Origin of the sequence: Trabulsiella odontotermitis (genome assembly GCF_001188485.1) — a bacterium.
GTDB lineage: Bacteria > Pseudomonadota > Gammaproteobacteria > Enterobacterales > Enterobacteriaceae > Trabulsiella > Trabulsiella odontotermitis_A.
The window spans coordinates 1-57,370 of record NZ_JNGH01000116.1 but is presented as its reverse complement, the minus strand read 5'-3'; the positions used below and the strand labels follow the sequence as shown (position 1 = coordinate 57,370).

Here is a 57,370-nt window from a genome sequence, read left to right as displayed (position 1 = left end):
AGAAACGTCATTACCGCCTTCCAGTTTAATGGTGCGGATTTCCGGACCTTTGGTGTCCAGCAGAATCGCCGCTTTTTTACCGGTTTTGCTCATCACGTTGCGCAGGTTCTGGATGCGCTGACCGTGTTCAGCATAGTCACCGTGAGAGAAGTTCAGACGCATAACGTTCATGCCTGCGTCCAGCATTTTGGTCAACATCTCTTCGGATTCGGTTTTCGGACCGATGGTGCAAACAATTTTGGTCTTTTTCATGACAGTCTTAGTCTTTAAGTTGAGAAGAATGGGGAAATCTCGCTCTCCGGGCGTGTTGCCAGGGAGACAAACCTGTATTACGAAAGTTGTAATGCCACGCAGTAAGGATAGGTGACATCAAAAAAGCGTGCTGAGGAAAGTGTGCTTGTGTTTCAGCCCAATGCTGGAGGTGTTTTTGTAGTTGTTGAAATAGGCAGTCCAAGTTGCTGAAACCTTTCAATCAAGAAACGGCGGGCATTATACGATGTTACGAAGCAAAAGAAAAATGAAAACGCCGTTTCAAAACCTTTTCCTGCCTCATAACAAATAAAAAACGTTTCGTTTGTGCAACTGCAACAGAATAGCGGCAGATCGTGCTGTAAGCGGAGATTAAGGCTCTGGCTACCCCACGAAGAAATGAATAAGGCTATTTCTGCCACCGTTATGCAACAAAATCCGACGCGAAACGGCGTGGAAAGCCGCGGGCAGCGCGCGTTTTACAGCAATATTTATTGCATGAATGCGCGGATATATGTATTTTTATGCAAACAACATGCATAAAAAGGAGTGGGGTATGATAAGTAAGTGGATGAAAGCGTGCTGCCTGATGATCACTCTCGCCGGGAGTGCTTATGCCGCACAGGAAACCTATGTCGTCGGGGCGGGTGGCACCTATCGTCCTTTCGAGTTTGAAAATAACCAGAAACAGCTGGAAGGCTTTGATATCGATATCATTAAAGCCATCGCCAAAGCTGAAAATTTTAACGTTAAACTGATTAACACACCGTGGGAAGGCATTTTCGCAACGTTAGGATCTGGCGATCGTGACATCATCATTTCGGGTATCACCATTACTGACAAACGCAAGCAGATGGTGGATTTCTCCGCGCCGTATTTCCCGGCTGAACAGTCCATCGTGGTACCGGCAGATTCTAAAGTCACCTCCCTGGATTCACTGAAAACCGAAAAAGTCGGCGTGGTGAACTCCAGCACTGGCGACATCGTGGTCTCCGACGTGCTGGGTAAAAACAGCACCGCAATCAAGCGTTTCGACAACACCCCGTTAATGCTGCAGGAACTGTTTGAAGATGGCGTCAGCGCGGCAGTGGGCGACGTGGGCGTGGTCAAGTACTACATCAAACAGCATCCGGAAAAACAGTTCAAACTGGTACCGGACGCCAAATTTGAGCGTCAGTATTTTGGTATCGCGGTAGCGAAAGGGAACACCGCGCTGCAGGCGAAAATCAACGACGGTCTGAAGAAGATTGTCGCTGATGGCACCTACGCGAAAATCTATAAAACCTGGTTTGACGATANCCAGCCGCTTTTTACAGGGAAATTTTATGACGGGATTCCGTTGGGAAATCATCCAGGAATATGCACCGCTGTTTATGGAAGGCGCCTGGATGACCATCAAATGTACCATCATCTGCGTGATCCTCGGGACGCTGTGGGGGCTGACCCTCGGTCTCGGGCGAATGGCGAAAGCCGAGCACGGTCCGTGGAAGTATGTGCTGCGCTATCTGGTGCAGTTCCCGGTGCGCTTTTATGTCAGCGCCTTTCGCGGCACGCCGCTGTTCGTGCAGATCATGGTGGTTCACTTTGCGCTGGTGCCACTGTTTATCAACCCGCGTGATGGTCTGCTGGTCACCAGCGGCATCATGAGCGCCGATCTGGCGCGCGAGCTGCGTTCCAGCTATGGCGCCTTCCTGTCATGTATTGTGGCGATCACCCTTAACGCCGGCGCGTATGTTTCTGAAATTTTCCGCGCAGGTATCCAGTCGATCGACAAAGGGCAGATGGAAGCATCGCGGGCACTGGGCATGCCGTGGTGGAAAACCATGCGCAAAGTGATCCTGCCGCAGGCGTTTCGCCGCATTCTGCCGCCACTCGGCAACAACGCGATTGCTATCGTGAAAGATTCATCGCTCGCGTCGGCGATTGGCCTTGCCGATCTGGCCTACGCGGCGCGTACCGTTTCTGGCGCGTACGCCACCTACTGGGAACCCTACCTGACCATTTCGCTGGTTTACTGGGTGATTACGTTCCTGCTGGCGCAGCTGGTTAACCGTCTGGAAGTGAGGTTTGGCAAAAGTGATTAATATAAAGAATCTGCATAAACACTTTGGCGACGCCCACGTTCTGCGCGGGATCGACTGCGACATCAAACCGCAGGAAGTGGTCTGCATTATCGGTCCGTCGGGCTCCGGCAAAAGTACTTTCCTGCGCTGCATGAATGCGCTGGAATCGGTCACTGAAGGCGAAGTGATAGTGAACGGTTTTGCCGTGCACGACCGTAAAACCGATCTCAACAAAATGCGTGAAAGTGTCGGCATGGTTTTTCAGCGTTTCAACCTGTTCCCGCACATGACGGTACTGGAAAACCTGACTATGGCGCCGATGATGCTGCAGGGCATGACGCGCGAGGCGGCCATACAGCGCGCCGAAGCGCTGCTGCAGAAAGTCGGGCTGAGTGATAAACGCGACGCCTGGCCGTCCAGCCTCTCCGGCGGGCAGCAGCAGCGGGTGGCGATTGCCCGCGCGCTGGCGATGGAGCCGTCCATTATGCTGTTTGATGAACCGACCTCGGCGCTGGATCCTGAACTGGTTGGCGACGTGCTGGAAGTGATGAAAAACCTCGCCAACGACGGCATGACGATGGTGATTGTGACTCACGAAATGGGATTTGCCCGTGAAGTGGCCGACCGGGTGATTTTCATCGATAACGGCGTGATTCAGGAGCAGGGCACGCCTGAGCACATCTTTACGTCGCCGTCGAATCCGCGTACCGCCAGCTTCCTCAGTAAAGTGCTTTAACCGCATGGCCTCAACGGGTGGTGAAAATAGCATCCGTTGGGGCGCAAAAGCTGAGCAACCCCGTTGCCACCGCACAAAAACGGCGGTTGATCCTTCCTGTCTTCCCTCTTTTTGCGTAAAGTTTTAGTGCGTCGTAAGCATTGTCTTACATGGAAAGGCGCGACAGGGGCGGATTTCCCTGACACAGACAAGGGCTGTCACCGTGGTGAACGGGAGCCGCAGACGTTTCTCACAGGATGTGGGGTCACAGGATGAAAAAAGCACATTGGTTTGCTGCGGCGCTGGCCGCAATCTCTCTCTCTTCTGCCGTTTATGCGGCTGGCAACGGCCAGTCCGGCGTTATACATTTCCGTGGAAAAATCGTTGAAGGGGCATGCAGCGTGGCGCGCGACGGGGCCGTGCAGGCGACGTTTTCCTGTCTGCGTTCCGGCGTAAAACATGTCCGGGCCGTGGCGCTCAGTCAGGGGGATGTGACGCAATTACCGGAGGATATCGCCACGGTGCAGACGCTGCCGGTGAATCAACACCCGGAATTACAGCTGCTGGTGGTCTCCTATCGCTGAACGTTCCGCGCTTTGCTTGACGTCCGCAATCATGGGGAAGATCCCAAAATTTCATAAAGGGGCTGATATTGCGGATGATTACTGTAAGGTGTGAAACACATACAGGGAGGCGATGAATCAGGTGAAGCGCAATTAACCATCTTATCAATAACAGACCGCTTATCTGGCGGTGCGCAGTCGTCTGGCTGGTNNGGCGGCTCGACAGGGATTTCAGCACGCTGTTTTCCAGCATTAGCGCAGCACTGACGCAAAACGAGTCGGTGATCCCGCTGCTGAATGGCGGCGAATCCCTTAGCGAATTACAGAAGAAATTTCCGCAGATCCGCGCCCTGGAAACGACGCAGCAGCGCCCGTTAGACGCCGATCGTGTCGAGCCGGAGAGCCCGTTTCGCTACTGGCTGTACAACCCGTACCGGCAGATCCGGGTGATGATCGATCTTGAGCCGTATTTTCGCCCTGTACCACGCTTTACCCNTCCCGCAGCACTTTCAGCCGTTTACGCTTGAGGCCGATGCGCACCCGGCGTGGCTGCAGGTGCCTGTGCTGCCCTTTGTCGCGCTGTCGGTTTGCTGGGCGTTACTGGTGGCGGCTGGCGGGGCATTTGTGTGGCAGCGGCGGCAACAGCGCTATGCGGTACAGCGCGCCGACTATTATCAACATGCCCGGCTGAACACCCTCGGCGAGATCACCGCCGGGATTGTCCATGAGACAATGAGACCACCCAGCCGCTGACCGCCGTGCAGACGTGGATCCAGGGGGCGGAGCGGCAGCTAAAAAACCACAACGCCGATGCGGCACTGCAGGCGCTCAGTTCGGCGCGGGTGCAGACGCAACGCATTGGCGATTTGCTGACCCGTTTTCGCGCCCACGTGGTGCAGGAGCCGGTGGCGCTGAAAGCCACCGACCTGGCGCAAAGCTGGCAGCAGGTCGGGAACCTGCTTGAACATGAGCGCGCGGCAGAGCATNGCCCGCACGGTGCTGGCTGACAAACTGTGGCTGGAGCAGGTGTTGCATAATTTGCTCAGCAACGCCATTCAGGCGCAGCAGGAACGACAGAACGGCTGGGTGCATATTCACAGCCACGCCGTCGGAGAGACGGTGGAGGTGGTGATCACCGACGGTGGGCCAGGTTTCACACCGGATGCGCTACAGCACGCCCTGATGCCGTTCTACAGCGGCCGCGACGGGGGCATTGGCCTCGGCATGACGCTGATTGAATCACTGATACTGCGCATGAATGGCAGTATCACTTTACATAACGCTCCTGCAGGTGGGGCGGAGATCTGTCTGACCTTTGTAAACGGGAGAACGGCACGCCATGGCTAACCGCATTTACCTGATCGATGACGATGAATCCATTCGCGAGTCGTTAACCTTTCTCTTTTCAACCCTCAACTGGCCGGTGACGTCATTTCCTGGTATTGANCTCACCGGCTGTCTGTTGCTCGACATGCGAATGCCGGGGAAAGGGGGCTTACGCTGGCTTGAGGAGGGCGCCTGGCCGTGGCCGCTACTGCCGGTGGTGATGATGACCGGGCATGGCACCATTGACGCCTGTCGGCGCGCGTTTCATCACGGCGTGTTTGAGTTTTTCACCAAGCCGCTGGATGCCGATCGGTTGATTGAAACCGTGCAGATTGCCTTTGCAGAAAGCGAAAAACGGGCGGCGGTCTGGCAGGAATTTATCCGCGTCAAAACGCTGTTCAGCACCCTGTCGGCGCGGGAAACCGAGGTCCTGAACGAGCTAATGGCCGGACTCAGCAACAAAGAGGTGGCGCAGCGGCTGAACCTGTCGCCGCGCACAGTGGAAGCGCACCGGGCGGCGATTTTCAGCAAGCTCGGCGTGACCAGCCTGGTTCAGGCCATTCGCGAGCACGACAAACTGCAGTACGTATAACTACCAGGGTGGCTGCGTAATGCACCGAATAACGTTTTGTTACGCCTCCGGTTAGCATCTGGAGGTCAACAACGAAACGAGGACGTGCGATGAAAAAGTTACTGGTGTTAACGGCGCTGCTGGCCGCAACGGGTATGGCGCAGGCGGCCACACTGACGCAGAAAAACCTCTCTTTGGCGCAGGCGAATCAGCTCGCCAGCGCGGCGGTTCAGGCCTGCGTGGCGAAAAACTACCAGGTCAGCGTGACCGTGGTCGATCGTGGCGGGGTGATAAAAGCGGTGCAGCGCACCGATAACGCCGGTCCGCATACGGTTAAAGCCAGCGAAATGAAAGCGTTCACCGCGCTCAGCACTAAAAATGCTTCCGGAAAAGTGATGGAAGCGGCACAAAATAACGCGGGTGCGCAGAACATGCGTGACGTCCCGGGCTTCCTGTTGCTGGCGGGCGGTCTGCCGCTAAAATCGGGCGATGAGGTGATTGGCGCCATTGGTATCGGCGGCGCACCGGGTGGCAATCTGGACGAAGCCTGCGCACAGCAAGCGATCGACAACGTCAAACTGTAATTTCGTGCACAGGCGCCCCAGCCCGGGCTCCTGTGCTATATAATATATCCTTTAGTAAAATTGGCGGGATATTCATTCGGAATCAATACTTGGATAGCGCAATAATGCTAACCCGATGAGGTAAGAATGAAATTAAATAACATCGTCAGCGCTTTTCTGTTCGCTGGGTTATTCACCAGTATTTCCTTTCCTTTACTCGCGCAAACGGAACCGAAAGACGCGACCTCTGCAACCAAAACGGCAAATGATGCGTTACTCAATCAGTTGCCTTTCAGCGATAACACCGATTTCACTAACGCCCACAAAGGCTTTATCGCCGCATTGCCGCCAGACGTGATTAACGATGCGCAGGGCAAACTGGTGTGGGACCCGCAAAAATACGCCTTCATTAAAGAGGGCGACAAAGCGCCGGACTCGGTTAACCCCAGCCTGTGGCGTCAGGCGCAGTTGATCAACATCAGCGGATTATTTGAAATTACTGACGGCGTTTACCAGATCCGCAATCTCGATCTTTCCAATATGACCATTATTGAGGGAAGCTCGGGCGTGACGGTGGTTGATCCGCTGGTCTCAGCGGAGACCGCGAAAGTTGGTATGGATCTCTATTTCAAACATCGCGGTAAAAAACCAGTGGTCGCGGTGATCTACACCCACAGCCATGTGGACCACTACGGCGGCGTGCGCGGCGTGGTGGATGAAGCGGATGTGAAAGCCGGGAAGGTGAAAATCTACGCCCCCGCCGGGTTTATGGAAGAGGCGGTGTCCGAGAACATTATGGCGGGCAACGTGATGAGCCGTCGCGCCAGCTATATGTACGGCAACCTGCTGAAACCGGACGTTAAAGGGCAGGTGGGCGCCGGGCTGGGCACGACAACCTCCGCAGGCACCGTGACCCTGATTGCACCGACCAACTACATCACCCGAACCGGGCAGAAAGAGACGATCGACGGTCTGACCTACGATTTCCTGATGGCACCAGGCTCTGAAGCGCCGTCGGAAATGCTCTGGTACGTTGAAGAGAAGAAGATGATCGAAGCGTCCGAGGATGTGACGCACACGCTGCATAACACCTATTCGCTGCGCGGGGCGAAGATCCGCGATCCGCTGGCCTGGTCGAAATACATCAACGACGCCGTGCAGCGCTGGGGTGACAAAGCCGAGATTATTATGGCGCAGCACCACTGGCCAACCTGGGGCAATGAAAACGTGGTCAGACTGATGAAGAGCCAGCGGGATCTCTACCGTTACATCAACGACCAGACGCTGCGCATGGCCAACCAGGGGCAGACGCGTGATGAAATCGCTTTACCCTGCCGCCGTCACTGGCGAAGACCTGGGCCAACCGCGGCTATTACGGCTCGGTGAGCCACGATGTGAAAGCCACATATGTGCTCTATCTCGGCTGGTTTGATGGCAACCCGGCGACGCTTGACGAACTGCCGCCGGTCGAGGCCGCGAAGAAATATGTCGACTACATGGGCGGCGCAGAGGCCATCCTGAAGAAGGCAAAAGAGGACTACACGCAGGGGAACTACCGCTGGGTGGCTCAGGTGGTGAGCAAAGTGGTGTTCGCGAACCCGGACAACAAAGAGGCGCGGGATCTGGAAGCCGATGCGCTGGAGCAACTGGGGTATCAGGCGGAATCCGGGCCGTGGCGTAACTTTTATCTGACCGGCGCGCAGGAATTGCGTAACGGCGTGCAGAAGCTGCCGACGCCAAACACCGCCAGCGCCGATACCGTACGGGCGATGTCGCCTGAAATGTTCTTTGACTTCCTTGCGGTGCACATCAACGGCGAGAAAGCCGCCGAGGCGAAAGCGGTCTTTAACGTCGATCTGGGCCACGACGGCGGAAAATATCTGCTGGAGCTGGAAAACGGCGTGCTGAACCATACCGCCAACGCCGAAGCGAAAAACGCCGATGCGACGATTACGCTGGATCGTGCGACGCTGAACAAAATTATCCTTAAGGAAGAGACGCTGAAGCAAGCGGAGGATAAAGGCGACGTGAAGGTGACGGGCGATGGCGCGAAGCTGGACGAGATGCTGGGTTATATGGACAAGTTCGAGTTCTGGTTTAATATCGTGACACCGTAACTGATAGTAAAAACAACAAACCGGCATTTCCGCCGGTTTGTTGTGTCATCAAATTTTGCAGGCATCGCCACAGTCGTCGTCGGCGATGATCTCCTGAGCTTTTTTATCGGCATCTTCCAGTCGTTCAGCGTTGCGTTCTTCTGCTTCGTCCAGCCCGCTAAATACCAGTTTATCGAGATCAATTTCCATCATTCACCCATTTCAGTTCAGAGTTGCGTTGCCTCAGTATAGGGCAAAACGACGGCTGGAGGTATTACCCGTCTGTGCTAGCGTTACAGTTAGCATCCGGTTTCTGAAGGAGTCATGATGATGATGTTGTGCAAAGCCTGCGGTACGTCCTACGACGACAGCGAGGGAAAAACAGACCACTGTAAGATTTGTGAAGAGGAGCGGCAGTACGTGCCCGTCAGCGGGCAGGCGTGGATAACGCCGGAGGCGCTGACCGCGTCGCACAGCAACAAATGGCAGCAGCATGAAGAGAACCTGCTGAGTATCAAAACGGTGCCGTCATTCGCCATTAATCAGCGGGCGTTTCTGCTACGCACGCCGCACGGCAACGTGCTGTGGGACTGCATTGCTAATCTCGATCCGGCAACGGAGTTACTGATCAGGGCGCTGGGCGGCATTCGTGCCATCGCCATTTCGCATCCCCATTACTACACCACCATGCAGGACTGGGCGGAGACGTTCAACGCGCCCGTCTGGCTTCATAGCAGCGACCGGGAGTGGATTATGCGCGACAGCACGGCGATTCGCCTCTGGGAAGGCGACAGCATGGAGCTGATACCGTCCGTCCGCCTGTTGCGTCTCGGCGGGCACTTTGCCGGAGGGACGGTGCTGCACTGGGCGGAAGGTGGTGGCGTGATCCTCGCCGGAGATATTTTACAGGTGACGCCCGGCAGGGATGCGGTGTCGTTTATGTGGAGCTACCCGAATATGCTGCCGCTGCCTGCCGCGACGATCGACAACATTATGCAGCGTCTGACCGGCGTCAATTTTGAACGGCTGTACGGCGCGTTTGAAGGGCAGAACATGACGGAAAATGCGTATGACAGGGTGATGCGATCGGGGCAGAAATATATTGCGTGTCTGAAACAGGAACGATTGTGAAGCAGAAGAGGGGGCACCACAGAGAAACTATGGTGCGTCCGAGTGGACTCGAACCACCGACCCCCACCATGTCAAGGTGGTGCTCTAACCAACTGAGCTACGGACGCAGAATGGTGCGTTCAATTGGACTCGAACCAACGACCCCCACCATGTCAAGGTGGTGCTCTAACCAACTGAGCTATGAACGCACAACGGGGACGAATATTAGCGGCAGGGATGGGCGGTTGCAAGAAGAAAGTCGCACATTTCTTTCGCTTATCACGCGATTGCGGAACAATTGCGCAAAATGGAGAGAAAGCAACCGCCTGGCGGCGGCTGCTTCGCCATTACCGTGCGGCGCGGTGCAGGATCACGCTTGACGGCTGGTGCTGCAGGAAACGCATCCGCAGCATCATCATGACCGCCGCGGAGGTCAGGCCGATGATGAAGCCCCACCAGAATCCGGCTGGCCCCATGCGCGGCACCACCAGGTCGGTCAGGCCGAGAATATAGCCGCTCGGCAGCCCAAGCACCCAGTAAGCGGTAAAAGTGATAAAGAAAATCGAGCGGGTGTCTTTATAGCCACGCAGAATGCCGCTACCGATCACCTGAATGGAATCGGAAATCTGATACACCGCCGCCAGCATCATCAACTGGGACGCCAGCAGGATAACCGCGGGATTATCATTGTACAGCAGGGCGATCTGCTCGCGCAGGGAGACGGTGAAAATCGCCGTTAGCATCGCCATGCACACCCCGACGACAAGCCCCGTCCAGGCAGACACCTGCGCATCAATGGTCGAGCCCTGACCGAGGCGATAACCGACGCGAATCGTTACCGCCGCGGCGAGGGACATCGGCAACACGAACATCAGCGAACTGAAGTTCAGCGCGATCTGGTGCCCGGCGACGTCAACAATCCCCAGCGGCGAGACCAACAGCGCGACCACGGCAAACAGCGTCACTTCGAAAAACAGCGCCAGGGCAATCGGCAGCCCCAGTTGAATCAGGCGTTTAAGTACGACGCTGTCCGGTTTCGCGCTGCCTTCCACGAGGCGGATATCGCGCAGGGAACGGGCATTTTTCACAAAAGTCAGCATGCTGAAGAACATCACCCAGTAAACCGCCGCAGTGGCCACGCCACAGCCGACGCCACCCAATTCCGGCATGCCGAAATGACCGTAAATAAAGATGTAGTTGACCGGAATGTTGACCAGCAGACCGATAAAGCCCATCACCATGCCAGGTTTGGTTTTTGCCAGCCCTTCGCACTGGTTACGCGCCACCTGGAAAAACAAATAGCCCGGGGCACCCCACAGCAGGGCGCGCAAATAGCCAACGGCTTTGTCCGCCAGCGCCGGATCGATGTTATGCATGGTACGGATGATATGACCCGCGTTCCACAATACGACCATAATCAAAACAGAAACGCCACCCGCCAGCCAGAAACCCTGACGCACCTGGTGTGCGATGCGATCGCGGCGACCAGAACCGTTGAGCTGCGCGATCACCGGCGTCAGTGCCAGCAGTAGCCCGTGGCCGAACAGGATCGCCGGCAACCAGATTGAGGTACCGATGGCGACGGCGGCCATATCGGTGGCGCTGTATCCACCGGCCATCACGGTGTCAACAAACCCCATCGCGGTCTGGGCGATCTGCGCAAGGATCACCGGTATTGCCAGTGCTAATAACTGACGCGCTTCACTAACATACTTCTGCACGTGAACACCTATATATTGTTGTTATTTGAGGGACGAAAAAAGCCGCCGTAACTGGCAGCAAGAAGAAATACGGGGGAAATTGTCAGTCTATTGTAGCGAGGAATCGCTATTAAGCCAGTCAAAATATAGCAGGGAGTGCTCCGAAGGTGGCAACCTGTTTTTTCAACTGTTATTGTTCGTGTTATACCGCGCTGAATGTTAAGCGCCACGATGGAATACAGGAGTTGACGGCATGTTTACTGGTATTGTGCAGGGCACGGCGAAAGTTGTGTCTATTGATGAAAAACCGAATTTTCGCACCCACGTTGTTGAAATGCCTGAGCATATGCTTGAGGGGCTCGAAACCGGGGCATCAGTCGCGCACAACGGCTGCTGCCTGACTGTTACCGACANNCGATGAGATTGGCGGGCATTTGATGTCTGGCCATATTATGACCACCGCCGACATCACTAAAATCCTCACCTCGGAAAATAACCGGCAGATCTGGTTTAAGCCGCAGGATCCGGCGTTGATGAAATATATCCTCTACAAAGGATTTATTGGCGTTGATGGCATCAGCCTGACAGTGGGCGAAGTCACCGCGACGCGTTTTTGCGTACATTTAATTCCCGAAACGCTGCAACGCACCACGCTTGGCAAGAAAAAGCTCGGTGCGCAGGTGAATATCGAAATCGACCCGCAGACGCAGGCGGTGGTGGATACCGTCGAACGTGTGCTGGCGGCAAAAGAGGCCGCGCTACAGATAGCGGCAGACGAATAAAAAAATCCCCGGCACGCCGGGGATTTTTATTAGCGGGCGACGCGAAGTCCGTGATCGACACCGCGTGAGAAAACCACCTGCCAGAGGTGAATATCACGGGCCCGAAACGCACCGGCGCAGGCATTCAGATAATAACTGAACATCCGTTTAAAACGCTCGGAGTAGTTATCTGCAATTTCTGGCCAGCTGGCAAGGAAACGTTCATACCAGGCCATTAGCGTGGTGTCGTAGTCGGCGCCAAAGTTGTGCCAGTCTTCCATAATAAAATGCGGTTCGCTGGCATCGGCAATCTGGCGGACGGACGGCAGGCAGCCGTTCGGGAAGATGTATTTGTCGATCCACGGGTCAACGTTGTGATCCGTTTTCTTCGAACCGATGGTGTGTAGCAGGAAAATACCGTCAGGTTTCAAATTGCGGTCGGCCACGTCAAAATAGGTGTTGTAATTTTTCGGACCCACATGCTCGAACATACCGACGGAAACGATGCGGTCAAATTGATCGTTCAGGTCGCGATAATCCTGAAGACGAATATCGACGTCCAGCCCTTCGCAGCGCTGTTGCGCCATTTTCTGCTGTTCTGCTGAAATGGTCACGCCCACGACGCTGACGCCGTAATTTTTCGCCATATAATAAGCCAGACCACCCCAGCCGCAGCCGATATCCAGCACGCGCATTCCCGGTTTAAGCTGTAGTTTACGGCAGATCAGATCCAGCTTGCCCAGTTGCGCTTCTTCCAGCGTGGTGGCGTCTTTCCAGTAGGCGCAGGAGTATTGCATCATTGGATCGAGCATCCGGCTGAACAGATCGTTGCCGAGATCATAATGTTCTTTGCCGACAATCCAGGCTCTTTTTTTACTTTGCAGGTTAAACAGACGGGCGCTGGCGATTCGCAGCGTATCTTTGAAATGGTGGGGGAGTTGGTTTTCCAGCCCGGCGCGCAACACCTTCTGGAAGAAAATATCCAGACGCTCGCAATCCCACCAGCCATCCATATAACTCTCGCCTAACCCAAGCGAGCCTTCCTGCAGTACGCGCTTAAAGAAGAGCGGATTTTTGACCTGCACATCTGAAGGGGCAGATCCGTTAATTTCGATGCCTGCCCGACTCAATAGCTCACTGGCTATGCGATACCACTCATCATTGGGCACGCTTACTTCTTCTATACACGATGAACTCATAGCTTCTCCATCACGCGCATGTGACCAGAACCTTAAAACAGCGTAGACGCTTTTTTGGGTTTGTGAGAAATCTCACGGAACATTCCGTGAGCCTGCTATCCGACGTAGAAAAAGAGGAAGGGAGATAACCCTTGCCGAAAGGCCTTCCATGGTGAAACGGGCGGCGTCCTGCGCCCGTTAATGCATAATATTAATCGTAATTATGTGATGCCTGACTCAGTATAGGCCGCTAAATCAGGCGATTCAATAAAAAAATGTTAGCAGCCTAATTACTGTTCGGTAACATAATTTTTCGCGGTATTACGCGTGGCCGGGCTGGCCTGGAGCTGCATAACATAGCCGATTGCCGCCAGCACAACCGTCGCCAGCATCACGCTGGTGGTCGCCAGTAGCGGAGAGGCGATAAACGTCGACACCACCAGACTTGCGAGAAAGCACAGCCCCAGTTGCAGCGTGTTCTGCATCGCGGCAGCGCGACCGGTGGCCTGCGGGAACGGGCGCAGCGCTTGCGCAACGACAATCGGGTAAATCATACCGTTGGCCATCGCCATAATGCAGAACGGAACCAGCAGCGCCGTTAGCGTGGCGCCCGCAAACAGGCCCACCGCCCAGGTGGCGATAGTGCTGAGTGCAAAAACGATCATCGCCCACGGTAGCAACTGTTTGCCTTCCCATTTTTGCAGCGCCGCGCGGCAGCCGTAGCCGCCCATCAGAAAGGCGATGGTCTGCGGCACGTAACTCAGGCCGATTGCGCCGGGGCCGTAACCCATTTCATGCAGCAGGAACGGCGAGCCGGTCAGCCAGGCAAAGAAACAGGCGGAGCAGGCGGCGTAGACCAGCACGTTACCGCAGTAGGCGCGTGAGCGCAGCAGCGTGAAAAACGTCAGCGTTTTGCCAGTCTGCTGCTGTGGTTTTTGCGCCGGTTTCAGGCGCAGTGCCGGGATCATCAACACCAGCGTAACCGCAAACAGGACGGCAAAAATTGCCTGCCATTCCAGATGGACCAACAGCCAGCTTCCGAGCAGCGGGGCCAGCGCCGGAGAGAGCGCCACCAGCGGCATGATGGTGGCGAAAATACGGTTAGTGCGATGCGCCGGATAGTAATCCGTCACCATCGCCTGCCAGGTGACGGTGGCCGCACAAACGCCAACGGCCTGAATAAAGCGCAGCACCAGCAACAGCATGCCGTCACGCACCCACAGCATACCCAGACAGCCAAGGGCAAAAATCGTCAGTCCGCTGAGCAAAACCCCTTTGCGACCGTAGCGGTCGGAAAGCGGCCCCCACAACAGCTGCGCTACGGCGAAGCCCGCCAGGAACAGGCTCAGGCTGGCGCTGACGGTGGACGCCGGAATGTTCAGATCGCGTTGAATGGCCGCAAAAGCGGGCAGATACATATCAGTTGCCAGAAAGCCGAGCACGCTCAAACCGGCCAGCCAGGCAAGAAAAGGTTTTCCAGGTTGCATATCTCTTTCTCTTTATCAATGCAGGTGTACGACAGGCGCAAGTGTAGGGAGTGCAAAGGCGCTTGTGAAACGCTAATATTTGTCGGGTGAATTCAAAATTTTTGCAGGCAAAAAATGTGGTCGGAATATTCCCTCGAAGTCGTTGATGCGGTAGCCAGAAACGGCAGCTTCAGTGCCGCAGCGCAGGAGCTGCACCGGGTGCCTTCAGCGGTGAGTTATACGGTGCGTCAGCTGGAAGAGTGGCTGGCGGTGCCGCTGTTTGAACGCCGCCACCGCGATGTCGAACTGACCCCCGCGGGCGTCTGGTTTCTCAAAGAAGGGCGCTCTGTTATCAAAAAAATGCAGATCACTCGCCAGCAGTGTCAGCAGATCGCCAACGGCTGGCGCGGGCAGCTGTCGATTGCCGTCGATATTATCGTCAGGCCGGAGCGTACCCGAAAGCTGATCGTCGACTTCTACCGCCATTTCCCCGATGTGGAACTGATTGTCTTTGAGGAAGTGTTTAACGGCGTGTGGGATGCGCTCTCTGACGGGCGCGTTGAGCTCGCCATTGGTGCCACGCAGGCGATTCCGGTCGGTGGTCGTNCCGCCCCCCTGCCTCTCAGCAGGTTTGTGCGTCGGCATGGTGCCCACCCATTTTGCCCGCCCGTGGATCGACTGCGGCGAGTGGGTTGAGCTGGAACTGGAGAATCCGTTTCCGGATGCGGCGTGCTGCCTGACGTGGCAACAGCAGGATGTGTCACCGGCGCTGGCGTGNCCCCGACAATGCTTAACGGCGGTAGTCGCGGAACGGGCCGTCCGCCACGGAGCGACGTTCGATAAGGCGCGGATGTACTTCAATCGACTGCGACTCTTCGCGTTTGTTGACGATGCGGTCGAGCAGCATATTGAACGCCGTTTCCCCCAGCGAATCTTTCGGCTGGTGAATGGTCGTCAGCGCCGGAGAGAAGAAGCGGGCGTTGCGCACGTTGTCATAACCAATAATGGAAATGTCCTGCGGCACGCGCAATCCCATCTCATCGGCAGCGCAAATTGCGCCCATCGCCATGATGTCGCCGCCGCAGAAAATCGCCGTCGGGCGAGGGGACTGGGAGAGGATCTGCTGCATCGCACGGTAGCCGGATTCCGGCTCGAAATCGCCCTGTACAATCCAGTTTTCCGGCACGTTAACCTGCGCTTCCTGCATCGCTTTCATAAAGCCAGCAAGACGACCGGCACCGGTGTTACGCTCGAGTGGCCCAGGGATCACGCCAATTTCGCGATGACCGCGATCCAGCAGGTAACGTCCCGCCATATAACCGCCTTCAAAGGCGTTATCGATGACAGCATCGGTAAAGTCGGCGCGCGCTTCGCCCCAGTCCATCACCACCATCGGGATGTGGCGGTACTCTTCCAGCATGGAGATCAGAGAGTCCGGGTATTCAGAGCACATCACCAGCAGCCCATCGACGCGCTTTTGCGCCATCATCGACAGATATGCCTGCTGTTTTTCAAGGCTGTTCCAGGCGTTACCCAGAATCAGGGTATAGCCTTTCTGGAAGCAGTTTTTCTCAACGGCTTCGATAATTTCCGCAAAATAGGCGGCTTCGCTGCTGGTGGCCAACAGACCAATTGACTTGGTGTGGTTTACCTTCAGGCTGCGGGCGACGGCGCTCGGCGAGTAGTGCAGCTCTTTGATCGCTGCCCACACGGCATTGCGCGTCTCTTCCGCAACGAAACGGGTTTTGTTAATAACGTGTGATACGGTTGTAGTGGAAACGTTTGCGCGTTTCGCTACATCTTTAATCGTTGCCATAGATCTCACTCCAGACCATATTCTGTACTCCTGAAGAACAGGCACGTAAACGTTTGCCTTAAAACACCCTGTAGCAATCGAAGTCGGATTGCGGTACGCCGGGAAAACGACACAGGACGTCAGGAGGGGGTCAGTGGCCGGTACGCTTTTAATTTAGCGTGGGATTTTGTCCTATCCGGGCGAAAAGGGGAAGAGAAAAATCAATAACCCGACAAAAGCGTGAAGATTTTCGCGTAATAATATGCAAAAATGATCAGGCTCACTAATGGTGTGGGAATAACAAGGAGAAAAATTGATGAGTACCGAACTCAAGCTTTCGTTGACCACCACTGTTGTTACTCTGGGCCTGATCGTTATCACTGGCCTGATTGCCGTTCTGCACTAATTCCCCCGGGGGAGAGCCTTCTCCCCCGCGCCGCTCCCGGCATTATTATCATTTCCGCAATAATCTTTTGTCATTTTTGTCACTTCAGTTTTTTGTGATTGATGTCATACTTTCTGCATCTTACAAGGTACCGCGAAACGTCGCGGCCAACCGGAGTTGCTAAATGAAAGTTAATTATCCGTTAGTTGCCCTTGCCGTTGGGGCATTTGGCATCGGGACAACCGAATTCTCACCGATGGGCCTGCTGCCCGTCATCGCCAACGGGGTGGACGTCTCTATCCCCGCGGCTGGCATGCTGATCAGCGCCTATGCTGTTGGCGTGATGGTCGGGGCGCCGTTGATGACGCTGCTACTGTCACATCGCGCTCGTCGTAGCGCACTGATTTTTCTGATGGCGATTTTTACCCTTGGCAACGTGCTGTCTGCCATCGCACCGGATTACACCACGCTGATGCTTTCCCGCATTATTACCAGCCTTAACCACGGCGCGTTCTTCGGACTGGGTTCGGTGGTGGCGGCAAGCGTTGTGCCGAAACACAAACAGGCCAGCGCCGTTGCCACCATGTTTATGGGGCTGACCATTGCCAACATCGGCGGTGTGCCTGCAGCCACCTGGCTCGGTGAAACCATCGGCTGGCGCATGTCGTTCCTCGCGACGGCAGGGCTGGGCGTGATCGCTATGCTCGGTCTGTGGTTCTCGCTGCCGAAAGGAAGCGCCGGGGAACGTCCTGACGTAAAGCGCGAGTTGTCAGTACTGGTTCGCCCGCAGGTATTGTCTGCGCTGTTGACCACGGTACTGGGCGCAGGGGCGATGTTCACCCTTTATACCTACATCTCACCGGTGCTGCACAGCATCACCAATGCGTCGCCGCTGTTCGTGACCGCGATGCTGGTGCTGATCGGTGTGGGCTTCTCCATCGGTAACTATCTCGGCGGTAAGTTTGCCGATCGCTCCGTCAGCGCGACGCTGAAAGGCTTCCTGCTACTACTGATGGCAATCATGCTGGCGATTCCGTTCCTCGCACAGAGCCAGATTGGCGCAGCAATCAGTATGGTGGTCTGGGGCGCGGCAACGTTCGCGGTAGTGCCTCCGTTGCAGATGCGCGTGATGCGTGTCGCCAGTGAAGCGCCGGGGCTGTCTTCTTCTGTCAACATCGGTGCGTTCAACCTGGGTAATGCCCTGGGTGCGGCGGCGGGTGGTGCGGTGATTTCCGGTGGTCTGGGTTACAGCTTTGTGCCGGTGATGGGTGCCATCATTGCTGCGCTGGCCCTGTTCGTGGTGCTGTTTAGCGGAACCCGCCAGTCTGAAGAAGTGTGTGCCAGTAACTAAGTAAAACAATCACGCAGAAGGGATAACCCTTCTGCGTTCTGGTTTATGCTGCCAGATTCTTCGCAACAAAGTCCCAGTTTACCAGTGCCCAGAAGTGCTCAAGATAGTTCGGGCGGGCGTTACGGTAGTCAATATAATACGCATGTTCCCACACATCGACGGTCAGTAACGGCGTGGCGTCTGTCGTCAGCGGCGTACCGGCGTTAGACGTGGAAACAATCGCCAGGCTACCGTCGGCGTTTTTCACAAGCCAGGTCCAGCCAGAACCAAAGTTTTTCACCGCCGCGTCGGTAAACTTCGCTTTAAAGTCGGCGAAGCTGCCAAAGGCCTTGTTGATGGCGACTGCAACGTCACCGGTCGGTTCGCCACCGGCGTTCGGCGCCAGGCAGTGCCAGTAGAACGTGTGGTTCCAGACCTGAGCGGCGTTGTTGAACACGCCACCTTCCGAAGAACGTACAATTTCTTCCAGCGTTTTGCCTTCAAACGCCGTCCCTTTGATCAGGTTGTTGAGATTGGTCACGTAGGTCTGATGGTGTTTTCCGTAATGATACTCCAGCGTTTCCGCAGAAATATGGGGCGCCAGGGCGTCTTTTGCATACGGTAATGCAGGTAATTCGAACGACATTGCTACTCTCCTTTTTATTGTTAATTATCCCAACAGACAGGAATAACCCTGTAGTCGGTAAGGGTAGGGTAGCAAATTGAAAGGGGTGACAAAAGAGGAACTTACCCTGACGTATTTGCGTCAGGGCAGAGATCAGCGGATCGTTTTAGGTGTCATCACGCGGCGGGCGCCGACGTAGTGGCGGGTCCAGTAATCTTCGCTCAGCGAGGTCACCTGAATGTCACGGCCTGAACGCGGAGACTGGATAAACTTGCCGTTGCCGACGTACACGCCGACGTGATCGGCCGTGCCGCGACCACGGGTGCGGAAGAAGACCAGATCGCCGGTTTCCAGTTCACTGCGGTTCACCGGACGCGCATCGCGCAAGTGGTACATTTCGTTCGCGGTACGCGGAATGCGAATGTTGATCAGATCTTTATAGGCGTAATAGACCAGACCGCTGCAGTCAAAACCGGTACGCGGTGACGTGCCGCCCCAGCGATACGGTTTACCAATCTGGCCCATCAGCTTGTTCACACCACGCTGACACATTTCTTTTTCTGACCTTTGCGGATGGTGCATTTCTGCGTCACTTTTGTGGCGGCAGTGCGTTTATCGGCGACGGCTTTGGTTTTACGTGAAGCGGTAGTGGAAGCGGGAGTTTTCTTGCTGGTGGACGCGGTGGTTTTTTTACTGGTTTTTTTTGCGGTGGTTTTGCTTTTCTGGCTGGTGGTTTTTTTCTTGCGTTCGGGCGCTTTCGCCAGGTGTGTTTTTTGTGTCGCAGAAGCGCGCGCCTGCTGAGAAGCGTGCGACAACGGTGTAAATGAAAGCGATGTAAACAGTAAAGCACAGAGCGTGATCGAGATTTTATTTATCCGCGCCACTGAGCAATCCTCTGATTATGGCAGGCCTGTGCAATCATGCCTGCGTATGATTTTCAAAACGCCTCGATTCTAATGCATAAAATCACAAAATGTTAATAGCCATTTTGCATCTAAAATAACGTTTCGTAAGCGAGTGCAAAAAAAATCATCAACGCAGTGACATCTGGAAACATAACGCTCAACTTTTCGTCACAGATGCCGATAAAGGCATATTTGTAAGGCAACTTCAGCCGACAGACGATAAAATAAGAAAGAGTGAACAAAATGTTATTTTCCGTCGGCAGCCAGAGACGTTACAATGTCTGACTACGGCCGTAAAAGAAGTTAAAGGAAGCAAAGACAATGAGCACCACTGTTGAAAAAATCCAGCGCCAGATCGCTGAAAACCCGATCCTGCTGTACATGAAAGGTTCTCCAAAACTGCCGAGCTGCGGTTTTTCTGCTCAGGCAGTGCAGGCGCTCTCCGCCTGTGGCGAACGTTTTGCCTACGTTGATATCCTGCAGAACCCGGACATCCGCGCTGAGCTGCCGAAGTACGCAAACTGGCCGACCTTCCCGCAGCTGTGGGTTGACGGCGAACTGGTTGGCGGCTGCGATATCGTCATTGAAATGTATCAGCGCGGCGAACTGCAGCAGTTGATCAAAGAAACCGCGGCGAAGTACAAAGAAGACGAGCCGAAAGCGGAATAAGCCTTCAGGCAATAAAAAAGCGAACCGCTGCGTTCGCTTTTTTTATGTCTGTTATTCGGCGTTGGTGGCCAGCGGCCAGCCGCCCAGGCGCTTCCAGCGGTTAACGATTTCACAAAACAGAATGGCGGTCTGCTCGGTATCGTACAGGGCAGAGTGCGCCTGCGCGCTGTCAAATTCCATTCCGGCGGCGGCGCAGGCTTTCGACAGCACCGTCTGACCAAGCGCCAGCCCGCTCAGCGCCGCAGTGTCAAAGGTGACAAACGGGTGGAACGGGTTGCGCTTCAGCGACGCGCGTTCGGCGGCGGCCATCATAAAGCTGTGGTCGAACGTCGCGTTGTGCGCCACCATGATCGCCCGGTTACAGCCGCTGTCTTTAATGCCTTTGCGCACTGCTTTGAAAATGGCGTGCAGCGCATCGTGTTCGCTTACCGCGCCGCGCAGCGGGTTGGTCGGGTCGATACCGTTGAAGGCCAGCGCTTCGGGCTGAAGATTGGCCCCTTCGAACGGCTCAACGTGGAAATGCAGTGTGTTATCCGGCATCAACCATCCATGCTCATCCATTTTTAACGTCACGGCGGCGATTTCAAGCAGCGCATCCGTACTGGCGTTAAAACCGGCCGTTTCCACATCAATAACCACGGGGTAAAAACCACGGAAACGGTCGCACAGACCATTAAGTTGAGCGTTGTCGGACATCAGAATCTCTTAGACGTAAAAAAAGTAGCGCGCATTATGGCAAATTTTGCCTGATTTTTGTAGCGGGGGAGAAAAGAACGGGTGCCGCAGCACCCGTGGAGACGCGGGATCAGTTACCAAGACCTTTGCCGGCATCTTTCTCTTCGATAAGCTCGATTTTGTAGCCGTCCGGATCTTCGACAAACGCGATGACGGTGGTGCCGCCTTTGACCGGGCCCGCTTCGCGGGTGACGTTGCCGCCATTGTTGCGGATGCGTTCGCAGGCCTGCGCCGCGTTATCCACGCTCAGCGCGATATGACCGTAGGCGGTGCCCAGGTCGTATTTGTCCACACCCCAGTTGTAGGTCAGCTCAATGACCGCTTCATCGCTTTCCGGGCCGTAGCCGACGAAGGCGAGGGAGTATTTATACTCCGGGTTTTCGCTGGTACGCAGCAGCTGCATGCCAAGGACGTTGGTGTAGAAGTCAATGGAACGCTGCAGGTCGCCTACACGGAGCATGGTGTGAAGTAAGCGCATAAGATCCCCTTATCATTTGATATCAATACATTCAGAACAATGTTTTAGTATAGCGGCGGATTGCCGCCGCTATCAATGAAGGGATTACAGCGTAGGGTAATCAGTGTAGCCTTCGGCACCGCCACCGTAGAAACTTTCCGGGCGCTGCGGGTTCAGTTCCGCCTTGCGCTGCAGGCGGGTGACCAGATCCGGGTTGGCAATCCAGTCGCGACCAAACGCCACGGCGTCAATCAGCCCTTTGTTGAGCAGATCGTCGGCTTTTTCCAGGGTGTATGCGCCCGCGCCCACAATCGGGCCGTGGAAACGTTCACGCACTTTACGACGGAATTCCTCGCTGTACGGCTGACCACCGGCCCAGTCTGGTTCAGACATGTGCATATAGGCGATACCGCGTTTGCCGAGCTGCTCAATCAGATACAGCGCGTCAGCTTCTTCGTTCGGACCGTTATCGACGTTCTGGAAGGTGCCTACCGGGGACACGCGAATGCCGATGCGGTCGGCACCCCATTCTTTAATACCGGCATCCACCACTTCCAGCACCAGGCGGGCACGGTTTTCCACGCTGCCGCCGTACTGGTCTGTACGGTGGTTAGAGGACGGTGACAGGAACTGGTGCAGCAGATAACCGTGTGCAGAGTGCAGCTCGACCATATCAAAACCGGCTTCGCGGGCGTTGGCGATGGCCTGACGGAAGTCGTTCACAATCCCCGGGATCTCGTCCAGCTCCAGCGCACGCGGCATGGAGGTATCAACGCGGATCGCATTGCCGTTTTCATCACGCAGCGAGGTACGCGTACCGGCACTAATGGCGGAAGGCGCAACCGGCGCTTTGCCGCCAGGCTGAATGCTGTTGTGGGAGATACGGCCGGTGTGCCACAGCTGTACGGCCATATGACCGTTTTCGGCGTGCACGCCGTCGGTGATTTTTTTCCACGCCGCGATCTGCTCCGGGCTGTGCAGCCCCGGCGCGCCCGCGTAGCCTTTCGCCTGGGCGGAAATCTGCGTGGCTTCGGAGATGATTAACCCGGCGCTGGCGCGCTGACGGTAGTATTCACCCATTAACGGTGTCGGAATATCGCCCGGCTCGATACTGCGCAGGCGGGTGAGCGGCGCCATAAAGACGCGGTTCGGAACGGTAATCGCGCCCACTTTCAGCGGGGTAAACACTTTCTGTTGTGACATGATGACTCCTGAGTAGACCGGTCGTCTAGTGATGTTGTAAATTAAAGCACCTGTTAAACAGCAGGTGCGGCAATCAGGGTTCTGACGTGCGCCAGCGCGCTTTCCAGCGCCGAAGCACAACGGGACATCTTGGCCTGTAAATTGGCGCCCAGCCATAGCGAGTAGAGCACCTGCGCCAGTTCGGCGGCATCGCCGTCAAACGTCAGGCTGCCTTCGCGGCGACCATCGTCCAGCGCCTGTGCGAGCAGGGCGGTGATCCGGCAGGCACCTTTGTTCATTTCAGCGCGCATTATCTCAGAGAGATCGCACACTTCGGCGGTCAGTTTGACCGTCAGACAGCCGCTGATGATCCCTTGCTGAGTAAACTGATTCAGGGTGTGCTGGTAGTACGCCAGCAAACGATCGCGATAGTTGCCTTCGCCCTGCGAGAAATGCGCCGTCAGACGCTGGTGATAATCCTCAAAGTAGCGTTCCAGCATCGCCACGCCAAAAGCTTCTTTTGAGCGGAAGTAATGGTAAAACGATCCCTTCGGGACGTCGGCGGTTTTTAGCAACTCGGTGAGCCCCATCCCGGTAAAACCGCGGTGCATGCAAAGCTGCTCGCCGGTGGCAAGGATGTGTTCGCGCGTATCACAATCAGTATGTCTGCTCATGGTGGCTAATGTAGTAGACCGATCGGTCTAATGCAAGCCGAATTTGAGCGCGCAATTTTTGAATAAAGGTTGCGCAAGGCGAATGAAGCGTCTTCAATGAGAAGCATGATCAACCAACAGAGGGCCCGACATGGCTGAACAGCTGGAGTTCTTTCCGGTACCAAGTCCGTGCCGGGGAATTTGTCAGTCAGACGAGCGCGGTTATTGCCGCGGCTGCATGCGCAGTCGTGAAGAGCGGTTCCACTGGCAAACACTGAGCGACGCCCAGAAGCAGGAGGTGATCCGCCTCTGCCGTCAGCGTTTGCTGCGCAAATTACGTGCAACCAAAGCCGTTCCTCCTGAAGATCCTGAGCAGCCTTCACTGTTTTAGTGATAATTTTGCGTATACTCTCCGCAGGTCTTTATTGAGGAAGCTGTTATGGTTCAGCGAATTACCCTGGCACCGCAAGGGCCGGAATTTTCCCGTTTCGTGATGGGATACTGGCGGCTGATGGACTGGAATATGTCTCCGCGCCAGCTGGTCAGNCCCCACCGTCGATCATGCCGATATTTACGGCGGCTACCAGTGCGAAGCGGCCTTTGGTGACGCGCTGAAGCTGGCGCCGCATCTGCGCCAGCGGATGGAAATCGTCAGTAAATGCGGCATCGCTACCACCGCGCGGGCGGAAAACGCCATTGGTCACTACATTACCGATCGCGACCACATCGTGCGCAGCGCCGAACAATCGCTGAAAAATCTGGCCATCGATGCGCTCGATCTGTTGTTAATCCATCGCCCCGATCCGCTGATGGATGCCGACGAGGTCGCGGAAGCCTTCCTGACGTTGCACCAGAGCGGCAAAGTGCGCCATTTCGGCGTTTCCAACTTTACCCCCGCGCAGCTCACGCTGCTGCAGTCACGCCTGCCGTTTACGCTGGCGACCAACCAGGTGGAGATTTCACCGGTTCANGAGGGCGGGGTCCTGCCTCGGCGGCGGTCGTCTGTTCAACGATATGGCGTTCCAGCCGTTGCGTGATGAACTGACGACCATCGCGCAGGAACTTAATGCAGGAAGTATTGAACAGGTGGTATATGCGTGGGTGATGCGTCTGCCCATCCGTAAAGCCGCGTTAGGTTACGACGTGCCGTAATCGTGTTACCCGTTGCGGAGGGGCGACGGTCACTCCGCAATGGCCCCGTCCGGTGGTGCCTGTTCAAGCTGTGAAAGTGAGCAGTGCAGCCGCCAGATCAGCGATGCCAGTTCCCTCGCCGCAGGCTGGTGGTGTTTCGCCAGCACATCACAAATCCGTTGCAGTTCCTGAAGCGACGAGGCCAGTGGACGATGCTGTACCCCGCGCTCGCTCATCACATCCCGCAACAGCGTAATGCAGAGATCCCGCACCTGCGACAGCGGATCGGAACGCGCTTCCCACTCGCGTAGCTGCCAGACCACATGCGAGCAGTTGAGCAACACCACGCCCCAGCGCAGCAGCCAGCGGCGCGCCAGCGCATCTTTGCTGTTACTTAACTGGCTGATGTGATGATAAACCAGCGACTCAAATTCATGTTCTGAATGGGCAGGGCGACGACTGAGTTGATCGACAAAGTGACGCCGTAACGCATGAATATGCCGACGGCTTTTGCGCGCATCTGAACCTGGCCGCAGGATGGCAAAGGCCGTCCATGCCAGCCCCACGCCCAGAATCTTCGCCAGGTTGTCATTGAGGAACTCGCCGAAATCGTACACCGGCGGATTCGTTACCGCGATAAATGAGCCCATAAAGACAATCAGCTGCCCCCACAAGCCTGCCAGTTTTGGCATCTGCAGCTTAAGCAACTGCATGGTGGTGATCAGTGGAAAAAGAAACAGCAGGAATTGCCACAGTTGAGTGATCTGCACCATCAGGCCGAATTTAACCATAAAGCTGAACAGCGACAGCAGGATCAGCGTACGCATCAGCAGTGTCAGCGAGTTGAAGGGTGACGGCGACACGGAATAGAGTACGCAACAGATAGAGGCCAGCGTCAGGGCCGCACCGCCGGAATCCCACTGAGTGTTGATACTCCACGCGCCAACCGCCACCAGCGCGCAGAAGGTTCGAATACCGTTCCACAACGCTTCCGCGTGATCGGTATGTCGTGCCAGTGCTGGCGCCTGCGGGACATCAAATTCGGTGATGGCGGTGGCGTTTTCCAGCCGGTTCAGCCAGGCGCTGTTTTTCAGGTACAGACGGCAGAAATAGCGCAGCCGGTGCCAGAAGGCATGGTGGCGATAATCCTGCGGATCGCTGGGCACCAGTGGCGCGATGATGCGGGCCACGCTGTAAACATCGCTGCCCGGCCTGGCAAGCTCCAGCAGCAACGCTTCTATTACCGGGCGCACGTTGTCCGGTGGGCTGGGCCAGTTCAACAGTATCCGGCGCAGGCTGGAAATCACGCTGATCAGTCGCAACTGCTGGTGTAGCAGGTAGTTGAGCAGGCTGTTCTGGCGGCGAAAACGATAGTGGCTCCAGAACGCCTGAATGCGCAGCAGGTTGGTGGTCAGGATCTGGCTAATAATACTTTCGTGAGCGAAACGGATGGCGTCAGTGGTGTCAGGTTGCCAGAGCAGGCTGGCGTGCTCCAGCAGTCGGGAATGCATGTTTTTCAGCGCCGTCAGCAGCGCGGTGCCGTCGGAAGTGCTGGGCATGATCATCATCATCGTGCCGCCGCACAAGATCCCGACAATCACCTCGCAGACGCGCGCCTGGGCGATATCCCACAGTTCGGTCGGATCCACCACGTTAATGACCGGAAAAGCGATGATCGCGCAGGTATAACCGGCCAGCTGGAACGCATAGGCGACGTTGTTGGTGAACATCGCGCAGGCCCNNAGGAAAACTGACCCCCGCCGCCGAGGTCATCGCCCAGTACGGCTCGTCGAGATTGAGGTAATAGGCGATGCTGAGCGCCAGACAGATGGCGATGCCGTTACGCAGGGCATATCGCCACTGCGGACGCGAGGCCTTAACCCACGGCAGTGATCGCCATGTCAGGGCAAAGAAGGTCATTCAGCGCTGCCGACCGCAACGGTGCAGGTGGTGCCGGACACCAGCGTGATATCCGGCGGAAGCTTGTCAAATTCAATGCGTACCGGGACACGCTGCGCCAGCCGCACCCACGGAATATTGGGCTTGATGTCAGCCACCAGGCCGCTGTCGCTCTCCACGCTCTGGTCGTAGATGGCTCGCCCGATACTGGAAACGTGACCGCGTAACGTTTGATTGTTACTGTAGAGGATGATTTCTGCGCTGTCTCCGGCGCGGATGTGCCGCAGCTTCGTCTCTTCGAAATAGCCAATCACGTAAAACGAATGGCTGTCGACCAGCGCAAACACTGGCTGTCCTTCCGTGGCATAGCTGCCCACGCGAGTGGAAAGGTTGGTTACCCAGCCGTCTACCGGCGCTTTGACTATCGTCTGCGCCAGCTGCCAGCGGGCGTGCTCCAGCGAGGCCTGGGCCGCATCGACGGACGCTTTGGCGGCTTTCACTGTGACGTTTGCGGTATCAAGATCTTCCGCAGAAATGTAGTTTTGCGGCAGGTTGCGGCGGCGGGTGGCTTCATGGGAGGCTTTCACCAGATCGGTCTGTGCTTTCGCCAGCTCTGCCTGCGCGTTCAGCACCGCAATGTGATACGGCGTGTCGTCAATGCGAAACAGCACGTCACCGGCTTTCACCAGCTGGTTATCTTTTACATTGATTGCCTGAATGCTTCCTGAGACTTGCGGCGTGATGCTGACCTGTTCGGCGCGCACTTTACCGTCGCGCGTCCAGGGCGACTGCATGTAATAATTCCACACCAGCCAGACGATCACGAGGGCGATGGCGGCGATGAGTAAGGTCGAGAAATATTTCAGTTTTTTCATTTGCAGGCATCACCACGACACAATAAGTACCAGCGCCAGACACACGGACAGCGCGAAGAGAGAAAGATCCATCAGCATGGGATGCCAGATGTCGCCCGCGTACATCCAGTCGCGTAACTGGCGATGGGCGATAAGCCAGATCAGAAAGCCCAACAGGACAGCTCTGAACAGCGGGGGAAAGTAGATAGAAGCGCCAACCACCAGATCCTGAAGGGGCAACCCTGACGCGTTGAGAATTGACATCACGAGCAAAAATCCTTTGCTTGGGCGTAGTGATCGGCCAATTGTGAGATCCACATCGGCAAAGCGCATTTATAACTATTCTGAGTATAAATCATTGCTTTGGTTTGCGTTAAGAAGGCAATACATTGTTTTGGTATGTTAAATGCTGCACACTATCTTAAAATCAGTATAATAACTTAGCAAGCTAATTATAAGGAGATGAAATTGGAATCGCCATTAGGTTCTGATCTGGCCCGGTTAGTGCGCATCTGGCGTGCTCTGATTGACCATCGCCTGAAACCTCTGGAATTGACGCAAACGCATTGGGTGACGCTGCACAACATTCATCAGCTTCCCCCTGAGCAGTCGCAAATTCAACTGGCTAAAGCGATTGGCATCGAGCAACCGTCACTGGTGAGAACGCTTGACCAACTGGAGGAGAAAGGACTCATCTCTCGCCAGACATGTGCAAGCGATCGTCGTGCTAAGCGCATTAAGCTCACTGAGAAAGCTGAGCCGCTGATTGAAGAGATGGAAGCGGTGATCAGGAAAACCCGCGGTGAAATCCTTTCGGGGGTGACTGCGGATGAACTGAACATGCTGCTCAATCTGATTTCACGTATTGAGCAAAATATTCTCGAGCTGCAGGCAAGAGACTGAATTATGCCGTACCCTGAATAAAAGGCCTTGCATCCGCAAGGCCTTTCTTTTTGGGCTCATTGCCAGACCATCACGCGGTTACGTCCGGCCTCTTTAGCCGCGTACATTGCCTGATCAGCGCGCTGCACGCACGCTTCGGCGGACAGATCATGTTCCGTGGCGGTAAACACCCCCATACTGATGGTGATTGGTTCAGGCAGTTGTCCGTCGCTACGCTTTGGATCCTGCTGGCAAATGGCCTGGCGGATGCGTTCTGCCACGTTATACGCTTCCGTCGCGGAGGTATTGGTCAGCAGCAGGGCAAACTCTTCGCCGCCGACTCTCGCCGCGACATCCTCTTCACGTACTGCGTTTTGCAGCACCCTGGAAACAAACTGGATCACCTTATCGCCCTGCAAATGACCGTACTGATCATTGATGCGCTTAAAGCGGTCGAGATCGCTGACGATGACCGATAGCGGGTGGGCAAGGGTGGTGCGAGACAGTTGCTGTGTCAGCGTGTCGTAAAAATAGCGGCGGTTATAGAGCCGGGTCAGCGGGTCACGAATCGAGTTCTGATAAGAGTCCAGATATTTATCGTGTGAGCGGCGGTCCCACAATGTCACAATATAACAGACACAAAAAAAGCCGCCGCTGTACCAGAATATATTCCGTAACCGGGAAACGGTTAATAATATTATCAGGGTGATACACCACAGAGCAATAAGGAACCAGCCCGTCATCCCACGCCACAGCGGTGTGAAGGTATAAGTCAGGTTATCAATGAAATGGACGTTCAGTAATGGATGTTTGCTGGAGTATAACCATGATAATAAAATCATTGATGCCATGAATATACCAATGGCAGTTAATATCCATGCATGTATGCTTCGTACATGCATGTCATGCTTACGAAAATGATACAAAACGACGGCAATAACAAATAATACCGCCATCATGATGTTACGAAAAAAGTAAAAAATAATGGCGTCATTGTAATTAATTAACCGACCCGCATCGCACAGATACCACTGCGGATAGCTGCTGAGCGTGCCGAGCATCAGCAGCGCGGAGCCTGCGAAGGCGCAGGCAATGGGCATCAGATACAGCCGATGTTTTTCGCAGATATACTTCATAAGCATGAAGCCTGCGATGATTGCATGAAATACTAACAAGAATATAGTCATCGTCGGAAACACGACGGTGCCAATTCCTGGTGCCTCATGAATAGCCCACATTGAAAGCCAGGAAAAAAGAAAAATGGTGGTAATACAAATGGTAATAAAAAGAAATGAGTGGCGTGCAAAGCGCCGCATAGAGTCAGGCATAATAAACTTCTCAACGTCAACAGACTGCAATATACAGCCCAAATGGTGCGGATTCCCTTTCCGCGTTAAAGAGAGTTTATCGTTTTATTAATCGGAAAATATTGCGCCCGGACAAATAATGTCGGTGCGAAAATTCTGAAGGCGATTTTTATGGTAATAATATGTTTGAAAGATTAAGCGATCGTGAGCGTGTGTCAGTTGAAGTAACGCGGGGAAAAGCGTGGCGCATGGCGCGCCACGCCCACAATAATTAACGCGGAGAAACGGTCACCTGGCTGCCATTGCTGGCCATTGCGACGCGCTGACCGGCAGAGAAGCGGGTATCACCCTGTTTCTGCACCACCATGATGGTGTTGCCGTCATCCTTGCGAATTTCCAGTTCCACGCCCTGGGTTTTGTTCATTGCACCCTGAACGCCCTGGCCTGCAACACCACCCGCGACAGCGCCTGCCGCCGTCGCCAGCGAACGACCTGTGCCGCCGCCGATGGTATTACCCAGGAAACCCCCCAGCACAGCACCGCCGATGGCACCGATGGCGTTGGTGTCATTGCCGCCCTGAATCTGAACCGGACGAACGTGGACGATAGTGCCGTAGGTCACGTTCTGAACCTGTTTTGCCTCGGATGCGGTATACACGTCTCCGGACAGGCCACTGCTGCTGACACAACCAGCCAGTGATAAACCCACCATAGAAACGGCTAAAATACGTAACATCATTTATGAATCTCCTGTTCACCATGTAACGCTCATTCGAGCATCCGTCATCATGCAATTATATGGTATTTGCGCGCAGCAGGGCATCTGTTCTGTCGGCAGAATCCAAAAATAATACAGAAACCACATTTAACCAAAGTTAAACGAGCGCGGATACTGTGCCTGCGAAAAAATGGAACACGGCGCGGTCGTGTTATTCTGCGAGGGATTGTTAAAATCTATTATTGCGTCGTAGCAATGCGAAACGCTTTATGGTGGAGTGTGAACTCTCAATACCTTACTAAGGAAGGCATATGAAATCGGGTCGCTTTATTGGCGTAATGTCAGGCACCAGCCTTGATGGCGTGGATGTCGTGCTTGCCGCTATTGATGAAACGATGGTCGCGCAGCAGGCCAGTCTGACTTATCCGATCCCCACGCCGCTGAAAGAAGCGGTACTGGGCATTTGCCAGGGACAGCAACTGACGCTTTCGCAACTGGGACGGCTCGACGTTCAGTTAGGGCGTCTGTTTGCGGATGCAGTGCTGGCGCTGATGAGCCAGGAACGGCNNTATCGTCGCCATCGGCTGCCACGGACAGACAGTCTGGCATGAGCCCGTCGGCCCGGCGGCGCATACTATGCAAATCGGCGATAACAACCAGATTGTGGCTCGCACCGGCGTCACGGTGGTTGGCGATTTTCGCCGTCGCGATATGGCGCTTGGCGGGCAGGGCGCGCCACTGGTGCCGGCATTTCATAACGCGTTGCTGGCCCACCCGGTCGAGCGTCGTATGGTGCTCAACATTGGCGGCATCGCGAACCTTTCCTTACTGATCCCCGGTCAGCCGGTGCGTGGTTACGACACCGGGCCGGGCAATATGCTGATGGATGCCTGGATCTGGCGTCAGCGTGGTAAACCCTATGATAAAGACGCCGAATGGGCGAGCAGCGGCAAGGTCATTCTGCCGTTGCTGCAGGAGATGCTGAGCGATTCGTGGTTTGCCTTACCGGCGCCNNGGCGGGGGGGCCAGCCGTAATCCGCTGCTGATGGCGCGACTGGCGGGCATGCTACCGGGCACCGAGGTCACTACGACTGATGAGGCGGGCATCAGCGGCGATGATATGGAAGCGCTGGCCTTCGCCTGGCTTGCCTGGCGCACGCTCGCCGGATTGCCGGGCAATCTGCCGTCGGTCACTGGGGCGGCGGAGGCCTCCGTGCTGGGGGCGATTTATCCGGCGAACCCGCGTAAGAATCAGAGTTAACTGAAATCCTGATGATGTCGCTGCGGTTAAAATGGACTTCTTCGCGGAGGGCTTTGCCCTCCAGGACCAGGATAGTCATCAGGATTACCCATGAAAAAACAACTGATTGCCATCATTCCCTTCATGCTTGCGGGCTGTAGCTACTATAACCAGTTTGTGGAACGTATGCAGACCGACAAACTGGAATACCAGTGCGACGAAAAACCGCTCACCGTGAAGCTCAATAACACCCGCGAGGAAGTCAGCTTTATCTATGACAACCAGCCGCGTACGCTGAAGCAGGGGCTTTCCGCTTCCGGCGCGCGGTATACCGACGGCGTCTACGTATTCTGGTCGAAAGGGGATTCGGCAACCGTCTACAAACGTGACCGTATTGTCCTGAATAACTGCCAGTTACAAAATCCGCAGCGTTGAGATTTTCAGGCGGGGAGCGCACAATAACGCCACCCAAAGTCTACGATTTAGAACGCCATGTCTGATAATGACGAACTNCCCCCGTGGCGGCCTCCGCCGCCGCGATCTTCCGGAAGAACCGTTACCTCTATTTGAACGCTGGTTACGCCAGGCCTGCGACGCGAAACTTGCCGATCCAACGGCAATGGTCGTGGCGACTGTGGATGAACATGGTCAGCCTTATCAACGTATCGTCCTGCTCAAACATTATGATGAGAAAGGGCTGGTGTTTTACACCAACCTGGGCAGCCGCAAGGCGCATCAGCTTGAACAGAACCCGCGTATCAGCCTGCTGTTTCCCTGGCATATGCTGGAACGCCAGGTGATGGTCATCGGTAAAGCCGAAAAACTCTCCACGCTGGAAGTGGTGAAATACTTCCACAGCCGCCCGCGCGACAGCCAGATTGGCGCCTGGGTTTCTAAACAGTCGAGCCGCATTTCTGCGCGCGGCATCCTCGAAAGCAAGTTCCTCGAACTGAAGCAAAAGTTTCAGCAGGGCGACATTCCACTGCCGAGTTTCTGGGGCGGATTCCGCGTCAGCATCGAACAAATGGAGTTCTGGCAGGGAGGCGAGCACCGCCTGCACGATCGTTTTTTATATCAGCGTGATGACAACGCCTGGAAAATCGATCGCCTGGCGCCATAAACCCTAAAAATGTTGCGTTAAGCGCTGGCACAAGAAGGGCTGGCGCTTTATTCTATGAAACTTTCGTATCTGACGAAGAGTCGTGTACCGGCAGAGGTGCAGTCCGTTTATACATGGAGAATTTGATGGCAAGCAGTAACTTGATTAAACAATTGCAAGAGCGGGGCCTGGTGGCTCAGGTGACGGACGAGGAAGCGTTAGCAGAGCGACTGGCGCAAGGCCCGATCGCGCTCTATTGCGGCTTCGATCCTACCGCTGACAGCTTGCATTTGGGGCATCTTGTTCCATTGTTATGCCTGAAACGCTTCCAGCAGGCGGGTCACAAGCCGGTCGCGCTGGTAGGCGGTGCGACGGGGCTGATTGGCGACCCGAGCTTCAAAGCGGTTGAGCGCAAGCTGAACACCGAAGATACCGTTCAGGAGTGGGTCGATAAAATCCGTAAGCAGGTGGCGCCGTTCCTTGATTTCGATTGCGGTAGTAACTCTGCGATCGCTGCCAACAACTATGACTGGTTTGGCAACATGAACGTGCTGACCTTCCTGCGTGATATCGGCAAGCACTTTTCCGTTAACCAGATGATCAACAAAGAAGCGGTGAAACAGCGTCTGAATCGCGACGATGTCGGGATTTCCTTCACCGAGTTCTCGTACAACCTGTTGCAGGGTTATGATTTCGCCTGCCTGAACAAACTGCATAACGTCGTGCTGCAGATTGGCGGTTCCGACCAGTGGGGCAACATCACCTCCGGTATCGATTTAACCCGTCGTCTGCATCAGAACCAGGTGTTCGGTCTGACCGTTCCGCTGATCACCAAAGCGGACGGCACTAAGTTCGGCAAAACCGAAGGCGGCGCGGTCTGGCTGGATCCGAAGAAAACCAGCCCGTACAAGTTCTACCAGTTCTGGATCAACACCGCCGATGCGGACGTTTACCGCTTCCTCAAGTTCTTCACCTTTATGGACATTGAAACCATCAATGCCCTCGAAGAAGAAGACAAAAACAGCGGCAAAGCGCCGCGTGCCCAGTATGTGCTGGCGGACGAAGTCACCCGTCTGGTGCATGGTGAAGAAGGTCTTGCGGCAGCGAAACGCATCACCGGGAGCCTGTTTAACGGCACGCTGAGCGATCTCAGCGAAGCCGATTTCGAACAGCTGGCGCAGGATGGCGTACCGATGGTCGAAATGACTAAAGATGCCGACCTGCTGCAGGCGCTGGTGGATTCCGAATTGCAGCCGTCGCGTGGGCAGGCGCGTAAAACCGTCGCCTCTAATGCCGTCACTATCAATGGCGAAAAACAGGCCGATCCGGAATACACCTTTGCCGACAGCGACCGTCTGTTCGGGCGCTACACCTTACTGCGTCGCGGTAAAAAGAACTACTGTCTGATCTGCTGGAAGTAATCGGGTAACCGTCAGGGGCGTGGGAAACCACGCCCTTATTTTTTGTCGTTCAGGTAATAACAACAATGAAGAACATCCTCGCTATCCAGTCCCACGTCGTTTTTGGCCATGCGGGCAACAGTGCCGCTGAATTTCCGATGCGCCGTCTTGGCGCTAACGTCTGGCCACTCAACACCGTTCAGTTTTCCAACCATACGCAATACGGCAAATGGACCGGCTGCGTCATGCCGCCGTCGCACCTGACCGAAATCGTTCAGGGCATTGCCGATATCGATCAGCTGCAGCGCTGCGACGCGGTATTGAGCGGCTATCTGGGCTCGGCGGAGCAGGGCGAGCATATCCTCGGTATTGTCCGCCAGGTAAAAGCCGCGAACCCAAAAGCGAAATACTTTTGCGATCCGGTGATGGGGCACCCGGAAAAAGGCTGTATCGTCGCACCCGGCGTGGCGGAGTTTCACGTCAGACACGCGATGCCGGCGAGCGATATTATTGCGCCGAATCTGATTGAGCTGGAGATCCTCTGTGGTCATGAGGTCCACAACGTCGAAAGCGCCGTTGACGCCGCCCGCGAACTGATTGCCCAGGGGCCGGAGATTGTGCTGGTGAAACACCTCGCCCGCGCAGGAATGAGCCAGGATCGTTTTGAAATGCTGCTGGTGACCCGNTCCGCTGGTGGATTTCGGCTCGCGCCAGCCGGTAGGCGTTGGGGACGTGACCAGCGGTCTGCTGCTGGTGAAACTGCTACAGGGCGCCACGCTGCGTGAGGCGCTAGAGCACGTGACAGCGGCGGTCTATGAAATCATGATCGCGACGAAACACATGGATGAGTATGAATTGCAGGTGGTTGCGGCGCAGGATGCGATTGCTAAACCGGAACATGTATTCAGCGCAACACAGTTTTAAAGCATGCCGGGTGGCGCAGTGCCACCCGGCAAAAAAGACAGCACCGTTATTTCAACCCTTCCGCCGCCAGCGCCGCCGACACCGATGGACGAGCCGCCATGCGCGCCATGTAGGCTTCGATATTCTTCAGGCCTGAAATCTGTAATTTCACCGCAAAACCCCAGCGCAGCACGGTAAACAGATACGCGTCCGCGATGGTGAAACGGTGACCGTTGATCCACTCCTGATCGTTTAACCCCTCATCAACCCAGGCGATTTTCTTCTCCAGCAGCGCGCGGACGGTTGGTTTGTACTCTTCCGGGGTGTCCGGGCGGAACAGTGGGGTAAAGCCTTTATGCAGCTCGGTCGCCACGTAGTTCAGCCACTCCAGCGTTTTGTAACGCTTAAGGGTGTCCGTCGCTGCCAGCAACTGACGGTCTGGCACGCGATCGGCAATATATTGCATAATCGCCACGCCTTCCGTCAGCAGCGTCTCGTCGTCGAGCAGCAGTGCCGGTACCTGGCCCTTGGGGTTTACCTTCAGATAGTTATCGCCGTTTTCCAGTAGCTTCTGCGCCAGGTCCACGCGCTCCAGCGTGAAGTCCAGGCCGCTCTCACGCAACACGATGTGTGATGCGAGGGAACACGCACCGGGTTTGTAAAACAATTTCATGGGTAACTCCTTTTGGCAGCGGTTTGCATTATGTTAGTGCCCCTCAGGATAAAAAAAAAGCCGCTAACACAGGGTTAGCGGCTTAATTTTATTCGTTTCCCGATGACATTACGCGGTCGCGGTTTCGCTCGCTTTTGCGGCTTTGTCATCATCCTGCGTCATGCGGTTAAGCTTCGGCGCGGTGAGCATCATCAGCACAGCAATCACAGCGGTCGCAATACCAATCTGCAGGAAGACGCGGCCATACACGTCCAGCGACATCAGCGGATCGGTTACGTTTTCCGGTACGGCCATCAGGTTGGCGATTTTACCTGCGATAATCGCAGCGCCAGCGGTAGTCAGGAACCAGCTACCCATGATGAAGCCCATCAGACGCTGAGGAACCAACTGTGCCACCATCGCCAGACCCAGACCGGAGATCATCAGTTCACCGATGGACTGCAGCGCATAGCTCAGGATCAGCCAGTTTACGGAGACGATACCGGCGTCGGTCGCGAATTTGGTGCCCAGCGGCAGTACCAGGAACGCGCCAGAGCAGAGGATCATCCCGATAGCGAACTTGTGCGGCATCGGCAGACGGTCGCCCATCTTGTTGTAAATGGCCGCCAGAATCGGGCTGCCAATCATGATCCAGAACGGGTTCAGCGCCTGATACTGTTCCGGCTCAAACGCGATACCCAGAATAGAATGTTCGACGTTACGAATCGCGAAGAAGTTCAGAGAGGTCGGCATCTGGCTGTACAGCACGAAGAAGATAATCGCTTCCAGCATCAGGATGAAGGCCACGATCATTTTACGGCGAGCCGCGCCCTGCATGGAAAAAGCTTCTTTACCGAAGATGCAGACGATACCCAGCGCAACCACACCCAGAACAGCACGTGCAACGCCCTGGTTATGCAGCAGCCAGGTCGCGATAGCGGCGAGAATCACCACGCCCACGATAGTCGCCAGCAATTTGCCCATATGTACCGGCTCGAAATCAGGTTTGGAACCGTATTGTTTCACCCACTTCTGGCAGAACGCGAAGTTCACCACGGTGATCAGCATACCGACCACGCTCAGGGCGAATGCCACGCTCCAGCCGTATTTCGCGGCCAGCCACGGGGTTGCCAGCATAGAGAAGAAGGAACCGATGTTCACGGACATGTAGTACATGGTGAATGCACCGTCCAGACGCGGGTCATCTTTCGCGTAGCAGGTAGAGAGCAGGGAAGACGGGTTGGCTTTGAACAGGCCGTTACCGACGGCGATGGTCGCCATCCCCATGTAAACGATCGCGGCGTCGTGACCCGACCACGCGACCAGCGCATAACCAATCGCCAGGACAATAGCACCCAGCATAATAACGCGTTTGGTACCCAGAACTTTATCGCCCAGCCAGCCGCCGATCGCCACAAGACCGTAAACCAGTGCGCTAAAGGAAGAGAACAACGTAATTGAATCCGCTTCAGACATACCCAGTTGTTTAACCAGGTAAACGGCCATGATCCCTTGCAGGCCGTAGTAACCAAAACGTTCCCATAATTCGATAGAAAATATGAGATAGAACGCTTTCGGTTGTTTGAAAGCATTCAGGCTGACGCTTTCTGCTGGTTTATTGTTTGCAGTTGACACATATACCTCTTTTTTTACGTCCCATATTAATGGGGAAGTTCTGGGCGTGATGCTGAAAATCGCACCCGCCTTATTGTTATATTTGGAGGGGAAACGCGGGGTAATGTTCACTATCCTGCCCTGCCAGGCAAGAGGTTTGTAATACTCTGTTACACATAAGCGGAGTGGTATAATCGTCCGGTCATCTAAATGTTATTTAGCGTTAAATTTCACGGTTTCTGCTTTGATGGTTTTTTCCACTGCGGCAAGCGGCACAGATTGGGGTAATGGCGATATCTCCTGCTATTCAGGCGAAAAAGCAGTGGTATGGCCTGGATTCTTAAATGATGCTGGTGAATCGTCCGGTATCAAAATGAAAACCAGTTGGTAAACCAGCAATTTCGCGGCTTTTGCGCAACATAAAATTAACACCGTGTTACGCAGGTGATCAACTTCACACTTATATAGAAATTTTTACTGAGAAAAAAACGATTAACCTGACTGGGCGTTTAACAGGCAGCGAAAGCGTCGGTAATTTGTGGAAAACCTGGCAGGAAACGAGGGGTTAAGGGGAATAAACGATGCGGGTACCGCTGAGGCTGCCCGCAAGGGGATTGTCAGAGGTCGGTTTTCTCTTTGTATTCACACAGATCTTCAATAATACAGGAGCCGCAGCGGGGCTTACGGGCGATGCAGGTATAGCGGCCGTGAAGGATCAGCCAGTGGTGGCAATCCACTTTGTAGTCAGCAGGAACCACTTTCAGCAGCTTCTCTTCCACCTGTTCGACGTTCTTACCTGGCGCAAACTGCGTGCGGTTACAGACGCGGAAAATATGGGTATCCACGGCGATAGTCGGCCAGCCAAACGCGGTGTTCAGTACCACGTTAGCGGTTTTACGCCCGACGCCCGGCAGGGCTTCCAGCGCCGCTATGTCTTCTGGCACCTGACCGCCATGCTGTTCCAGCAGAATCCGGCAGGTTTTGATCACGTTTTCGGCCTTGCTGTTAAAAAGACCGATGGTTTTGATGTACGACTTCACGCCGTCAACGCCGAGCTCCAGCATTGCCTGCGGGGTGTTCGCCACCGGATAGAGCTTCGCCGTGGCTTTGTTGACGCTGACGTCAGTAGCCTGGGCGGAAAGCAGCACCGCGATCAGCAACTCAAACGGCGAACTGAAATTCAGCTCGGTGGTCGGGTGGGGATTGTTTTCCCGCAGCCTGGCGAGAATTTCCAGGCGTTTCGCTTTGTTCATCAGGCCTTCCCTGTGGCATCTGTCGATGTGGCTGTAACAATTGCGTCACGTTTCGCCTGACGCTGCTTAGAACGTTCGTCAATCAGGTATTTCAGCGCCAGCAGCATGCCGAGGCCAATAAATGCGCCGGGCGGCAGCATTGCCAGCAGGAACGGTGAATCGGTATGGAAGACTTCCATGCGCAGCACTTTTGCCCAGTTGCCCAACAAACCGTCTGCGCCGTCAAACAGCGTTCCGTTACCAATGATTTCACGCAGCGAGCCGAGGACAAACATCGCGCAGGTAGCGCCCATGCCGATAGAAAAACCATCAAGCGCCGACAGTGCCGGGCCTTTCTTCGCCGCAAACGCTTCGGCGCGGCCCACCACGATACAGTTGGTGACAATCAGCGGAATGAAGATCCCCAGCGACTGATACAGACCATAGGCGTACGCGTTGATCAGCATCTGCACCGCGCTTACCACCGAGGCGATAATCATCACATAAATGGGAATGCGGATTTCCGGCGGCGTCCAGCGACGCAACAGGGAGACAAACAGATTGGTCAGCGTCAGCACCAGCGTGGTGGCAAGTCCTAACCCCAGGGCGTTGGTCGCTGTTGAGGTGACGGCCAGCAGAGGGCACAGGCCCAGCAGCTGAACCAGCGAGGAGTTGTTTTTCCACAGCCCCTGGACGATAACTTCTTTAATTTCGCTCATGGTCTTATTCTCCACAGGCGGTCAGTTCAGGAAGTTGCGCCGGCAGCGTCTGCGCATACAGTCCGGCACGTTTAACGGCATTGACGACCGCGCGAGGGGTGATGGTAGCACCGGTAAACTGGTCGAAGTCACCGCCGTCTTTCTTTACCGCCCAGTGGCTGTCATTCTCGCTATGAATGGTTTTACCCGTGAAATGGGTGATCCAGTCGGACAGGCGCAGTTCTATTTTATCGCCCAGACCTGGCGTTTCATGGTGTTCCGTCACCCGGGTGCCTGTTATGGTGCCTTTGAAATCCGCGCCAACCAGCAGCTGGATTGCGCCGGAATAGCCATCTGGCGCCGTCGCTTCAATCACTGCCGCGACAGGCTGGTCGCCTTTACGGGCAATATAAAGCCGATGCGCGCCTTTGCCCAGTTCCGGTGCGGTCACTTGATAGCAGCTCTTTTGCAGATCGTTGTCATACCATTCAGCAGGCAGCACCTGATCAAACAGCTGTTTTTGCTGCTGCGCCGCCTGTTCGTCAATGGTGCCTTTGGTCAACTGATTGATTGCCGCCGTCAGCCCCGTTGAACCTGCGGCAAACAGCGCCAGAATAAGACCGTGTTTTTGCATTGTCTTAAGCATCAGGGTTCCTCAACGGTGTCCGTAAACGCGCGGACGCGTGTAGTAATCGATCAGCGGAACAGTAATGTTCGCCAGCAGGGTGGCAAACGCCACGCCATCAGGATAGCCGCCATAACTGCGGATCAGCCAGACCAGCAGACCGGCCAGCGCGCCGAAAATCAGCCGACCGCGATCGGTCGTTGAGGCGGTGACCGGATCGGTGAGAATAAAGAACGCGCCGAGCATCGTCGCGCCGGACAGTAAATGCATCTGCGGCGCGGCGAGCGTTTCCGGGGCAAACAGCCAGCCCAACGTAGAACAGACGGCAAGGCTCAGCAGAAAACTGACCGGGATATGCCAGCGAATGGTTTTCTTCCACAGCAGCAGCAGGCCGCCCGCCAGATACGCGATGTTCACCCACTGCCAGCCAATACCCGCCAGCGCGCCACCATAAATTGGCATCTGCATGACCTGTTCAACGCTGTGTCCGGCACGCAGTGAGGTTTTAAAGTTGTCGAGCGGCGTAGCCTGGCTGATGCCGTCAATGCCCATCCGCAGGCTGTTCATATCATGCCCGGACGNCCCCAGCCATGAAGTCATCTGCACCGGGAACGAGATCAGCAACACCACGTAGCCAATCATCGCCGGGTTAAACGGGTTGTGTCCCAGTCCGCCGTACAGCTGTTTGGCGATGATCACCGCAAAGGCGGTGCCCAGCACCACCATCCACCACGGGGCGAACGGCGGAATACTGATGGCCAGCAGCACGCCGGTCAGCAGGGCGGCGTTATCGGAGAGCGTCGCGCGAATATTTTGCTTACGCAAACGCAGCACGGCGGCTTCGGTGGCGAGGGCGGTCGCGCCCGCGATGAGGATTTGTATCAGCGTTCCCCAGCCGAAAAACCAGCTCTGCACGGCGATCCCTGGAAGGGTCGCCAGCAGCACCAGCATCATAATGCGCGATGTCTGGCGCTGGTTATGGGTATAAGGGGAGCTTGCGATTCTGAAAACCATTTATTCCTCGTTCACGACTTTTTGAGCAGCTTTCTTTGCCTGCGCGCGCGCAATCGCAGCGGCGATGGCGGCTTTGCGGGGATCTTCGCTGTCAGCGGCGGGGGTAGGCTCAGGGGCTGACTGCTCCGCTTTACGCGCTTTGGCACGGGCGATAGCGGCTTCAACGGCGGCTTTGCGCGGATCAACCGNGGATCGGCGGCCGCGTCGTCCTGCAGTTTTTCTGCCTGACGTGCACGAGCCTGCGCTTTACGCGCTTCGCGGGCGGCGATGACCTCGCTGTTGTCCGGTTGTGTTCCCGCTTTGATCACCAGGGTGTCTGTCGCCTGCTGTTTTTTCTCGCGTACGCGGGCGAGTGCGGNGCTTTGGCTTCCGCGGCGCGTTTTTCTTCATCGGCAATGGCGCGAATTTCCGCTTTTTCCTGACGGAAATATTGCACCAGCGGAATGTTGCTCGGGCAGACCCACGCGCAGGCGCCGCATTCGATGCAGTCAGAAAGATGGTGCGCAGTGGCTTTATCATGCTGCTGGCCTTTGCTGAACCAGTACAACTGTTGCGGCAGCAGATCGGCCGGGCAGGCGTCGGCACAGGCGCTGCAGCGAATACAGCTTTTNNCCCATTTCTGTTGTGGACGGTGCCAGCAGGCAGTTAGTGATTTTCACGACCGGCACGTCAAGCCACGGCAGGGTAAAGCCCATCAGCGGCCCGCCCATGATCACCATCTGTTCGCTGCTGGCGCAAAAACCGGCGTTCTCGAGCAAGTGACGCACCGGCGTGCCGAGGCGCGCCCAGACGTTACCCGGGCGGGAGACCGCTTCACCGGTAAGCGTGACCACGCGTTCGGTCAGCGGTTCACCGTCAATCACGGCACGCTTAACGGCATAGGCAGTACCGACGTTCTGCATCAGCACGCCAATGTCTGAAGAGCGGCCGCCATGCGGCACCTGTTTGCCGGTCAGGATCTGCGTGAGTTGTTTCGCACCGCCTGAGGGGTATTTGGTTGGGATCACACGCAGGCTGATGTCGTGTGCGCCCGCCAGCACCGCGCGCATCATCGAAATGGCCTGCGGTTTGTTGTCTTCGATGCCAATCAGAACTTCACGTGGCTGCAGGATATGCGCAAGAATGCGTACGCCGTCGATGATTTGCGCTGCGCAGTCCTGCATCAGACGGTCATCGGCGGTGATGTACGGTTCGCATTCCGCAGCGTTAATGATCAGCGTCTGGATTTTATCGCCGCCGCCCTGCAGTTTGTTGCCGGTCGGAAAGCCTGCGCCACCTAACCCGGCAACGCCAAACTGATGGATACGCGTAATCAGCGCTTCACGGGACTTATTCTGGTAGTCGTGCCAGCCGTCACGCTCGATCCAGCGGTCTTCGCCGTCGGCGTCAATGATCACACTCAGTTCGGCCAGCGCTGACGGGTGCGCGGTGGAGTGCGGCGCAATGGCCACAACGGTACCGGACGTCGGCGCGTGCACTGGCAGCATACGGCCCCAGCCGCGGGTGAGGGGCTGACCGCGTAGTACGCGATCGCCAACACTGACGCATAGCTCACCTTCAGCGCCGATATGTTGTTTCAGGGGAATGACAAAACGCTGCGCCAGGGGAACCTGTCGCAGTGGCGTCCCATTGGACTGGGTTTTCATTTCGGGGGGATGGATACCGCCGTTGAAATCCCAGATTCGCTCTTTTCGGAAAGCGGAAAATAACTTAAGCATGTTGTTCCACTGGAATAATCTGTACCGGAATGGTCTGGAGATTCCATTTCCAGCTCTCTGTCGTGGTCTCGACGGGACGCAGCTCAATGCAGCGCGTCGGGCAAGGATCGACACAAAGATTGCAGCCAGTACAAAGGGAGCTCATCACGGTATGCATGGCTCGCGTGGCGCCCACAATGGCGTCAACCGGGCAAGCCTGAATACACTTGGTGCACCCGATACAATTGTTTTCATCTATCACCGCCAGCATGCGGACCGGCTCAAGGGCCTGTTCATCGCCATCAATCGGTTGGGGTTCAACGTTCAGCAGGGCAGCTATTTTCAGCATCACCGCTTCGCCACCAGGCGCACAGCGGTTGATCTTCTCTCCCTGAATCCCTACGGCTTCGGCGTAGGGGCGGCATCCCGGGTATCCGCACTGACCACACTGACTTTGTGGCAAAATTTCTTCAATTTTTTCCACAACAGGATCATCCTCAACCGCAAAGCGACGCGAGGCATATCCCAGAATGACGCCGAAAATCAGCCCTAACAGGCTGATCGCAGCGACGGCTATCCAGACAGCATTCATTACAACTTCACCAGACCACTAAAGCCCATAAAGGCCAGAGACATTAATCCTGCGGTAATCAGCGCAATAGCGTTACCGCGAAACGGGGCAGGCACGTCCGCGGCGACAAGACGCTCGCGGATCGCGGCAAACAGCACCATCACCAGCGAGAAGCCGACGGCGGCTGAAAATCCATACAGCGCAGATTGCAGGAAATTATGCCCAAGGTTGATATTCAGCAGCGCCACACCCAGCACAGCGCAGTTGGTGGTAATCAGCGGCAGGAAAATCCCCAGCAAGCGATAGAGCGCCGGGCTGGTCTTGCGCACCACCATTTCCGTGAATTGTACCACCACGGCGATGACCAGAATAAAGGCCAGCGTCCGCAAATAAACGAGATTAAGTGGGAGCAGGATCCAGGTATCGATAAGCCAGGCGCACACGGACGCCAGCGTCATCACAAACGTGGTCGCCAGTCCCATCCCCATGATAGCCAGCCATTATTCGACCTGAAAAATACAAAGCCGCCTATTATCCGCTAAACGGCAACAGGCGACAACAGGGAAACTGTACGGTTATTACGGGTTAACAAAGGTGCGTTTAACCCGCGTGGAGCGCTTAAAGTAGGGCACCATCAGGGCAGCCGCAAGCAGCGGAAACAGCAGCTGGCGCAGCGCCAGGGTGTCTGAAACAGGGGAAAACGCAAAACCTTTAACGGCCAGCAGGACCGAAATCAACAACCAGATAATATAATGTTTCGGCACCATCCGACGGCGCTTAAAGAACGCAATCGCCAGCCACAGAGTGTAATACCACATTCCCGCCGCGAACAGGCAGGACAGGATCCACAGCCCCAGATTGACCGCGCTTTGCTGCCGCAACAGGGTAAATGTCTGTGGGGTCAGAATCGCATTGGCATAGAGCACAACCGCCAGCGACGCGCTTAACAGCGCCAGCAGTAGCCAGGCCAGAGGCGCCAGCAGCCACCCACCAATACGTTCAGCAGTTTTTTCGGACATGACCTCTCCTGAAAATCAGCGCCAGTTGTCTGCAGAAAAGCAGGGGCAGAAGTATAAAGCAACTGGCGCCCGGGAGGACAGAGTTTATTGCACGTATCGCCAAACGGATTTCGGCACTTCCCCAATATTGTACAAACGGCCACCCGAGACCAGTTCGGCCCGGCGGTGGTCGGCGGCGCGATACATGCTGATAATCTCGTGATTATCATCCAGAGAGTAATTCAGATGATCAAAAAGCTTTTCCAGACTTTCAAGTGAGTTGATTTTACGAAATTTAAGCAAATAATCCTGGACGGTCATAATAAACAGTATCCCTTTTATAATGCGTTTATTCACCGCAATCAGCGCCGGATATAACGGACGGCGTCAGCGGCATCCCTGACAGGGCGAGCGATGTTCTTGTAAAGTTCAATTATTATTTAGGGTACAAAACCCAAAGACAAGCGGCTTAACAGACAGTCCTGTCATTATTGGGTTTTTAAGATTTTTCTTGGATGATATCCGGGCGCCGGACGGCACCCGAACTGGAAGATTAGCGTTCTTCACCATGGCTGGCAATAACGTTCTGGTACCAGAAGAAGCTCTTTTTGCGTTTTCTCACCAGGTCTTGACTATGATCGACATAAACGAAGCCATATTGCTTCTTATAGCCGTTTAACCAACTCAGTAAATCAATAAATGACCAGGGATAATATCCCCGCACATCGGCACCAAGATCAATCGCTTTTTCCAGCGCGTTAATATGCATCCGCAGATACTCTATTCTTGGATCATCGATAATATCGCCATTAATAATCGGGTCTTTTGCGCCTAATCCATTTTCGGTGATGTAGACGGGAATATCACCGTACCTTTCTTTGATCATCATTATGCCGTCGGTTAATCCCTGCGGCCAGATTTCCCAGTCCCAGTCCGTATACACGCCGTCCGGATTGCGTACAAACTTAAATAACCCCTTGAAACCAAACTCGCCGCCGCTGCCAGGTTCGCCACTGTTATTACTTTGTTGTCGTGTTGCCTCTTCGTTAGCGACCACCGTTTCCCGGCGGTAATAGTTGAGCCCGATAAAATCACAGCGGTTCTGGTGCAGGAGGGCATCGTCGCCCGGTGCGAAGCGGGGCACGCCCCACAGCGCCTGCGTCTGCGCCAGCAGCTCGGCAGGATAAGTGCCGAGGAGAACAGGATCGTAGAGCCAGTGGGTATGGATGGCATCAGCCAGCGCCGCCGCAGCACGGTCTTCTTTCTTATCGGTCAGCGGTGTATGAGGCTGCAGCACATTTACAAAACCAATGTCGCCGTCGATAGCCATCTCACGGAACGCTTTCACTGCCAGCGCATGAGCAATAAATACGTGATGACAGGCCTGAATGGCACGTGCAGGGTCTTTTACTGACGGCGGATGGCTGCCGGTGATATAGCCATGACCAATAAACACGATCGTTTCATTAAAGGTGGCCCACAGCTTCACCCGTGACCCGAAGCGCGCGTAGCACAGGCGGGCATACTCTTCAAAGGCGTCAGCGGTGGAACGCGCTTCCCAGCCGCCTTCGTCCTGCAGCGCCTGTGGGAGATCCCAGTGATAGAGCGTAATCATCGGCACAATGTTATGCGCCAGCAGGGCGTCAATCAGGTCGCTGTAAAACTTCACACCCGCTTCGTTCACGTTACCGCGGCCATTGGGCAGCAGGCGCGGCCAGGAAATAGAGAAGCGGTAGCTTTGCAGCCCCATTTCCGCCATCAATGCCACATCTTCGCGAAAACGGTGGTAGTGATCGACCGCCACATCGCCGTTAGTGTTCTGGTAAGTCATTCCCGGAATATGCGAAAAGCGGTCCCAGATGGAAGGGCCTTTACCGTCGGCGTCGTGTGCGCCTTCAACCTGGTAAGCGGCGGTGGCGGCACCCCACAGAAAATGTTTGGGAAATACAGACATGACGTACTCCTTATCAACGAGATAAGGGCAGTGTAGAAAGGAAAACTGGAGAAATGTAACCGGTTTCAGAAACCGGTTACATCCATGCGATCAGGCTCACGCTCTGCGGTGAGGGATCATTTACTTTGCAGTACGGTCACCGGTTCCGGTGCCTGATAGTTATCTATATGATGCGCTGCAATCAGTAATAAAGCGCTAATGCCAAGGGCAATCCAGCCCACAAGTTCAACAATACGAGACAATACGGACGACATGATTTCTAAGGGAAAAGTGAATACAGGTGGCAAATCTTACTCACCCGCAACAATGATGCAACCCCTGCGCACAAAAACCTCACTTATTCGCCAGCGTAGACGCTTATGTGCGGTAAACCGTGCAACCTGTTATTAATCGGTTGTGAGAGCTGATCAGATGTTGTGAAATAGACCGACGTTATTGATGAGAGGCTGCAACATGAGTGACAACATCCGTGTCGGATTAATAGGTTATGGCTACGCCAGTAAAACATTCCATGCGCCGCTGATCGGCGGAACACCGGGAATGGAGCTGGCAGTGGTGTCCAGCAGCGATGAAAGCAAAGTGAAAGCCGACTGGCCAGATGTCAAGGTGGTTGCTGAGCCGAAGCATCTGTTTAACGATCCGAGTATTGATTTAATCGTCATCCCTACGCCGAACGATACCCACTTCCCGCTGGCGAAAGCCGCGCTGGAAGCCGGTAAGCATGTGGTGGTCGACAAACCGTTCACCGTGACACTGTCACAGGCGCGCGAGCTGGATGCGCTGGCCCGCAGCGTGGGTCGTCTGCTTTCGGTCTTCCATAACCGTCGCTGGGACAGCGATTTTCTGACCGTGAAAGCGCTGATTGCCGATGGTTCGTTAGGGGAAGTGGCCTATTTTGAGTCACACTTCGACCGCTATCGTCCGCAAGTGCGGAACCGCTGGCGTGAAATGGGTGGTCCGGGCAGCGGCATCTGGTATGACTTAGGCCCGCATCTGCTCGACCAGGCGGTGAACCTGTTTGGCCTGCCAGTCAGCCTGACGGTCGATCTGGCGCAGCTGCGCCCTGGCGCGCAATCCACCGACTATTTCCATGCGATTCTGACCTATCCGCAGCGCCGCATTGTGCTGCATGGCACCTTGCTGGCGGCCGCTGAAACTGCGCGCTACATCGTGCACGGCTCGCGGGCAAGCTACGTGAAATTCGGTCTTGATCCGCAGGAAGATCGGCTGAAAAACGGTGAACGTCCGCCGCTGGATGACTGGGGTCATGATACGCGTGATGGGGTGCTGACCCGCGTTGATGGCGAGGCGCGCATTGAAACAACGTGGTTAACACAGCCGGGGAACTATCCGGCGTACTACGCAGCGATCCGCGATGCGCTGAACGGCACCGGGGAAAATCCGGTTCCGGCAAGCCAGGCGATTCAGATTATGGAGCTTATTGAGCTGGGCATTGAATCCGCGAAGCATCGTTCCACGCTTAATCTGACCTGATAAGAAAAAGCCGCTCAGTTGAGCGGCTTTTTTGACTTACCGGTTTTTCACCCGATCCCGCAACGCCTGTTTTTCCTGCGCTGACAGGAATGCGCTTTCCAGCCCGTTTATCTGCGCCTGGCGGATTTGCCCCTGGCTCAGTCCGGTCGCCGGGGCAGCAACTTCATATTCATGAATAATATCGATGCCCTGGACCGCCGGGTCGTCAGTGTTCAGGCTGGCCAGAATCCCATGTTCAAGGAACGTTTTCAGCGGATGGCGTGCCAGTGACGGCACGGTGCTGGTCTGAATGTTGGAGGTCAGGCACGATTCGATACCAATACGCTGCTCAGCAAGGAAATCCATCAGTGCCGGATCTTCCACCGCTTTCACGCCGTGGCCGATGCGCTCAGCGCCCAGTTCGCGAATGGCCTGCCAGATGCTTTCCGGACCCGCCGCTTCACCGGCATGCACGGTGATCCGCCAGCCCGCGTCACGCGCACGGTTAAAGTGAGTGAGGAACAGGCTGCCGGGAAAGCCTAATTCGTCGCCCGCCAGATCCAGTGCCGTAATGCTGTCGCGATGCGCGAGCAGGGCGTCAAGCTCCTGCAAACAGGCGGTTTCGCCAAACGTCCGGCTCATGATGCCAATCAGACGCGCCTCAACACCGGTGTCACGGCTACCTTCACGCACGCCAGCAATCACCGCTTCAACAACCCCGGCGATCGGCAACTGGTGGGTCATCGCCATATAGCCAGGTGAGAAACGCAGCTCGACGTAATGTAGCCCGTTGCGCGCGGCGTCTTCAACGTTTTCATACGCCACACGGCGGCAGGCCTCCAGCGACGCCAGCACTTTCACGCCCCAGTCCAGTTTGGACAGGAAGCTGACCAGATCGGGCTCGTTGCTGGTGACCTGAACGTGTGGACGCAGTGCCTCCAGCGTGTCGGCAGGCAGGGCGATATTATGCTGACGACCAAGATCAAGAATGGTTTGCGCGCGGATGTTGCCATCAAGGTGGCGATGAATATCGGTCAGGGGAAGGTTGGTATCAATCATGGTCGCACCGTTTTAGTTAAAGTGCGGACCATTATAAAAACAAATGCGGTGAGAAAGCTATTTTGCGCAACAAAAAGTTTCGTTGCGCAAGCGGTTAGCGAAACGACCGGAGGGCGGCAATCAGGCGCTGTACGCCTTGCTCCAGCTTCATGCGCGGGCAACCGGCATTCAGACGAACAAAACCGTTGCCTTCGGCGCCGTACGTATAGCCCGGCATGATTGCCACTTTTTGCACGTCGATAAGCTGCTTCTGTAATGCCCGATCATCAATATTTAGCGGACGCAGGTCGATCCACGCCAGATAGGTCGATTCCGGCGGCTGCCACTGAAGTTCCGGGAACGCCTGATTGAGTTCGCGTGCAATGTAACGCAGGTTCTCCTGCAGATACGCCCGCAGTTCGTCAAGCCAGGCCGCACCGTCACGATAACCAGCGATATGCGCGACAATTGCCGGAATGGACGGAGAAGAGAGCCCGTCGCGGCCTTTCAGCGCAGCCAGATAAGCATCGCGCGACGTCGCGTCGCCAATCAACCCGTACGCGCCGGTAAATGCCGGAATGTTGAAGCTTTTCGAGCCCGAGGTAAACAGCGCCCACGGTCCGCGAGCTACCTCGCTCCACGGAATATGCGGATGATCGCTCCATACCATATCCATGTGGATCTCATCGCTGATCACGCGGACATGATGTTTTTCGCACAGCGCTGCGATAGTGTCGAGCTCTTCGCGCGTCCAGACTTTGCCGGTCGGGTTGTGCGGGCTGCACAGTAACAGCAACGTGTTTTGCGGCTGTGACAGGACATGCTCCAGTTGCTCCCTGTCGCAATGCCAGTCATTCCCGTTTTTGATGAGCGGAACGGCGGCCACACGGCGTTGATTTCCCTCAATTGCCTTATAGAACGCGTCATAGGCCGGGGTGTTGACTACCACGCCGTCACCTGGCGCGGACCACTGGCGGATCATCTCCGACACCATGTAGATCACCGACGGTCCATAAACGAGGGTTTCACGGTCAATCTGGCTGTGAAAACGGCTGGCGAACCAGTGTTCGATGGCACCTAAAAATTCGTCGTTTTTCCAGCGGCTGTAGCCGAACACGCCGTGGGCGAGACGCTGACTGACGGCCTCAATAATGCAGGGCGCCGTGGCGAAATCCATGTCGGAGATGGTGAAGGGAAGCAGATCGGCCGCGCCGAAACGGTCTGCGACGTAATCCCACTGTGTGCACCAGGTGCCATGTCTGTCGATAGGGGTAGAGAAATCAAACATCAGAGCGTCCTTAATCGTTGTGCCCTCGCGTCAGTTTCCCCCTTCACAAGGAAGGGGGAAAGGGCGTTTTATGCCTGCACCGTATTCATTAGCGTGGTCATTTCATCTTTTACCGACTGCACCTGCGGGCCGATCACCACCTGCAGGTTGTGCTGGTTAAGCTGAACCACTCCAATCGCGCGATTGGCTTTCAGCGCGTTCACGTCCACTTTTGACATGTCGTTTACCGACAGACGCAGGCGGGTGATGCAGTTATCCAGCGTGACGATATTATCCGCACCGCCGAGCGCCGCAAGGATAGCCGGTACATTGTAGCCCGATTTGCCCGTCACGCCCGCAACCGCTTTTTCTACCGTGCTGGTGTCGATATCGCGACCCGGCGTTTTCAGATTAAAGCGGGTGATGGCAAAACGGAAAATACCGTAGTACACCGCAAACCAGATGCCCGCAACCACTGGCACCAGATACCATTTGGTGGAAAGTCCGTGCAGGATGCCGAAAACCACGAAATCAATCACGTTACCGTCGGTGTTTCCAATAGTCACGCCGAGGATCGCCATCATGGTGAAGCCGAGACCGGTCAGCAGCGCATGGATGATATACAGCACCGGCGCCACAAACAGGAACAGGAACTCCAGTGGTTCGGTGGTGCCACCAACGACGCAGGCGATCACGCCGGAAATCAGCAATCCTTTAATTTTATGACGGTTTTCAGGGCGGGCACAGTGATACATCGCCAGCGCCGCACCCGGCAGGCCGCCGAGGAAGGCCGGCATTTTGCCCTGAGAGAGGAAGCGGGTGGCGCTTTCCGCAAAACCGTGGGTTTCCGGGCAACTCAGCTGCGCCTGGAAAATGGTCAGCGCGCCGTTCACGGTATGACCGCAGACGTCCAGGGTACCGCCCGCTTCGGTAAAGCGGATCAGCGCCACCAGAATATGGTGCAGACCAAACGGCAGCAGCAGACGCTCGCCGGTACCGAAAATCATCGGGCCGAAATCACCGGCGCTGTTGATGACGTGGCCGAGGGCGTTGATGCCCATCGCGAAAACTGGCCACACCAGCGGGATCACCAGACCGACCAGACCCATCACCACGGTGGTGACGATCGGCACAAAGCGGGTGCCGCCGAAGAACGCCAGCGCGTCCGGCAGGCGAATCGTGTGGAAACGCTCGTGCAGCATCCAGACCACGATCCCGGCGATAACGGCGCCGAGGATCCCGGTGTCGATAGACTGGATCCCCAACACGTTCTGAATGTTGTTGGCTTTTAAAATTGCGGCATCGGTGGTCGGCAGAATGCCTTTCGCCGTCAGCCAGAAGTTAACCGCCAGGTTCATTACCGCATAGCCGACAAAACCGGCAAACGCGGCCACGCCTTTGTTTTCGCGCGCCAGCCCGAGTGGGATAGCGATACAAAACATCACCGGCAGGAAGCTGAAGGCGAAGGAGCCGACTTTGCTCATCCAGATGAAAATGGCCTGCAACAGGGGGGTATCCAGCCAGGGTAACAGGGTGGTGACGTCGTGGCTGCTTAACGAGCTGCCAATCCCCAGCATAATGCCGCAGAAGGATAGCAGCGCCACAGGCAACATGAACGTTTTGCCAAGCTGCTGAAAAAACTCCCACAGAGTGATTTTTGGTGCTGCTTTTGTCGTCATAAAACGACTCCTTATTATTAGAAACAGGCTGTGTGGTGTAACGAAGCGGCAAGATAAAACGTTTTATCAAATTTTAGTGCGAGAGAAATCACATAATCAGTGGATAATAACGTTTATAAAGACCAACCATAGATAAAACGTTTTATCGCTGTGGCAAAGGGAATCAGACACAATTCATGGCTATCGCTAAAAAAATCACGATTAATGATGTTGCGCTGGCGGCAGGGGTCTCGGTCAGTACGGTATCGCTGGTGCTGAGCGGCAAAGGGCGCATTTCCCCGGCGACCGGGGAACGCGTCAACCAGACCATTGAACAACTGGGGTTTGTGCGTAACCGTCAGGCGGCGTCGCTACGCGGCGGGCAGACAGGCGTGATTGGCCTGATCGTCGGCGATCTTTCCGCGCCATTCTATGCGGAGCTGACGGCGGGGCTAACCGAGGCGCTGGAAGCGCAGGGGAAGATGGTGTTCCTCACCCAGAGCGGCCCCGACGGCGAAAATATGCTGCATCGCTTTGAAACGCTGGTCTCTCAGGGTGTTGACGGGGTGATTATCGCGGGTTCGGTCGATCGCGGTGCGGAACTACGCGATCGTGCCGAAGAAGCAGGCGTGCCGCTGGTGTTTGCCTCACGCGCCAGCTACCTCGATGAGGTTGATCTTATTCGCCCGGACAATATGCAGGCCGCGCAACTCATCACCGAGCATCTGATTCGCCGGGGCCATCAGCGCATCGCCTGGCTCGGCGGGCAAAGTTCTTCACTGACCCGCGCCGAGCGCGTCGGCGGTTACTGCGCCACCTTGCTGAAATACGGATTACCGTTTCACAGCGAGTGGGTGCTGGAGTGTGAATCGAGCCAGAAACAGGCATCTGAAGTCATGACCGGGCTGCTGCGTCAGTATCCGACCATCACCGCCGTGCTGTGCTACAACAGCGTGGTTGCGATGGGTGCCTGGTTTGGTTTGTTGCGGGCGGGGAAACAGAGCGGTGAGGATAGCGTTGAAAGCTACTTTGAGCAGCGCGTCACGCTGGCGGCGTTTGCCGAGGTGCCGGATGCGGCGCTTGATGATCTGCCGTTAACCTGGGTGACCATCCCGGCGAGAGAGATGGGGCAGAGCCTCGCGGAACGCATTCTGCAGCGTATCAACACCGGGCAAGTCACGCTGCGTAACCAGATCATGCCGCCCCGGCTGGTGACCCGAAAATAAAAAGCCCCTCGGGTGAGGAGTGACCGAAGAAATAAGACAACCCCATGATTCTGAATTTCTGGGATTTGGAAAATAATAACTTCTTCTCCCGCCTGGATGTACTGTGCATTAATATCTGGATCTAAGAAAGGCAGTTACAGCGAATGCTACGACACAATTGGTGGATAGAAATAGTTGTTGTAGTTATGATAAATAATCTCTGATTATACATCATAACGAATCTGATTCAGTTTGCTTTGAAGAATGTATTGATCATAAAATCTGTTTTTCAGTGGGATGCACTTTTGTGAATTATAAGGAATCTTAATATATGGGGGGTGCAAAATCACCTGATGAAATTACCCAGTCATCTAATTATGTACTGGCTAAGTACTTTGACGCTTTTTTACAACGAACTACTCATGCTTTGCGAGAAGGTGTCAGAGATATAGAAACTGGTTCGCTGCGCGCTCTGGTAACGATGAATTCATCACCTCTTGTGATGGATGGTTATATTGGACTGAAACATAAGCATCTTCTGTTAGCATATGGTGATATGATTCGCGCTGAAGACAAACGGATGATTTATGCTATCACATCCTTGATAACGAAGCGTGACATTATTTACGATATGGCACTCACTATCGTTAAATTTCTTTTTGCAAAAATGCCCCCAGGAGTCAAAAAGGATTTCACTGAACGATATCATGAGTTTGAAAGCATGATTACAGACATTATAGCCAAACAGGGGATAAAAGCAGCGGCAAAAATTGCAATAATTGAGCTTATTGTCAAATTAATTGCATATCGAGTATCAATCTCGCCTGATGTCATTATCTCCTCTAGAAAAATCGTTGCACAGATGCTGACAGTGATTCAAATATATAGCTATTTTGATAAAGCAGCTATAGCTGCCAGGCAACTTAGGAAGGATAATAGAATCATTTATGATATATTGTATTCACAGAGAATTGAAATGCTTTATTTTCTTATAGCAGATAAAATCGAACCACTAATCACTGTATATGCTTCAACGCATAGCACCAACGCAGATGAGTTAATGATTGCTTTGGCTGATATAATTAATAACAGGTGATAATTATGTTTAAATCTATTGGAATTGTATCACTGGAAATCTTAAATTATATATTGTTTTTTATTTTCCTTGCGCTCACTCTTGTTCTTGTTAGCTTTTTCCCTGAGGATTATGTTTTTCCACTTGCTTTTTTTGGTGTTATACTTTCATTCTATCTCAGTAATATTGTAACACGCGCATTGGAGAAACGATTTAAATTACATTAAATTGCCTGTTTTCCGGCAATTTAATGTAAAAAGAGGGTTAGAAAACCCTGTCAACCCACCAACTGTAACCGGATGTACCTGCTACTTTATGCTCCCATGAAATTGATTCATATTTCAAAGATATTTGTTCATATGGCATTATCTCTGAACTATTAATCACATGCGGATACGTTGAACTCACATTTGTGATTGTGGCATTTGTCAGCTTAACCTTATAAAAAACCTCCATCATTCCGGCCTGATTCAACCAGTAAATTTCAAAGACAGCGGTAAGTTTTTCATTGTTGGATACCGCCACTCCTATTAGTGGTGAAGATTTATCTATGGGTTTTATAAATTCTATCGGGTGATGATTACAGTTCTCTGTCCGTGATATGCTATGATTTAAAGACAGTACCAGTATTTCGTCAAAATGATTCTTCTGGTATTTATTACCAATCGAGTCCAGAGAGTTGCAGCCAGTAGATATCAGCCCCTGCTGATCCCCGATTAAACTCAAAAAAATATTAAAACTCATAGTAAACTCCATTTTTTGAATGTGCTTTAGACGGATGGCAGTCCCTTTGCAGCATGAAGAAGCGGTCTGGCACCAATGTCCTTGAGATAAATGTCTAAAATACCCACCATATTAATATGGTTTTTTTTGGGGATTTACAATATCTAATGCGCTAGAGGATAAAAGCTTCTGCCAAAATAGGGTGGGGAAACAGAGCGGTGAGGATAGCGTGGATAGTTACGCATTCTGCATCGTATCGACACCGGGCAAGTCACGCTGCGTAACCAGATCATGCCGCCCCGGCTGGTGACCCAAAAATAAAAAGCCCCTCGGGTGAGGGGCTTGAACATGATTACTCTTCCGGGGCGTCCGGTGCCTGCAGATTCAGCATGCCGCCAAACATGCCGACAAACTCTTCCAGCGGCATTTTCTGACCGTTGAGCGTCACCTGTCCTGCCGTGTATTGCAGGCTGGAAGTGATGCTGTTGTTTTCTTCGGTGGTCAGATGGAACATCTGGCCCATTGCCGACAGACCTTTCACCTGCTGAGCCGCCAGTTTGGCTGCATCTTCTGGCTTATAACCTTCGAGGCTGGCAGAGCGGGTCATAAACTCAGTCGCCATATCCATCGGGATCACCAGTTTGGTGTCGAGGTTTTTCACCACGGTATCCACCTGACCGGCCAGCGTCTGCGGCGGCTGGGTGTTTTTCGCCGGATCTTTCAGGAACAGCGACAGATTAAAAGTAGCTTCACCCTTGCTGTTTTTCCAGCTCAGCGGCGCAACGGTGATGACCGGCTCGGCCTTCAGCAGAATGGGCAGTGAGGTCAGCAGGGCGTCTGCCGCCATCTGCTGATACTCTTCCGGATTGTTCACAATATCCGCCTGCTGCAATACCGCCTGGGCTTTGGCATTGTAGGTCTGGTTAAACTCATGCCAGATTGCCCCGTCGATGTTGCCCACTTTCAGCGTCAGCTTACCGCTGCCCATGTCCTGGTTTTTCAGCTTCAGGCTGTTGAGGGTGTAATTAATCTGGCTGTTAACGGTCTTACCGTCGTTCGCCAGATCGGCACGACCTTCCACCGTCAGGCCTTCCAGTTGCCCCAGATCGACGCCTTCCATGGAAATTGCCATTTTATCGAGGGAGATTTTCTGGTTGCCCACGTACTCATCAAAACTGGCGCGTTTGCTGGCACCGTCGGTGGTGAGGCCGTTCAGCGTCAGCTTAACGCGCGTGCCGTTTTCGTTAACGGTTTCGATCAGTGCGCTCGGTAACGAGCCTGACAGCGAGAACGCGGTGCCGTCGCGGTCAGCATCGAGCGTAAACTCACCGCCGCTGAGCGACAGTTTTTCCTGACCCGCTTCACGGTTCAACGGTTTCAGGGCGATCAGGGAACGGGTGTCGCCGTTATAGCTGATGCGGGTATCGGTCTCGACGAAAGACTGACCGTTCGCCAGATCAAACAGCGGTTTGGTCACCGCGTTATTCACCAGCACGGTTTTTACGGAGGCCATCATCGGCATCAGATTAAAGGATTTCAGTGCCGCCAGCGGGAAAGGCCCGTGATCGACGTTCTCTTTCATGACGATAGTCTGGCCCGGCTTCAGCCAGCTCTGTTTCGCGCCGTCAACGGGTTTCACCACCAGATCGAGCTGGCTGGAAAACACGCCGCGGTGGTAATTCTGATGAACCAGTTCCAGACCCGCTGCGGGTGAGGAGCGCTTAATTTGTGCGTTTGCTTTTGCCAGCATCTCGGTCATATGGGTTTCGAGCTGCTTGCCGGTATACCAGGCACCGCCTGTCCATACCACTCCCAGAGCGACAATAACGCCTGCCGCGATCACGCTTTTTTTCATAATGATTGTCCATAAGATATGAAAACAGGCGGAACCGTCCGCCTGTATGAATGAGCTGTATTCAGCAGCTTAGCAATACTACTACTAAATTTCAGTATTTAGTTTAGCTTGTTAAAGACCCGCGCCAGACGGCCTGTCCCGCTGATCCCGACCGGTGATTCGGCGGCGCTGACAAATGCGGATTCGCCAGGTTTCAGCACCAGACGCTGCTGGCCTTTGCTGAGCACGGCTTCACCTTCAACGCAGAAAAGGATAGCGGCACTTGGCTGCGAGATCGAGGTTTCCTGCGCTGACAGGTCATGNCGTTTTTTCTGCGGCTGCGTCAGCAGCTCTGCCGCCGGCTTTGCCACGAATTTCACGTTTGCCACCAGCTCCGGAATATCGATGTATTTCGGTGTCAGACCGGCGCGCAAGACATTATCTGAATTTGCCATCACCTCCAGCGCCACGCCCTGCAGATAGGCATGCGGCGTTTCGGCAAACAGGAACATCGCCTCGCCAGGGTTGAGTTTCACTACGTTCAGCAGCAGCGGCGAAAAGAGGCCGCTGTCGTCCGGGTAAAACTCTGCAATCAGGCGGATGGTCTGCCAGGGCTCGCCCTGCTGGCTGTGCAGCGCGGCTTTCAGTACCGCCAGTGCGCGTGATTTTTCGTCGCCTTTCATTTCAAGCAGGCGGGCGAAAAGCTGGCTCAGGCCGTCGGCATCCGGGGATTGCAGGAAATGAGCGATTGCCGGGTGTGCGCCGGACACTGGCTGCAGCAGAGAAACGATCTCCGAAAACTCACGAAACGCGTTCATAGCGAGAAACGGCGTCAGTGCGAACACCAGTTCCGGCTTATGGTTTGGATCTTTATAGTTACGCTCGGCGGCGTCGAGAGGGATCCCGGCCGCGTTCTCTTTCGCGTAACCGATCTCAGAGGCCTTTTTGTTCGGGTGAACCTGAATCGAGAGGGGCTGTGCCGCGCACAGCACTTTGAACAGGAAGGGCAGTTCGCCAAAGCGGGCAGCGACTTTTTCGCCCAGCAGCCCGGCTTTATCGCCGTCAATTACTTCACGTAGCGAATGCAGTTTACCGTCCGCGCCTTCCACCTGCGAGCTGCTTTTCGGGTGTGCGCCCATCCATAATTCCGCCATCGGTAGATGATTCGGATTGGCGATGCCGTAGAGTTCCGTTAACGCAGTTTTACTTCCCCAGGCATAGTTCTGCACTGAGTTGACGAGTTTTTGCATTATCAAGCCCTGTATTCATATGGTTTATCTGCCTCTATTAAAGCAATAAACCCAACAGAAGTAACCCGCAGCGAGAAAAAGTCGTATTTGTCTCAGTTTTTGTTAAAAAATTGTGTAGGATATTTGGACTCGTTTTTTACAGGGCAAATGGACGATTTGCCTGCATCATAAATAGCCACGGTAGTCAGCGAGAGAACAATGTCGAACAAACCCTTTCATTATCAGGATCCTTTTCCCCTTTCAAAGGATGACACCGAATACT

51 protein-coding genes, 2 tRNA genes and 11 pseudogenes (1 of these 64 cut by a window edge) are annotated in these 57,370 nt (G+C 54.8%); 25 read left to right on the top strand and 39 right to left on the bottom strand.

What is annotated here, in order from left to right; all coding sequences use genetic code 11:
- Positions 1-252, bottom strand: the start of a protein-coding gene (pykF, locus tag GM30_RS20065) for a pyruvate kinase PykF (RefSeq protein WP_049850037.1). Its footprint begins 1,161 nt before the window's first position; the window shows 252 of its 1,413 coding nt (coding positions 1-252); its start codon is at positions 250-252; its stop codon lies beyond the left edge, outside the window.
- Between the two features lie 7 nt (positions 253-259).
- Entirely contained in the window at positions 260-454 is a 195-nt protein-coding gene (gene ynhH / locus GM30_RS28060) for a protein YnhH (RefSeq protein WP_420802279.1), read from the bottom strand.
- A gap of 351 nt (positions 455-805) precedes the next feature.
- Between ynhH and GM30_RS20060 the strand changes: the two are divergent.
- The 8 genes and pseudogenes from GM30_RS20060 to GM30_RS20010 all read left to right on the top strand — a co-directional run.
- Positions 806-1,555, top strand: a pseudogene (locus GM30_RS20060) (basic amino acid ABC transporter substrate-binding protein); the annotation flags it as partial.
- A gap of 19 nt (positions 1,556-1,574) precedes the next feature.
- Entirely contained in the window at positions 1,575-2,333 is a 759-nt protein-coding gene (locus GM30_RS20055; protein ID WP_049850036.1) for an amino acid ABC transporter permease, read from the top strand.
- Entirely contained in the window at positions 2,326-3,048 is a 723-nt protein-coding gene (locus GM30_RS20050) for an amino acid ABC transporter ATP-binding protein (protein WP_049850130.1), read from the top strand. The genes GM30_RS20055 and GM30_RS20050 overlap by 8 nt, the downstream gene beginning before the upstream one ends.
- 251 nt (positions 3,049-3,299) lie before the next feature.
- A complete protein-coding gene (locus GM30_RS20045; RefSeq protein ID WP_049850035.1) occupies positions 3,300-3,611 on the top strand; it encodes a type 1 fimbrial protein in 312 nt (103 codons plus the stop codon).
- A 945-nt stretch (positions 3,612-4,556) separates the two neighbouring features.
- On the top strand, positions 4,557-4,937 hold the full coding sequence (locus GM30_RS27435) for an ATP-binding protein (protein ID WP_049850031.1): 381 nt from the start codon (positions 4,557-4,559) through the stop codon (positions 4,935-4,937).
- Positions 4,930-5,508 (top strand): response regulator transcription factor, encoded by a 579-nt coding sequence (locus GM30_RS20020; protein ID WP_049850030.1) that lies wholly within the window; start codon positions 4,930-4,932, stop codon positions 5,506-5,508. The genes GM30_RS27435 and GM30_RS20020 overlap by 8 nt, the downstream gene beginning before the upstream one ends.
- A gap of 89 nt (positions 5,509-5,597) precedes the next feature.
- Positions 5,598-6,071: a GlcG/HbpS family heme-binding protein gene (locus tag GM30_RS20015; protein WP_049850029.1), complete on the top strand. Its 474-nt coding sequence runs from the start codon at positions 5,598-5,600 to the stop codon at positions 6,069-6,071.
- A 126-nt stretch (positions 6,072-6,197) separates the two neighbouring features.
- A pseudogene (locus tag GM30_RS20010) lies at positions 6,198-8,167 on the top strand (alkyl/aryl-sulfatase).
- 48 nt (positions 8,168-8,215) lie between these two features.
- On the opposite strand, the gene GM30_RS26375 reads toward GM30_RS20010, so the two are convergent.
- Positions 8,216-8,356 carry a hypothetical protein gene (locus GM30_RS26375; RefSeq protein ID WP_124965958.1) on the bottom strand — a complete coding sequence of 47 codons (141 nt, stop codon included), beginning with the start codon at positions 8,354-8,356 and terminating at the stop codon, positions 8,216-8,218.
- 117 nt (positions 8,357-8,473) lie between these two features.
- Here GM30_RS26375 and GM30_RS20005 point away from each other — a divergent pair, with 117 nt between their 5' ends.
- On the top strand, positions 8,474-9,277 hold the full coding sequence (locus GM30_RS20005; protein ID WP_049850028.1) for an MBL fold metallo-hydrolase: 804 nt from the start codon (positions 8,474-8,476) through the stop codon (positions 9,275-9,277).
- A 30-nt stretch (positions 9,278-9,307) separates the two neighbouring features.
- On the opposite strand, the gene GM30_RS20000 is transcribed toward GM30_RS20005, so the two are convergent.
- From GM30_RS20000 to mdtK, 3 genes are all read right to left on the bottom strand, one after another.
- Positions 9,308-9,384, bottom strand: a tRNA-Val gene (locus GM30_RS20000).
- 4 nt (positions 9,385-9,388) lie between these two features.
- A tRNA-Val gene (locus tag GM30_RS19995) sits at positions 9,389-9,465 on the bottom strand.
- Positions 9,466-9,603: 138 nt separating this feature from the next.
- Entirely contained in the window at positions 9,604-10,977 is a 1,374-nt protein-coding gene (gene mdtK / locus GM30_RS19990; RefSeq protein WP_049850027.1) for an MdtK family multidrug efflux MATE transporter, read from the bottom strand.
- Positions 10,978-11,209: 232 nt separating this feature from the next.
- Here mdtK and ribE point away from each other — a divergent pair.
- Positions 11,210-11,738 (top strand): annotated as a pseudogene (gene ribE, locus GM30_RS19985) (riboflavin synthase).
- A gap of 29 nt (positions 11,739-11,767) precedes the next feature.
- Here the strand turns inward: ribE and cfa are convergent.
- Positions 11,768-12,916: a cyclopropane fatty acyl phospholipid synthase gene (gene cfa, locus GM30_RS19980; RefSeq protein WP_049850026.1), complete on the bottom strand. Its 1,149-nt coding sequence runs from the start codon at positions 12,914-12,916 to the stop codon at positions 11,768-11,770.
- Between the two features lie 269 nt (positions 12,917-13,185).
- Positions 13,186-14,382 carry a purine nucleoside transporter PunC gene (punC, locus tag GM30_RS19975; RefSeq protein ID WP_049850025.1) on the bottom strand — a complete coding sequence of 399 codons (1,197 nt, stop codon included), beginning with the start codon at positions 14,380-14,382 and terminating at the stop codon, positions 13,186-13,188.
- A 114-nt stretch (positions 14,383-14,496) separates the two neighbouring features.
- On the opposite strand from punC, the pseudogene GM30_RS19970 reads away from it, so the two are divergent.
- Positions 14,497-15,136, top strand: a pseudogene (locus tag GM30_RS19970) (LysR family transcriptional regulator); the annotation flags it as partial.
- Between the two features lie 15 nt (positions 15,137-15,151).
- Here the strand turns inward: GM30_RS19970 and purR are convergent.
- On the bottom strand, positions 15,152-16,177 hold the full coding sequence (purR, locus tag GM30_RS19965; RefSeq protein WP_049850024.1) for an HTH-type transcriptional repressor PurR: 1,026 nt from the start codon (positions 16,175-16,177) through the stop codon (positions 15,152-15,154).
- Positions 16,178-16,472: 295 nt separating this feature from the next.
- On the opposite strand from purR, the gene cydH reads away from it, so the two are divergent.
- Positions 16,473-16,562, top strand: a complete 90-nt coding sequence (gene cydH / locus GM30_RS26370; protein WP_124965851.1) for a cytochrome bd-I oxidase subunit CydH — start codon at positions 16,473-16,475, stop codon at positions 16,560-16,562.
- Positions 16,563-16,725: 163 nt separating this feature from the next.
- Positions 16,726-17,892 (top strand): MFS transporter, encoded by a 1,167-nt coding sequence (locus tag GM30_RS19960; protein ID WP_049850023.1) that lies wholly within the window; start codon positions 16,726-16,728, stop codon positions 17,890-17,892.
- A 43-nt stretch (positions 17,893-17,935) separates the two neighbouring features.
- Here the strand turns inward: GM30_RS19960 and sodB are convergent, their stop codons facing one another.
- Entirely contained in the window at positions 17,936-18,517 is a 582-nt protein-coding gene (gene sodB / locus GM30_RS19955) for a superoxide dismutase [Fe] (protein ID WP_049850022.1), read from the bottom strand.
- Between the two features lie 132 nt (positions 18,518-18,649).
- A pseudogene (locus tag GM30_RS19950) lies at positions 18,650-19,380 on the bottom strand (C40 family peptidase).
- A gap of 342 nt (positions 19,381-19,722) precedes the next feature.
- Between GM30_RS19950 and grxD the strand changes: the two are divergent.
- On the top strand, positions 19,723-20,070 hold the full coding sequence (gene grxD / locus GM30_RS19945) for a monothiol glutaredoxin 4 (RefSeq protein ID WP_038153964.1): 348 nt from the start codon (positions 19,723-19,725) through the stop codon (positions 20,068-20,070).
- 51 nt (positions 20,071-20,121) lie between these two features.
- Here the strand turns inward: grxD and rnt are convergent, their stop codons facing one another.
- From rnt to GM30_RS19925, 4 genes are all read right to left on the bottom strand, one after another.
- Positions 20,122-20,766 carry a ribonuclease T gene (rnt, locus tag GM30_RS19940; protein ID WP_049850021.1) on the bottom strand — a complete coding sequence of 215 codons (645 nt, stop codon included), beginning with the start codon at positions 20,764-20,766 and terminating at the stop codon, positions 20,122-20,124.
- Between the two features lie 109 nt (positions 20,767-20,875).
- Complete coding sequence (gene gloA, locus GM30_RS19935; protein ID WP_049850020.1) at positions 20,876-21,283, bottom strand: lactoylglutathione lyase; 408 nt, start codon at positions 21,281-21,283, stop codon at positions 20,876-20,878.
- Positions 21,284-21,367: 84 nt separating this feature from the next.
- The gene (gene nemA / locus GM30_RS19930) at positions 21,368-22,465 is read right to left on the bottom strand and encodes an alkene reductase (RefSeq protein WP_049850019.1); all 1,098 of its coding nucleotides are present in this window, start codon (positions 22,463-22,465) and stop codon (positions 21,368-21,370) included.
- Between the two features lie 53 nt (positions 22,466-22,518).
- Positions 22,519-23,118 carry a TetR/AcrR family transcriptional regulator gene (locus GM30_RS19925; protein ID WP_049850018.1) on the bottom strand — a complete coding sequence of 200 codons (600 nt, stop codon included), beginning with the start codon at positions 23,116-23,118 and terminating at the stop codon, positions 22,519-22,521.
- 130 nt (positions 23,119-23,248) lie between these two features.
- Between GM30_RS19925 and GM30_RS19920 the strand changes: the two genes are divergently transcribed.
- Positions 23,249-23,488 carry a DUF1289 domain-containing protein gene (locus tag GM30_RS19920; RefSeq protein WP_049850017.1) on the top strand — a complete coding sequence of 80 codons (240 nt, stop codon included), beginning with the start codon at positions 23,249-23,251 and terminating at the stop codon, positions 23,486-23,488.
- Positions 23,489-23,536: 48 nt separating this feature from the next.
- Positions 23,537-24,249, top strand: a pseudogene (locus tag GM30_RS19915) (aldo/keto reductase).
- A gap of 29 nt (positions 24,250-24,278) precedes the next feature.
- Here the strand turns inward: GM30_RS19915 and GM30_RS19910 are convergent.
- The 3 genes and pseudogenes from GM30_RS19910 to GM30_RS19900 form a co-directional block, all read right to left on the bottom strand.
- Positions 24,279-26,148 (bottom strand): annotated as a pseudogene (locus tag GM30_RS19910) (FUSC family protein).
- Positions 26,145-27,002: an efflux RND transporter periplasmic adaptor subunit gene (locus GM30_RS19905; RefSeq protein WP_049850016.1), complete on the bottom strand. Its 858-nt coding sequence runs from the start codon at positions 27,000-27,002 to the stop codon at positions 26,145-26,147. The pseudogene GM30_RS19910 and the gene GM30_RS19905 overlap by 4 nt, the downstream one beginning before the upstream one ends.
- Before the next feature lie 9 nt (positions 27,003-27,011).
- Positions 27,012-27,245 (bottom strand): DUF1656 domain-containing protein, encoded by a 234-nt coding sequence (locus GM30_RS19900; RefSeq protein WP_049850015.1) that lies wholly within the window; start codon positions 27,243-27,245, stop codon positions 27,012-27,014.
- Between the two features lie 198 nt (positions 27,246-27,443).
- Between GM30_RS19900 and slyA the strand changes: the two genes are divergently transcribed.
- Positions 27,444-27,884, top strand: coding sequence for a transcriptional regulator SlyA (gene slyA, locus GM30_RS19895; protein ID WP_049850014.1), 441 nt, complete (start codon positions 27,444-27,446; stop codon positions 27,882-27,884).
- Positions 27,885-27,940: 56 nt separating this feature from the next.
- Here slyA and GM30_RS19890 read toward each other — a convergent pair whose 3' ends face one another.
- A complete protein-coding gene (locus GM30_RS19890) occupies positions 27,941-29,191 on the bottom strand; it encodes a sensor domain-containing diguanylate cyclase (protein ID WP_049850013.1) in 1,251 nt (416 codons plus the stop codon).
- Positions 29,192-29,441: 250 nt separating this feature from the next.
- Positions 29,442-29,909 (bottom strand): outer membrane lipoprotein SlyB, encoded by a 468-nt coding sequence (gene slyB / locus GM30_RS19885; protein ID WP_038153976.1) that lies wholly within the window; start codon positions 29,907-29,909, stop codon positions 29,442-29,444.
- Between the two features lie 290 nt (positions 29,910-30,199).
- On the opposite strand from slyB, the pseudogene GM30_RS19880 reads away from it, so the two are divergent.
- The 5 genes and pseudogenes from GM30_RS19880 to pdxY all read left to right on the top strand — a co-directional run bounded on the left by GM30_RS19880 (position 30,200) and on the right by pdxY (position 34,551).
- Positions 30,200-31,149, top strand: a pseudogene (locus GM30_RS19880) (anhydro-N-acetylmuramic acid kinase).
- A gap of 90 nt (positions 31,150-31,239) precedes the next feature.
- Positions 31,240-31,563, top strand: a complete 324-nt coding sequence (gene mliC / locus GM30_RS19875) for a C-type lysozyme inhibitor (RefSeq protein ID WP_049850012.1) — start codon at positions 31,240-31,242, stop codon at positions 31,561-31,563.
- Positions 31,564-31,630: 67 nt separating this feature from the next.
- Positions 31,631-32,248, top strand: coding sequence for a pyridoxamine 5'-phosphate oxidase (pdxH, locus tag GM30_RS19870; protein WP_049850011.1), 618 nt, complete (start codon positions 31,631-31,633; stop codon positions 32,246-32,248).
- Positions 32,249-32,373: 125 nt separating this feature from the next.
- Complete coding sequence (gene tyrS, locus GM30_RS19865) at positions 32,374-33,648, top strand: tyrosine--tRNA ligase (protein WP_049850010.1); 1,275 nt, start codon at positions 32,374-32,376, stop codon at positions 33,646-33,648.
- Positions 33,649-33,713: 65 nt separating this feature from the next.
- Positions 33,714-34,551 (top strand): annotated as a pseudogene (pdxY, locus tag GM30_RS19860) (pyridoxal kinase PdxY).
- 46 nt (positions 34,552-34,597) lie between these two features.
- On the opposite strand, the gene gstA reads toward pdxY, so the two are convergent.
- The 13 genes and pseudogenes from gstA to blr all read right to left on the bottom strand — a co-directional run bounded on the left by gstA (position 34,598) and on the right by blr (position 45,839).
- On the bottom strand, positions 34,598-35,203 hold the full coding sequence (gene gstA / locus GM30_RS19855; RefSeq protein ID WP_049850009.1) for a glutathione transferase GstA: 606 nt from the start codon (positions 35,201-35,203) through the stop codon (positions 34,598-34,600).
- Between the two features lie 108 nt (positions 35,204-35,311).
- Positions 35,312-36,817, bottom strand: coding sequence for a dipeptide/tripeptide permease DtpA (dtpA, locus tag GM30_RS19850; protein ID WP_049850129.1), 1,506 nt, complete (start codon positions 36,815-36,817; stop codon positions 35,312-35,314).
- A gap of 596 nt (positions 36,818-37,413) precedes the next feature.
- A complete protein-coding gene (gene nth, locus GM30_RS19845; protein ID WP_049850008.1) occupies positions 37,414-38,049 on the bottom strand; it encodes an endonuclease III in 636 nt (211 codons plus the stop codon).
- Complete coding sequence (locus GM30_RS19840; protein WP_049850007.1) at positions 38,049-38,747, bottom strand: electron transport complex subunit E; 699 nt, start codon at positions 38,745-38,747, stop codon at positions 38,049-38,051. Before GM30_RS19840 ends, nth begins: the two co-directional genes overlap by 1 nt.
- A 4-nt stretch (positions 38,748-38,751) precedes the next feature.
- The gene (rsxG, locus tag GM30_RS19835; protein ID WP_049850006.1) at positions 38,752-39,372 is read right to left on the bottom strand and encodes an electron transport complex subunit RsxG; all 621 of its coding nucleotides are present in this window, start codon (positions 39,370-39,372) and stop codon (positions 38,752-38,754) included.
- Between the two features lie 9 nt (positions 39,373-39,381).
- Positions 39,382-40,365: an electron transport complex subunit D gene (locus GM30_RS19830; RefSeq protein ID WP_049850005.1), complete on the bottom strand. Its 984-nt coding sequence runs from the start codon at positions 40,363-40,365 to the stop codon at positions 39,382-39,384.
- Positions 40,366-42,083 (bottom strand): annotated as a pseudogene (gene rsxC / locus GM30_RS19825) (electron transport complex subunit RsxC).
- Positions 42,076-42,654, bottom strand: a complete 579-nt coding sequence (rsxB, locus tag GM30_RS19820) for an electron transport complex subunit RsxB (RefSeq protein WP_049850004.1) — start codon at positions 42,652-42,654, stop codon at positions 42,076-42,078. Before rsxB ends, rsxC begins: the two are co-directional and overlap by 8 nt.
- Positions 42,654-43,121, bottom strand: a pseudogene (gene rsxA / locus GM30_RS19815) (electron transport complex subunit RsxA); the annotation flags it as partial. The gene rsxB and the pseudogene rsxA, both read right to left, overlap by 1 nt.
- 90 nt (positions 43,122-43,211) lie before the next feature.
- Positions 43,212-43,652, bottom strand: coding sequence for a DUF2569 domain-containing protein (locus GM30_RS19810; RefSeq protein ID WP_049850003.1), 441 nt, complete (start codon positions 43,650-43,652; stop codon positions 43,212-43,214).
- Positions 43,653-43,736: 84 nt separating this feature from the next.
- Positions 43,737-43,952 (bottom strand): transcription modulator YdgT, encoded by a 216-nt coding sequence (gene ydgT / locus GM30_RS19805; RefSeq protein ID WP_049850128.1) that lies wholly within the window; start codon positions 43,950-43,952, stop codon positions 43,737-43,739.
- A gap of 232 nt (positions 43,953-44,184) precedes the next feature.
- On the bottom strand, positions 44,185-45,585 hold the full coding sequence (locus GM30_RS19800; protein WP_049850002.1) for a GH1 family beta-glucosidase: 1,401 nt from the start codon (positions 45,583-45,585) through the stop codon (positions 44,185-44,187).
- Between the two features lie 116 nt (positions 45,586-45,701).
- Positions 45,702-45,839 (bottom strand): division septum protein Blr, encoded by a 138-nt coding sequence (gene blr, locus GM30_RS24965; protein ID WP_072094188.1) that lies wholly within the window; start codon positions 45,837-45,839, stop codon positions 45,702-45,704.
- A gap of 199 nt (positions 45,840-46,038) precedes the next feature.
- Here blr and GM30_RS19795 point away from each other — a divergent pair, with 199 nt between their 5' ends.
- Positions 46,039-47,079, top strand: coding sequence for an oxidoreductase (locus GM30_RS19795; protein WP_049850001.1), 1,041 nt, complete (start codon positions 46,039-46,041; stop codon positions 47,077-47,079).
- A 36-nt stretch (positions 47,080-47,115) separates the two neighbouring features.
- On the opposite strand, the gene add is transcribed toward GM30_RS19795, so the two are convergent.
- From add to malX, 3 genes are all read right to left on the bottom strand, one after another.
- Positions 47,116-48,117: an adenosine deaminase gene (add, locus tag GM30_RS19790; RefSeq protein ID WP_049850000.1), complete on the bottom strand. Its 1,002-nt coding sequence runs from the start codon at positions 48,115-48,117 to the stop codon at positions 47,116-47,118.
- Positions 48,118-48,211: 94 nt separating this feature from the next.
- Positions 48,212-49,384, bottom strand: coding sequence for a MalY/PatB family protein (locus tag GM30_RS19785; protein ID WP_049849999.1), 1,173 nt, complete (start codon positions 49,382-49,384; stop codon positions 48,212-48,214).
- A gap of 68 nt (positions 49,385-49,452) precedes the next feature.
- Positions 49,453-51,042, bottom strand: coding sequence for a maltose/glucose-specific PTS transporter subunit IIBC (gene malX / locus GM30_RS19780; RefSeq protein WP_049849998.1), 1,590 nt, complete (start codon positions 51,040-51,042; stop codon positions 49,453-49,455).
- Positions 51,043-51,218: 176 nt separating this feature from the next.
- On the opposite strand from malX, the gene GM30_RS19775 reads away from it, so the two are divergent.
- Positions 51,219-52,247 (top strand): Mal regulon transcriptional regulator MalI, encoded by a 1,029-nt coding sequence (locus tag GM30_RS19775; RefSeq protein WP_049849997.1) that lies wholly within the window; start codon positions 51,219-51,221, stop codon positions 52,245-52,247.
- 310 nt (positions 52,248-52,557) lie between these two features.
- Positions 52,558-53,322: a hypothetical protein gene (locus tag GM30_RS19770; RefSeq protein WP_049849996.1), complete on the top strand. Its 765-nt coding sequence runs from the start codon at positions 52,558-52,560 to the stop codon at positions 53,320-53,322.
- Between the two features lie 243 nt (positions 53,323-53,565).
- Here GM30_RS19770 and GM30_RS19760 read toward each other — a convergent pair whose 3' ends face one another.
- The 3 genes from GM30_RS19760 to manA form a co-directional block, all read right to left on the bottom strand.
- Positions 53,566-54,045 (bottom strand): Hcp family type VI secretion system effector, encoded by a 480-nt coding sequence (locus GM30_RS19760; RefSeq protein WP_049849994.1) that lies wholly within the window; start codon positions 54,043-54,045, stop codon positions 53,566-53,568.
- A gap of 331 nt (positions 54,046-54,376) precedes the next feature.
- The gene (locus tag GM30_RS19755; protein WP_049849993.1) at positions 54,377-55,879 is read right to left on the bottom strand and encodes a YdgA family protein; all 1,503 of its coding nucleotides are present in this window, start codon (positions 55,877-55,879) and stop codon (positions 54,377-54,379) included.
- A gap of 98 nt (positions 55,880-55,977) precedes the next feature.
- Positions 55,978-57,108: a mannose-6-phosphate isomerase gene (gene manA / locus GM30_RS19750; RefSeq protein WP_049849992.1), complete on the bottom strand. Its 1,131-nt coding sequence runs from the start codon at positions 57,106-57,108 to the stop codon at positions 55,978-55,980.
- Between the last annotated feature and the right edge of the window lie 262 nt (positions 57,109-57,370).

Coding starts and splice junctions, on each gene's coding strand:
- GM30_RS20055 (WP_049850036.1), top strand. CDS start 1,575: ATGACGGGATTCCGTTGGGAAATCATCCAGGAATATGCACCGCTGTTT.
- GM30_RS20045 (WP_049850035.1), top strand. CDS start 3,300: ATGAAAAAAGCACATTGGTTTGCTGCGGCGCTGGCCGCAATCTCTCTC.
- GM30_RS20015 (WP_049850029.1), top strand. CDS start 5,598: ATGAAAAAGTTACTGGTGTTAACGGCGCTGCTGGCCGCAACGGGTATG.
- GM30_RS26375 (WP_124965958.1), bottom strand. CDS start 8,356: ATGGAAATTGATCTCGATAAACTGGTATTTAGCGGGCTGGACGAAGCA.
- GM30_RS20005 (WP_049850028.1), top strand. CDS start 8,474: ATGATGATGTTGTGCAAAGCCTGCGGTACGTCCTACGACGACAGCGAG.
- cfa (WP_049850026.1), bottom strand. CDS start 12,916: ATGAGTTCATCGTGTATAGAAGAAGTAAGCGTGCCCAATGATGAGTGG.
- punC (WP_049850025.1), bottom strand. CDS start 14,382: ATGCAACCTGGAAAACCTTTTCTTGCCTGGCTGGCCGGTTTGAGCGTG.
- purR (WP_049850024.1), bottom strand. CDS start 16,177: ATGGCAACGATTAAAGATGTAGCGAAACGCGCAAACGTTTCCACTACA.
- cydH (WP_124965851.1), top strand. CDS start 16,473: ATGAGTACCGAACTCAAGCTTTCGTTGACCACCACTGTTGTTACTCTG.
- GM30_RS19960 (WP_049850023.1), top strand. CDS start 16,726: ATGAAAGTTAATTATCCGTTAGTTGCCCTTGCCGTTGGGGCATTTGGC.
- sodB (WP_049850022.1), bottom strand. CDS start 18,517: ATGTCGTTCGAATTACCTGCATTACCGTATGCAAAAGACGCCCTGGCG.
- grxD (WP_038153964.1), top strand. CDS start 19,723: ATGAGCACCACTGTTGAAAAAATCCAGCGCCAGATCGCTGAAAACCCG.
- rnt (WP_049850021.1), bottom strand. CDS start 20,766: ATGTCCGACAACGCTCAACTTAATGGTCTGTGCGACCGTTTCCGTGGT.
- gloA (WP_049850020.1), bottom strand. CDS start 21,283: ATGCGCTTACTTCACACCATGCTCCGTGTAGGCGACCTGCAGCGTTCC.
- nemA (WP_049850019.1), bottom strand. CDS start 22,465: ATGTCACAACAGAAAGTGTTTACCCCGCTGAAAGTGGGCGCGATTACC.
- GM30_RS19925 (WP_049850018.1), bottom strand. CDS start 23,118: ATGAGCAGACATACTGATTGTGATACGCGCGAACACATCCTTGCCACC.
- GM30_RS19920 (WP_049850017.1), top strand. CDS start 23,249: ATGGCTGAACAGCTGGAGTTCTTTCCGGTACCAAGTCCGTGCCGGGGA.
- GM30_RS19905 (WP_049850016.1), bottom strand. CDS start 27,002: ATGAAAAAACTGAAATATTTCTCGACCTTACTCATCGCCGCCATCGCC.
- GM30_RS19900 (WP_049850015.1), bottom strand. CDS start 27,245: ATGTCAATTCTCAACGCGTCAGGGTTGCCCCTTCAGGATCTGGTGGTT.
- slyA (WP_049850014.1), top strand. CDS start 27,444: ATGAAATTGGAATCGCCATTAGGTTCTGATCTGGCCCGGTTAGTGCGC.
- GM30_RS19890 (WP_049850013.1), bottom strand. CDS start 29,191: ATGCCTGACTCTATGCGGCGCTTTGCACGCCACTCATTTCTTTTTATT.
- slyB (WP_038153976.1), bottom strand. CDS start 29,909: ATGATGTTACGTATTTTAGCCGTTTCTATGGTGGGTTTATCACTGGCT.
- mliC (WP_049850012.1), top strand. CDS start 31,240: ATGAAAAAACAACTGATTGCCATCATTCCCTTCATGCTTGCGGGCTGT.
- tyrS (WP_049850010.1), top strand. CDS start 32,374: ATGGCAAGCAGTAACTTGATTAAACAATTGCAAGAGCGGGGCCTGGTG.
- gstA (WP_049850009.1), bottom strand. CDS start 35,203: ATGAAATTGTTTTACAAACCCGGTGCGTGTTCCCTCGCATCACACATC.
- nth (WP_049850008.1), bottom strand. CDS start 38,049: ATGAACAAAGCGAAACGCCTGGAAATTCTCGCCAGGCTGCGGGAAAAC.
- GM30_RS19840 (WP_049850007.1), bottom strand. CDS start 38,747: ATGAGCGAAATTAAAGAAGTTATCGTCCAGGGGCTGTGGAAAAACAAC.
- rsxG (WP_049850006.1), bottom strand. CDS start 39,372: ATGCTTAAGACAATGCAAAAACACGGTCTTATTCTGGCGCTGTTTGCC.
- rsxB (WP_049850004.1), bottom strand. CDS start 42,654: ATGAATGCTGTCTGGATAGCCGTCGCTGCGATCAGCCTGTTAGGGCTG.
- GM30_RS19810 (WP_049850003.1), bottom strand. CDS start 43,652: ATGTCCGAAAAAACTGCTGAACGTATTGGTGGGTGGCTGCTGGCGCCT.
- ydgT (WP_049850128.1), bottom strand. CDS start 43,952: ATGACCGTCCAGGATTATTTGCTTAAATTTCGTAAAATCAACTCACTT.
- GM30_RS19800 (WP_049850002.1), bottom strand. CDS start 45,585: ATGTCTGTATTTCCCAAACATTTTCTGTGGGGTGCCGCCACCGCCGCT.
- blr (WP_072094188.1), bottom strand. CDS start 45,839: ATGTCGTCCGTATTGTCTCGTATTGTTGAACTTGTGGGCTGGATTGCC.
- GM30_RS19795 (WP_049850001.1), top strand. CDS start 46,039: ATGAGTGACAACATCCGTGTCGGATTAATAGGTTATGGCTACGCCAGT.
- add (WP_049850000.1), bottom strand. CDS start 48,117: ATGATTGATACCAACCTTCCCCTGACCGATATTCATCGCCACCTTGAT.
- GM30_RS19785 (WP_049849999.1), bottom strand. CDS start 49,384: ATGTTTGATTTCTCTACCCCTATCGACAGACATGGCACCTGGTGCACA.
- malX (WP_049849998.1), bottom strand. CDS start 51,042: ATGACGACAAAAGCAGCACCAAAAATCACTCTGTGGGAGTTTTTTCAG.
- GM30_RS19775 (WP_049849997.1), top strand. CDS start 51,219: ATGGCTATCGCTAAAAAAATCACGATTAATGATGTTGCGCTGGCGGCA.
- GM30_RS19770 (WP_049849996.1), top strand. CDS start 52,558: ATGGGGGGTGCAAAATCACCTGATGAAATTACCCAGTCATCTAATTAT.
- GM30_RS19760 (WP_049849994.1), bottom strand. CDS start 54,045: ATGAGTTTTAATATTTTTTTGAGTTTAATCGGGGATCAGCAGGGGCTG.
- GM30_RS19755 (WP_049849993.1), bottom strand. CDS start 55,879: ATGAAAAAAAGCGTGATCGCGGCAGGCGTTATTGTCGCTCTGGGAGTG.